The sequence below is a fragment of the Pseudomonas sp. R28(2017) genome, assembly GCF_002112505.1.
Taxonomy (GTDB): domain Bacteria; phylum Pseudomonadota; class Gammaproteobacteria; order Pseudomonadales; family Pseudomonadaceae; genus Aquipseudomonas.
In genome coordinates, this window is the sequence record NZ_NEHW01000002.1 from 286361 (window position 1) to 343539 (window position 57179).

The following is a 57179-nucleotide window of genomic DNA, read 5'->3' on the forward strand; positions in this document are numbered from 1 at the left end:
TCTTTGTTGTCTGTGCGGGCCTCTTCGCGGGCACGCCCGCTCCCACAGGGATCTCACCGCTCTCAAGAGCAGTGCTCAACCTGTGGGAGCGGGCGAGCCCGCGAAAGGGCCCTGACAGGCAATCTTTGAAAGGAGGTGCAATGCCCGCCCACATCGAAGATTACGCTCTGCTCGGCAACTGCCGCAGCGCCGCCCTGGTCAGCCGCGACGGTTCGATCGACTGGTTGTGCCTGCCGCGTTTCGACGCACCGGCCGTGTTCGCCGCGCTGCTGGGCAACGAAGAAAACGGCCGCTGGCGCCTGGCGCCCAGCGACCCGGTCGAGCACACCCACCGCCAGTACCTGGGTGACACCCTGGTGCTGGAAACCACCTGGGTCACTGCCAGCGGCCGCGCCCGAGTGCTCGACTTCATGCCGCTGGACGAGGTCAACTCGATGGTGCGCATCGTCGAGGGGCTGTCCGGCGAAGCCAACTTCGAGATGGACCTGGTGCTGCGCTTCGACTACGGCCGCAGCGTGCCCTGGGTAGAGAAAATCGACCCGCTGACCCTCAGTGCGGTCGCCGGCCCCGATCGCCTGATCCTGTGCAGCAGCGTGGCGCCCCACGGTCTCGACCACCACACCGTCGCCCGTTTTCGCGTGTGTGCCGGCGAGCGCCAGGTGTTCAGCCTCCGTCACCAGCCCTCGCACCTGCCGGTGCAACCCGACTGTGACATCGACCAGGCGCTGCACCACACCCTCACGCACTGGCAGGCGTTCGCCGACCGTTGTCCCGAGGTCGGCCCCTACACCGGCCTGGTGCGCCGCTCGCTGCTCACCCTCAAGGCCATGACCTATGCACCTACCGGCGGCATCGTCGCGGCGGTGACCACTTCGCTGCCCGAGCGCATCGGCCACGAGCGCAACTGGGACTACCGCTTCTGCTGGCTGCGCGACGCCACCATGACCTTGCTGGCGTTCATGAACCTCGGCTACTTCGATGAGGCCCAGGCCTGGCGTGAGTGGCTGCTGCGTTCGGTGGCCGGCAACCCTGAACAGATGCAGATCATGTACGGCCTGGCCGGCGAGCGTGACCTGCAGGAATACACCTTGCCGTGGCTGGCCGGCTACGAGCACTCGCAGCCGGTGCGGGTTGGCAATGCAGCGTCGCAACAGGTGCAGCTGGACATCTACGGCGAACTGGCCGACGCCATGACCCAGGCGATCAAGGGCGGCCTGCCGCGCCATCCCCGCAGTGCGGCGATCTCCCGGCTGATCCTGCCCTATGTCGAGCACATCTGGCGCGAGCCTGACGAAGGCATCTGGGAAGTGCGCGGTGGCCGTCAGCACTTCGTCCACTCCAAGGTCATGGCCTGGGTCGCCTTCGACCGCGCAGCCGGGCTGGCCGACACCACCGAGGAGGGCCGCGAGCAGGGCCGCCACTATCGGCAGGTGGCTGACGAGATTCATCGGGAAGTCTGCGCACACGGGCTCGATGGCAGCGGCCAGCACTTCGTCCAGGCCTATGGCTCGGCCGAGATGGACGCCAGCCTGTTGCAGATCGCCCTAACCGGCTTCCTGCCGGCTGAGGATCCGCGCTTTCAACGTACCCTGGCGCAGATCGAGCAGCGCCTGCTGAAGAACGGCCTGCTGCTGCGCTACGACAGCGACAGCTGCAGCGACGGGCTGACGCCGGGGGAGGGCACGTTCCTGGTCTGTTCGTTCTGGCTGGCCGATGTGTATGTACTGCTGGGGCGCGAGGCCGAGGCGCAGGCGCTGTACGAAAAGCTTGCCGGCTTGTGCAATGACGTCGGCCTGCTGGCCGAGCAGTACGACCCGGCCGGCAAGCGCATGCTTGGCAACTTCCCCCAGGCGTTCAGCCATATTGGCATCATCAACACGGCGCTGAACCTGCACCGGGCTCAGTGCCCGGTGCGGGACCGGGCAAGATGTGGCTGAGCGTCCAAGCGGCGACAGGGCCGTCGGAGTAGACTAAGCCAACCCCATTCGGCAAGGAGCACCCATGAGCGTTCGTGGCCACGATCGGCAGATCGACAACATCGAGTTCAATGTCAGCGATATCGCACGGAGCAAGGCTTTTTACGGCAGCGTGTTCGGCTGGCGCCTCACCGACTACGGGCCGACCTACACCGAGTTCAGGGATGGTCGTTTGACCGGCGCGGTGTGGACGGCCCAAGCCTGATGGCCAACCACAAGATCGAAATCCGCCGTCGCAATATCGAGAAGATCCTCGTGGCCGCGGAAAAGGTGTTCGCCGAAAAAGGCTATGGCGCGACTTCCATGGGCGACATCGCCGAGCAGGCCGAGCTGCCGCGCTCCAACCTGCATTACTACTTCAGCACCAAGGACGAGCTGTTCCGCGCGGTGCTGCAGGACCTGCTGGATGTGTGGAAGCAGGACGCGCTGTGCTTCGAGAACTTCGATGACCCGCGGGTGGTGCTGACCAGCTACATCCGCGCCAAGATGGGCCATTCACGTTCACGGCCGCTGGGTTCGAAGATCTGGGCCGAAGAGATGCTGCATGGGGCGCCGGTGCTGGGGGTGAACCTCGCTGAGAGCCTGGTGCCCTGGGCGAAACTCAAGGAAGACAAGATCCGCCGTTGGGTGGCAGAGGGGCGCATCCTGCCGGTGGAGCCTTCGGCGCTGCTCTACATGATCTGGGCGTCGACACAGCACTATGCCGACTTTGGCTATCAGGTGGCGTTGCTGAACGAGGGTGAGCCGTTGTCCGACAGGGCGTTCGAGAGTGCGGTGCAGACGGTGACCTGTGTGATCCTGCGCGGGATCGGGCTGGAACCATGAACAACGGGGGCCGCTGCGCGGCCCTTCGCGGGCAAGCCCGCTCCCACAGGTGCCGCGCAAGCCTTGAATGTTGCGAGATACCTGTGGGAGCGGGCTTGCCCGCGAAGGGCTGCGCAGCAGCCCCAATGCTTCAACTGGCCTCGCGATAGGGGTTGCGCGGATCCTGGGTCCAGTTCAGGTAAGGCTTGCCGGTATCCTGCGCCACCATCTCGATGCAGTTCTCCACCGGGCAGGTGATCTGGCACAGGTTGCAGCCCACGCATTCGTCCTCGATCACGCTGTAGGCATGCGTCCCGTCTGCCTTCAGCGTGCTGGCAATCGCCTGGTGCGAAGTATCCTCACAGGCAATATGGCAGCGGCCACAGCCAATGCACGCATCCTGGTCGATATGCGCCACCGACTTGTAGTTGATGTCCAGGTACTTCCAGTCGGTGGTATGTCCCACCGCCTGCCCGCGGAACGCTTCGAGGTTGCGGTGGCCGTGCTGGTCCATCCAGCGTGCCAGGCCGTCCTTCATGTCCTCGACGATGCGAAAGCCATGCAGCATCGCCGCCGTGCACACTTGCACCGCACCGCTGCCCAGGGCGATGAACTCGGCGGCATCGCGCCAGCTGCCGATCCCGCCGATGCCACAGATCGGCAGCCCGCGGGTTTCCGGGTCGCGGGCGATCTCGGCGACCATGTTCAACGCGATCGGCTTGACCGCCGAGCCGCAGTAACCGCCGTGGGTGCTCTGATCACCAACGATGGGGTGGGCGACCATGCGGTCCAGGTCGACGCTGGTGATCGAGTTGATGGTGTTGATCAGCGACACCGCATCGGCACCGCCGCGATGGGCCGCACGGGCCGACTGGCGAATGTCGGTGATGTTCGGCGTGAGCTTGACGATCACCGGCAGCGAGCAGTGCATCTTGCACCAGCGGGTGACCATCTCCACGTACTCCGGCACCTGGCCGACCGCCGCGCCCATGCCGCGCTCCGGCATGCCGTGCGGGCAGCCGAAATTCAGCTCGATGCCATCGGCGCCGGTGGCTTCCACCAGCGGCAGGATGAACTTCCACGATTCTTCCACGCACGGCACCATCAGCGACACGACCAAGGCACGGTCGGGCCAGTCCTTTTTCACCTGGGTGATTTCCCGCAGGTTGATCTCCAGCGAACGGTCGGTGATCAGCTCGATGTTGTTGATGCCCTGCACCTGGCGGTTGGGGCCGTAGTGCGCGGAATAACGTGACGACACGTTGACCGCCGCCGGGTCCTCGCCCAGGGTCTTCCAGACCACGCCGCCCCAGCCGGCCTCGAAAGCGCGGACCACGTTGTAGGCCTTGTCGGTGGGGGGCGCAGAGGCCAGCCAGAAGGGGTTGGGTGCCTTGATACCGGCGAATTCGATGGACAGGTCGGCCATTTACGCTGCCTCCACGTTGAGCATGAGTTGGGCATGGATGGCTTCGGCGGCCAGCTTGCCGTGTTGCACGGCCTGGACGGTGAGGTCCTGGCCCTGCGCGGTGCAGTCGCCGCCGGCATAGACACCCGCCAGGCTGGTGCGCATGTTTTCGTCGACGCGGATTCGCTCGCCGTCGCGCGCCAGTTGTGCGGCGACCGGGTCGCCAAGGCTGGCATCGTCGAAGCGTTGGCCGATGGCCTTGAAGATGGCATCGGCGGCCAGCTCGTAAGTCTCACCGGTGTCACGCAGGCGGCCGTCAGCCAGTTCGGTGCGCATGAAGCGCATGCCGCGTACACGGCCGTCGTCATCGAGCAGCACGGCGTCGGGGCGGGCCCAGGTGTGCAGGCGCACCTGGTTGGCCTTGGCGATGTCCTGCTCATGGCCGGTGGCGCCCATGTCGGCATGGCCACGGCGGTAGACCAGGTTGACGTCGCGGGCGCCCAGGCGGCTCATTTGCACGGCCATGTCGATGGCGGTGTTGCCGGCGCCGATCACCAGGCAGCGGTCGGCCAGCGGCAGTTGCGCCAGGTCGTCGGCCTGGCGCAGTTCGCGGATGTACGCGGTGGCAGCGAGCAGGCCGGGGGCTTCTTCGTCGCCCAGGCCGAGCTGGCGCACGGCGTTCAGGCCCAGGCCGAGGAACACCGCGTCGAACTGGTCGCGCAGCTCGCCCAGGCCAAGGTTGGCACCCAGGCGCTGGCCGTGACGGATCTCGATGCCACCGATGCCAAGCAGGAATTCCACTTCGCGCTGGGCATAGTCGTCCACCAGCTTGTAGCGGGCGATGCCGTACTCGTTGAGGCCACCGGCCTTGTCGCAGGCTTCGAACACCACCACGTCATGGCCGTGCATGGCCAGGCGATGGGCGCACGACAGCCCGGCGGGGCCGGCTCCGACCACGGCAATGCGCTTGCCCGTAGCGGGCGAGCGCTTGAACGGGTGCTCACTGAACTGGGCATTGTCCACGGCGTAGCGCTGCAACTGGCCGATCAGCACCGGGGCGCATTCCTGGGCGTTGTTACGCACGCAGGCCTGCTGGCAGAGAATCTCGGTGGGGCACACGCGGGCGCAGCTGCCGCCGAGGATGTTGGCCGACAGGATGCGTTCGGCGGCGCCTTGCAGGTTCTCGTCGCTGATGCGGTGGATGAACGACGGGATGTCGATCTCGCTCGGGCAGGCGTTCACGCAGGGGGCGTCGTAGCAATACAGGCAGCGGGCGCTCTCGACGGCGGCCTGGCGGGCGGTGAGCGGCGGGGCCAGGTCGGTGAAACGCTCGGCCAATGGGTCGCTGCCGGCGCGTGGGCGCGGCAAATGGTTCAGGGCATCGATCACGGTTGTAGCCTCTCTTTTCTTTTTGGTCGTGGCAGTCAACGGCAATACGGCGCCGCCCGGCCTCTGAGGGCCGGTACGGCAATGCGGGTCAGGTCAGCGCTGAACGGGTGTCGGGCGCTGTTGCTCGGCGCGTCGGCCCAGTACCTCGTATACCGAGGGGTAGGCCGGGCGCTCCACGTAACGACCGGCGCCAGGCTCGGCGCGCAGGTCGCCATCGGCCCAGAGCACCTTGCCCTGGCTGATGGTGTGGCTGGGGATGCCGCGTACGGTGCGGCCTTCGAAGATGTTGAAGTCGACCCGCTGGTGGTGGGTCTGGGCCGAGATGGTGCGCGTGCCCTGCGGGTCCCAAAGCACCAGGTCGGCGTCGGCACCGACGCGGATGGCGCCCTTGCGCGGGAACAGGTTGAAGATCTTCGCGGTGTTGGTCGAGGTCAGCGCGACGAACTCGTGCATCGACAGGCGCCCACTGTTGACCCCGGCGTCCCACAGCACCGCCATGCGGTCCTCGATGCCGGCGGTGCCGTTGGGGATGCGGCTGAAGTCGTTGCGGCCCATGGCTTTCTGCTCGGCGCAGAAGCAGCAATGGTCGGTGGCGGTGGTGTGCAGGTTGCCCGATTGCAGGCCGCGCCACAGCGCCTCCTGGTGCTCGCGCGGGCGGAACGGAGGGCTCATCACATAACCAGCGGCGGTCGCCCAGTCCGGGTGGCGATAGACACTGTCGTCGATCAGCAGGTGGCCCGGCAGCACTTCGCCGTACACCGGCTGGCCCTTGGCCCGGGCGTAGGTGATTTCGTCCAGCGCTTCACGGCTGGAGATATGCACCACGTACAACGGCGTGCCGATGGTCTCGGCAATGCGGATGGCACGGCTGGCGGCTTCGCCTTCGACTTGCGAAGGCCGCGACAGCGGGTGCGCCTCTGGCCCGGTCAGGCCCTGGGCCAGCAGCTTCTGTTGCAGGTGGTAGACCAACTCGCCGTTCTCGGCATGCACGGTGGGCACCGCACCCAGCTGCAGGCAGCGCTCGAAGCTGGCCACCAGGGTGTCGTCGGCCGCCATGATGGCGTTTTTGTAGGCCATGAAGTGCTTGAAGCTGTTGACCCCATGTTGGCTGACCAGCTCGCCCATTTCTTCGGCAACCTGTTCGCTCCACCAGGTGATGGCAACATGGAAGCCGTAGTCGGACGCGCTCTTCTGTGCCCAGCCGCGCCAGGTGTGGAAGGCCTCCAGCAGCGACTGCTGCGGGTTGGGGATGACGAAATCGATGATCGAGGTGGTGCCACCGGCCAGCCCTGCGGCGGTGCCGCTGAAGAAGTCCTCGCTGGCGACCGTACCCATGAAGGGCAACTGCATGTGGGTGTGTGGGTCGATGCCGCCGGGCATCAGGTACTGGCCGCTGCCGTCGAGGATCTCGCAGTCGGTAGGGGCTTCGAGGTCTTTGCCGATGGCGCGGATCTGGCCATCGACACACAGGACATCGGCGGGATAGCTCTCTTCATGGGTAACCACGGTGGCGCCACGGATCAACAGGGACATGCCGTCTTCCTCGCAGGCTGACCGGTCTGTGCCGGTTCTTGAAATTGTTATGTGCCAGTGGCTGGAGGATACGGGTTAATCCTGTCAGGCCTGACAAGATTGGAATCTAGATGCAGTTTTGGAATTGTTCAAGAAAATAATTTATATGCATATATCGTTAATAACTATTTGATAAATAACGATTAATTGTAGAGATCACCAAAATGGTGAGGCCTTTCACCATTTTGACGCACTTGACAAGAAGCCAAATTGGTCAAGATTTTCCATGCAAAATCAGCTGCTTGATTCCTGGCTTCGAGGCGCAGGCCGCGCCGATGAAAAACCAGGCTGCACCAGTTTGAAACCTGTTGCAGGGGCCAGGGCCGGCCCAAGGTGGCGCAAGCGGCAGGCGAGGGGATAACCGTGCCCGCGCCTGCCGCGCAACAATGCTTTGCAGATCAGTTGATTACCTCCGGTCGGCGGCGGCCGGCCGGGTAGGCGCAGGCCAACCCGGCACGCAATTTGAGTACGGCCACAACCGCCAGGCCGGACCGGAGGAGCAGTACTGGTGGTGTGTGTACTCCGGCCATCGCGTTAGCCCGATGAGCAAACAACTAGAAGAAACTGGAGAAGGCCCCATGCAACAGAGCAGATCGGAAGTGATCGAGCAGGCTGGCCTGTTCGAGCTGTCCGCGGGCAGTGACGTCCTCGACAGCCCGCGCTACAACCATGACATCGCGCCGACCAAGGTGCACCAGCGCACCTGGAACAAATGGCACATCACCGCGCTGTGGGTGGGCATGTCCATCTGTGTGCCCACCTACACCCTCGGCGGCGTGCTCACGGCCTACTTCGGCCTGAGCGTGGGCGAGGCACTGCTGGCGATTCTGCTGGCCAACCTCATCGTGCTGATCCCGCTGACCCTCAACGCCTTCCCCGGCACCAAGTACGGCATCCCGTTCCCGGTGCTGCTGCGCTCGTCGTTCGGCATCTTCGGCTCCAACGTGCCGTGCCTGATCCGCGCGGTGGTGGCCTGTGGCTGGTTCGGCATCCAGACGATGTTCGGCGGCCTGGCCATCCACCTGTTCCTCGGCTCGATCTTCGACGGCTGGAAGGCGCTGGGCGGTACCGGTGAGGTGATCGGTTTCATGGTGTTCTGGGCGCTGAACCTGTGGGTGGTGCTGCGCGGCGCCGAGTCGATCAAGTGGCTGGAAACCCTGTCGGCACCGCTGCTGGTGGCGGTCGGTTTCGGCCTGCTGTTCTGGGCCTTGCCGCACATGTCGATGAGCGAACTGCTGGCGCAGCCACCCAAGCGCCCGGAAGGGGCCAGCGTGATCGGTTACTTCTGCGCCGGGCTCACCGCCATGGTTGGCTTTTGGGCCACCTTGTCGCTGAACATTCCCGACTTCAGCCGCTATGCAAAGAGCCAGAAGGACCAGATTCTCGGGCAGATCTTCGGCTTGCCGCTGACCATGTTCCTGTTCGCCGCGCTGGGTGTGGTGATGACCGCCGCCTCGGCGTCGCTGGTGGGTGAAACGGTGTCCGACCCGGTCAGCCTGATCGGCAAGATCCACAGCCCCGGCTGGGTGGCGCTGGCCATGGCGCTGATCGTGATCGCCACGCTATCGACCAACACGGCCGCCAACATCGTCTCGCCAACCAACGACTTCCAGAACATCGCCCCGCGCCTGATCGGGCGTAGCCGTGCGGTGTGGCTGACCGGTTTCATCGGCCTGGCGCTGATGAGCCACGAACTGCTGAAGAAGCTTGGCTGGATCGTTTCCGACCTGAGCCTGGAGAGCGTCTATTCCAACTGGTTGCTTGGCTACTCCAGCCTGCTCGGGCCGATTGCCGGGATCATGGTGGTGGACTACTTCCTGATCCGCCGCCAGCAACTGGACTTGGCCGGCCTGTACCGCGATGACGTGTACCCGGCATGGAACTGGGCGGGCTTCGCTGCCTTTGCCTTGCCGGTGGCGCTGACCGTGCTGGCCATCGGTAACAGCAGTTTCAGCTGGTTCTACGACTATGGCTGGTTCACCGGGTCGCTGCTGGGCGGGGCGCTGTACTACGCCCTGGGTGGCGTGGCGGTGCGTGGGCCGGCGATTGCGCCAGTACAAACCAATAAAAATGCCTGAGGAGAAACACCATGAGCCAATCCCAGCATGTGCTGAAATCCACCGAGCGCCACGTCGATAGCGCGCGCCTGTGGCAATCGCTGATGGACCTCGCCCGCCTGGGCGCCACGGCCAAGGGAGGCGTGTGCCGGTTGGCGCTGACCGACCTCGACCGCCAGGCCCGCGACCTGTTCGTCGAATGGTGCGAGGCCGCCGGTTGCAGCGTCAGTGTCGATGGGGTGGGCAATATCTTCGCCCGCAGGCCTGGGCGCAACCCCAAGCTGCCACCGGTGATGACCGGCAGCCATATCGACACCCAGCCCACTGGTGGCAAGTTCGATGGCTGTTTCGGGGTGATGGCCGGGCTTGAGGTGCTGCGTACCCTCAATGACCTGGGCATCGAGACCGAGGCGCCGCTGGAAGTGGTGGTGTGGACCAACGAAGAAGGCTCGCGCTTTGCGCCCTGCATGATGGGGTCGGGTGTGTTCGCCGGCAAATTCACCCTGGAAGAAACCCTGGCCAAGCGTGATGCCCAGGGCGTGTCGGTCGGCGAGGCGCTGAACGCCATTGGCTATGCCGGCCAGCGCGCGGTGCTCGGCCACCCGGTAGGCGCCTACTTCGAAGCGCACATCGAACAGGGGCCGATCCTCGAAGACCAGGCCAAGACCATCGGCGTGGTCCTCGGCGCCCTGGGGCAGAAGTGGTTCGACCTGACCCTGCGCGGCGTCGAAGCCCACGCCGGCCCGACCCCGATGCACCTGCGCAAGGACGCCCTGGTGGGCGCCGCGGCCGTGGTCGAAGCCGTCAACCGCACCGCTCACGCGCACCAACCTCATGCTTGTGGCACGGTCGGTTGCCTGCAGGCTTACCCCGGCTCGCGCAACGTGATCCCGGGTGAAGTGCGCATGACCCTGGACTTCCGTCACCTGGAAGGCGATCAGCTGGATGCGATGATCGCCGAGGTGCGTACGGTGATCGAAGCTACCTGTGCCAAGCATGGCCTGAGCCATGAGCTGGTCCCCACGGCGGACTTCCCGGCGCTGTACTTCGACCGTGGTTGTGTCGATGCCGTGCGCCAGTCGGCGCAGGCGCTGGGCCTGCCGCACATGGACATCGTCAGCGGGGCGGGGCATGACGCGATCTTCCTTGCCGAGCTGGGGCCGGCGGGAATGATCTTCGTGCCTTGCGAAAACGGCATCAGCCACAACGAGATCGAGAACGCCACGCCAGAAGACCTGGCGGCGGGTTGCGCGGTGTTGCTGCGAGCCATGCTGGCGGCGTCGGAGGCGATCGCCAGCGGGCGCCTGGCGGCATAACGACGCGCTGCGGGGGGCTGCTGCGCAGCCCTTCGCGGGCAAGCCCGCTCCCACAGGGATCGCGCCAGAGTCCAGAAATTGAGCAAGACAGTTGCTCCCACAGGGTATGCGGACCGTTTGCGAACTCAGTTCTCTGCGCGACAGCGCAGCCCACAGGGCTGGGTGATCTCTCGCAGGTACTGCACATGCATCGAAATTTGCGCAGTACCTGTGGGAGCGGGCTTGCCCGCGAATGGGCTGCCAGGCAGCCCCGGCGATCTCAAGCCGAGACGGCCACCAGCAGCCCATCACGCCCGATGTGGTAACGCTGCAGGTCTCGCGCCAGGGTCAGGTGCCCGGTGTAATGGGCCAGCGCCTCATCACGCACGTCATCAATGCACGGGCTGCGTTTCGGATCCCCCTGGTACCGCGCACTGAAATGCGTGAGCACCAGGTTCCGCACCCGCGCCGCTTCAGCGAACTGCGCCACCGCCGCCGCCGTGCTGTGGCCAAACGCATTGCCGCTGCGCTCGACGATGGGCAGGGTGTACGTTGCCTCATGCACCAGCACGTCGGCATCCTGGGCGGCCTCGGCGAGCAACGCCGGATTATCGTTATCGCCGCAGACGATCACCCGCCGCGGTGGCCGGGAGGCTTTCAGGTAGTCACGCGGATCGAGCCATTGCCCGTCGTGTTCGACCACCAGCCCCTTGGCCAGCTCACCCCACAATGGCCCGCGCGGGATTCCTTCGGCCTCCAGCCGCTGAACATCCAGGCGTGGTTCGGGGTTCAGTTCGGTGAACACGAAGCCAACGCTCGGTACCCGGTGCGACAGCTGCACGGTACTGACCTGTAGGTTACCGCTTTGCCACTGCCCCAGGCCCTCGACCGGCAACATGCGCAGCTCGAACGGCAGGTGGGTTGCGCTGGCTGCCAGGCTCAGGCGCACCCAGTCCTGCAGCGCGCCCGGCAGGATCAGGTCGAGCGGCTCGCTGCGCCCGGCCATCCCGGCGCTGGCCAGCAGCCCAGGCAGGCCGAAGCAATGGTCGCCATGCACATGGGTGATGAAGATGCCGCGCAGGTCGCGCATCGAGAGCGAGCTGTGCAGCAACTGGTGCTGGGTGCCTTCGCCGCAATCGACCAGGTACCAGTGCTTGCCGCTGGCTTCGATGACGGCAGTGGCGCTGACGTTGCGGGCTTTGGTGGGCACCCCGGAGGAAGTGCCCAGAAACTGCAGGTCCAATGTTTCGCTCCGTGCGTGGGGGAGCCACACCTTAGACGCAAAGCAGCGGCGCGTCGATGTTCAGGGCACGGCAGGGGTGTCCTGGCGCCAGATCAGCTTGCTGGTGTCATAACCCTGCTTGCGGGCAATCGCCACCAGTTGGTCACGCGTCTGGTCGGTGATCGCCGGTGTGCGCGACAGCAGCCACAGGTATTCGCGGTTGGGGTGGCCGACCAGCGCCACGCGGTAGTCGTTGTCGTGGTACAGCACCCAGTATTCACCCTTGGTCAGGTCCGGCGCCAGGCGGCTGAACCAGTTGTCGAAGCGCACCCAGAGCTTGTCGGTTTTGCCCGGGACCTGGGCTTCGGCAATGCCGCGGGCCTCGTTCCATTCGCCGTCCTTTTCCTTGCAGCGGTTGGTCACGTCGATCCGGCCATCCTCGCGCAAGCCGTAATGGGCTTCAGACTGCACGCAGTTGCGCTGGAAGAACATCGGCAGGCGGGCCAGCTCGTACCAGGTGCCTTGGTAGCGCTGCAGGTCGACCTGCTCGGTGGTCGGCGGGGTGTGGTGGTCGTCGTTGGAACCGACGCAGCCCATCAGGGCCAGGGTCATGCAGGAAAGCATCAGGGCCGTGCGCATCGCCATGGCAAACCTCCTGTCAGCGAGTGTGGGGCTCTCTTTGGGTTCGATGCGGGCTCGGCGTAAAAGTTGTATCGGGTCTCCCTGGTTTGAGTTTTCTGGCGCCTGTGAGATCGAGCGCCGCCCGCGCGGCGCTCGATCTCACAGGCGCTGAAAATGCCAAGGCAAGCGCCCCGGCCCTCACCCATTCTCCGGCGGCAAATCAAACGACCCGGTCTCAACTTCCCCCGCCCGCACATAGCGGGCGATGATCACGCCCTTCGGCGTCACCTGCGAATGTACCAGGGTGAAAACCCCAGGTGCAGCATCGTCGCCAAACAAGCGCTTGCCATGTCCCAGCAACACGGGGTGAATGAGTAACTGCAGCTCATCGACCAGGCCAGCGGCAAGCAGTTGCTGCACCACATCGGCACTGCCCTGGGTCAGCAGGTCAGCGCCATCCTGCTGCTTCAGGGCACGTACCGCCGCGACAATATCCGCGCCCAGCGCATGGCTGTTGTGCCAATGGAGGCTGTCACGGTCATGGGTGGCGACATGCTTGGCCACGCTGTTGAACAGGTTGGCGATGGAAAAATCCTCAGTGTCGTCCTTCACCTTCGGCCAGTAGCCGGCAAAAATGTCGTAGGTGCGCCGGCCGAGCAGCAATTCGAAAGGCTGGCTGAACAGCGCCTGCATGGCCTGGCCGAACACTTCCTCGGCATGGGGCACGAGCCAGCCGCCAAAGGTGAAACCGCCGCTGGTGTCTTCCTGAGGGCCGCCGGGGGCCTGCATGACGCCGTCGAGGCTGACAAAGGCGGCTACGATGAGTTTGCGCATGGGGCTCTCCTGAAAGGCTTGAAGGGGGTGATGATTCACCTATGGTCGAACGGCGCACGGCGATTTCGACAAGGCATGCAGTCCCGTTTTTGGCACAAGCACGGTCACGCGCCTGGGTTACCATCCACGCTGTGAACCCTTAACCCACAGGAGTGCCGCCCGTGACCGAGTACACCGCGTTCAAGGTCGAACTGACCGACAACATCGCCCATGTGCAGATCAACCGCCCGGAAAAGATCAACGCGATGAACGCGGCCTTCTGGGCGGAAATCGTCGACATCTTCCAGTGGATCGAGGACACCGATGCCGTGCGTGCGGTGGTGATCAGTGGCGCCGGCAAGCATTTTTCCGCCGGTATCGACCTGATGATGCTGGCATCACTGGCCGGGCAGATGGGCAAGGACGTTGGCCGCAATGCACGCTTCCTGCGCAAGACCATCCAGCGCCTGCAGGCGTCCTTCAATGCCGTGGACAACTGCCGCAAGCCGGTGCTGGCGGCGGTGCAGGGTTACTGCATCGGTGGCGCCATCGACCTCATCTCCGCCTGCGACATGCGTTACTGCAGCCGCGATGCGCAGTTCTCGATCAAGGAAATCGACATGGGCATGGCCGCCGATGTCGGCACCTTGCAACGTTTGCCACGTATCATCGGCGACGGCATCATGCGTGAGCTGGCCTTCACCGGGCGCAATGTGGAAGCCGACGAGGCGCTGCGCATCGGCTTGGTCAACCGGGTCTATGATGATCAGGCCGCGTTGCTCGACGGGGTCTTTGCCATTGCCCGCGAGATTGCCGCAAAATCGCCGATCGCCGTGGCCGGCACCAAGGAAATGCTCAGCTACATGCGTGACCATCGCATCGACGATGGCCTGGATTACATCGCCACCTGGAACGCCGCGATGCTGCAGTCCGAAGACCTGCGCGTGGCCGTGGCGGCGCACATGAGCAAACAGAAACCGTCGTTCGCCGACTGACCGGGCCGGGGGACGCGCAGTAAAGGAACCCCCGACATGTCAGCTCGCTGGACTACCGCAGTACTCGACCCACAGATCACCGGGGGGCTGGCCGTGGCCCGCAGCCCGGAAGGGTTCCTGGTGGACGCCAACGGCGCGCTGTTCCCCCGCGACTGGCTCAAGCGCCAGGACCTGGACGTGCTGTGCGAACACGGCATCGGCCATTTCGACGGCGAGCCGGTATTCCTGCTGGAACTGCGCAGCGCCGTCGAGGTGCCGGGCTGCAGCTGGCGCAGCCTGCGTGCGTTCATGCTGGAAGGCGACTTCGACACCTACAAAGTACTCGGCTATGCCGCACAGATCGGCACCTGGGCCCGCGAGCACCGCTTCTGCGGCAGTTGCGGCCAGGCGATGACGCAGATCCGCTGGGAGCGGGCGATGTACTGCCAGCCCTGCGACCTGCGCAGCTACCCGCGCATTTCGCCGAGCATGATCGTGCTGGTGACCCGTGGCGACGAGATCCTGCTGGCCCGTTCGCCGCGCTTCGTCACGGGGGTGTACAGCACTCTGGCGGGCTTCGCCGAGCCGGGCGAGTCGGCCGAGGACTGCCTGGTGCGCGAGGTGCGCGAAGAGGTGGCGGTGGAGGTGCGGAACATCCAGTACGTCGGCAGCCAGTGCTGGCCGTTCCCGCATTCGATGATGCTGGGCTTCCATGCCGAATACGCCGGGGGCGAGATCGTCATGCAGCCGGACGAGATCGAGGACGCCAAGTGGTTCAGCGTCCATGACCTGCCGCCACTGCCGGCCGGGCGCTCCATCGCCCGGTATCTGATCGACCTATATGTGGCGCGGCGGTTAGGCCTGCCCGAACCAGTGCTGCCACGCTAGGCGCACGGTCAACGCGAGCACCACGGTGATGAACACCGGGCGGATGAACTTGCTGCCGCCGCTGATCGCCGTGCGTGCGCCGAAGAAGGCGCCGACCATCACCGACAGGCCCATGCACAGGCCGACGATGTAATCCACCTGCCCGGAAATGATGAACACCGTCAGCGCCGCGATGTTGCTGACGAAGTTCATGCTGCGCGCCACGCCGCTGGCACGCACCAGGTCGATGGGGTAGAGCAGCAGCGTGCTCACGGTCCAGAACGCACCGGTACCCGGGCCGGCCACGCCGTCGTAGAAACCCAAGGTGAAGCCTTGGGGAAATTGCCATTTCTTCTTGATCGGCGCATCGGCATCCAGCGGCGCCTTGGGCGTGCCGCCGAACAACAGGTAGACACCGCAGGCGAAGACGATCACCGGCAGCATCTTGTTCAACCACTCGGCCGGCATGTAGTGCGCCACCACCGCACCGATCGAGGCGCCGACCAGCGTTGCGAACAAGGCTGGGCGCCATTGCGCCGGGTGGAACAGCTTGCGCTTGTAGTAGGTGAAGCCAGCGGTGGCCGAGCCAAAGGTCGAGCTGAGCTTGTTGGTGCCAAGCACCAGGTGCGGCGGCATGCCGGCGGTGAGCAGCGCCGGGGTGGTCAGCAGGCCGCCGCCGCCGGCGATGGCATCGATGAAACCGGCGACGAAGGCGACCAAGGCGAGGATCAGCAGGGTGAGCGGTTCTACGGTGAGTTCGAAGGGCATGGGTGTCTGGCAGGCAGAGGGCAGGGCGTGCGGCAAATGGCCGCGCTGGAAGAGGACATGGTAAGCCTGGGCGCAAACGGTTGCCAGTGCCGGCCTCTTCGCGGGCTTGCCCGCTCCCACAGGATCATCACAGGTTTCGAGCACTCTGCAGTACCTGTGGGAGCGGGCAAGCCCGCGAAGAGGCCGGTACAGGCTAATTACATCAACTCTGGATGAACGCCAGCAGATCCGCGTTGATCACATCGGCATGGGTGGTCGGCATGCCGTGCGGGTAGCCTTTGTAGGTCTTCAACGTGCCATTGGGCAGCAACTTGGCCGAAAGCGGTCCGGAATTCTCGTAAGGCACGATCTGGTCATCATCACCATGCATCACCAGCACGGGCTGCTGGATGCCCTTGAGGTCCTCGGTGAAGTCGGTCTGCGAGAACGCCACGATGCCATCGTAATGCGCCTTGGCGCTGCCGATCATGCCTTGGCGCCACCAGTTGCCGATGATGCCCTCCGACGCCTCCACACCCGGCCGGTTGTAGCCATAGAACGGCCCGGCCGGCACATCGCGGTAGAACTGCGCGCGGTTGCTGGCGACCTGGGCCTGGAAGCCGTCGAACACCGATTTGGGCAGACCGCCGGGGTTGGCCGGTGTCTGTACCATCAGCGGTGGCACGGCGGCAATCAGCACGGCCTTGGTCACCGGGTCACCGGGGTGGCGCGCCATGTAGCGCACCACTTCGCCGCCACCGGTGGAGTGGCCGACATGCACCGCGCCCTGGGTGCCGAGGTGGGCGACTACGGCAGCCACATCGTCGGCATAGTGGTCCATGTCGTGGCCGTCCCAGACCTGGCTGGAGCGCCCGTGGCCGCGGCGGTCGTGGGCGACCACGCGAAAACCTTTGGCCAGGAAGAACAGCATCTGCGCGTCCCAGTCGTCAGCGCTGAGCGGCCAGCCGTGGTGGAAGTGGATGACCGGCGCGTCGCGCGGGCCCCAGTCCTTGTAGAAGATCTGAACGCCATCCTTCGTTGTTACGTAGCTCATGGTCGTGTCTCCTCAGTGCAGGAACCGAAGTGAGCTATTGAGAATAGGAGGGATTTCGTTCGGCTACCGGATTTGTTGTGGCAGGACCGGCCTGTTCACGGGCACGCCCGCTCCCACAGGTCCTGCGCTTGCCTCAAGGCTTGTGCGACACCTGTGGGAGCGGGCGTGCCCGCGAACAGGCCATCACCTATGTCACATGAACCAGCGGTACTCCCGCGCACTGACTTCCTGCATGAACGCCAGATGGTCCTGACGCTTGTTCTCGCAATACACCATCACGAACTCTTCACCCAGCCCCTCGTTGACCGCCGGGTGGCTGCGCATGGCCGTGACTGCGCCGAGCATGTCTTTGGGGAAATCGATGCCGCTGCTGCGATCTTCGTTCAGCGGCGCAATCGGTTCCTGCCCGGCATCCAGCCCATGCTCCATGCCACACAGGATCGCTGCCAGCACCAGGTACGGGTTGGCATCCGCCCCCGCCAACCGGTGCTCGATACGCAGGTTGCGCGCATCCGATTCGGGAATGCGAATGCACGCATCGCGGTCTTCGAAACCCCAGCTCGCGCGGCTGGCGGCGTTGACCATGGCGCCATAGCGGCGGAACGCATTGTGGTTGGCGGCGAAGATCGGCATGCAGTGCGGCAGCAGTGCCAGACAGCCGGCCACGGCATGGCGCAACGGGCGTTGCTGGTCGGCGGCCAGCAGGTTGTTGCCGGCCTGGTCGTACAGGCTCACGTGCACATGCATGCCGCTGCCCGGTGCCTGCAGGTAGGGCTTGCTCATGAACGAGGCGCGCAGCCCGTGCTTGAGCGCGACACCCCGGGTGCTGCGGCAGAACAGGGCGGCCCAGTCGGCGGCTTGCAGGCCGTCGTCGCAGTGGCCGAAGTTGATCTCGAACTGGCCGGGGCCCAGCTCGGCGGTGATGACGTTGGCATCCACACCTTGCGCATTGGCGGTCTCGACCATGTCGTGCAGCACCTCGCTGAAGCGCGACAGCCGTTCGATGTGCATGTTGGGCTGGTCGTCCGGGTCATCGCTGAGCGGGTCGCGGGGGAACTGTGGCAGGCCCTGCTTGAGCGCCCGGTCGAACAGGTAGAACTCCAGCTCGAACGCCACCACCGGGCGAATGCCGCGACGTTCCAGGCGCTGCAGCACACGGGCAAGGACCTCGCGGGGTTCGAACTCGATGGGTGCGGCGGTGCCGTCGGAGCTGATCAGCATCTGCCCCAGCGGTTCGCGTTCCCAGCTCACCGGCTTGAGCGTGCCGGGGATCAGGCGGCGGATGGCATCCGGGTCGCCGTCGTTGAAGCAGTAGTCGCCAATCGGGAACAGCCCGCCTTGCACACCCAGCAGCACGCAATTCTGCGGCAGCTTCAACGGGCTGCCAGCGGCGACTTTTTCCAGCATGTCGATGGGGTAGCGCTTGCCATAGAAGTGCCCGGGGATGTCCAGGCTGAGCAGGTCGACATGGCTGACGTCGGGATACTGGGCACGGAACGCGCGGACTTCACTGAGCAGATCGGGAAAGCCTGTTGTTTTGGTCATGCTGTGCTCTCATCGGAATACCCAGAGGACGCGGGTCGTCTGGTCGGTCAGGTTGGCGTAGCGAAAGTGGCGGTTGGGCGGCAGCTGAAAGCTGTCGTTGGGCGCGAGGGTCACGGCTTGCTCGTCGTCGGCGAGCCAGAGGGTCAGTTCACCTTCCAGGACGAAACCGCCTTGCTCGGAGCTGTCATCCAGATGCCCCTCGCCACTGCTGGCACCGGGTGCCAGGTGGCTTTCGAGCATGGCGAAACGGCCGTTGAGGGTGGGCGAGACCAGCACGTCGCTGATGCCTTCGGCGTAGTAAATGGTGCGTCGCTCACCGGGGCGAGTGACCCAGTCCAGCGCGGGTGGCTGGCTGGCCTGGTAGAAGTAGGTAGTCGGCACCTGCAAGGCTTCGCTGATCGCCGTGAGGTCGGCCACGGTGGGCTGCGACAGGCCGCGCTCGACCTGGGACAGGAAGCCCAGCGAGCGCTTGACCTTGCCCGCCAGTTCGTCGAGGGTCAGGCCGCGGTGCTTGCGCAGGTCGCGGATCAGCAGGGCCAGGCCCAGGGCGTCTTCAGACATGATCGCGCATCCTGTACCAGGCCTTGGCCGCCGCTTCCAGCGGTGCGGCCAGCAGGTCACCGCCTGGGAAGCGGCCGTTGTCGATGCCCTGGTACAAGGCCAGCAGGTCGTCGTCGCCGAGGATTGCATCGCTGACTGCTCGCGCGGCGGCCAGGGTGGGCAGTACGCCGTGGCCGGAGAAGCCTTGCAGCCAGTAGCGCAGGCCTGCGCGGCCGACGTCCGGGGTGCGCTGGATGCTGCAGTCGATATGGCCGCCCCAGGCATAGTCGATGGCCACTCCGGCCAGTTGCGGGAACACCCGTTCCAGGTAGGGGCGGGTCGCGCTGGCGACGTCCTTGGGGATGCCGCCCAGGTAGGTGCAGCCGCCGCCGAACAACAGGCGGTGGTCGGGGGTGAGGCGGAAGTAGTCGGGCACGAACTGGTTGTCGATCACGCAACTGTTGCGTGGCAGCAGCGAGCGGGCGAACTCGGCATTGAGCGGCGCGGTGGCCACTTGGTACGAGCCGACGGGCAGCAGCCGGCGCGACAGGCCGCGGTCGAGGCGGTCGATGTAGGCGTTGCAGGCCAGTACCAGCACCTCGCAGCGCACCTGGCCGTGTTCGGTACGGGCCACATAGCCGTTGGCGCCTGGCTGATAGTCGAGGACCTGGCTCTGCTCGAAGATGCGCCCGCCATTGGCTTCGATCGTGGCGGCCAGGCCCTGGGCCAGTTTCAGCGGGTTGAGGTGCGCGCCCCTGGCGTCGTACAGCGCGGCCTGGTAGCGCGGGCTGTCGATCCATTGTGGCAACTCGTCGCGACCGATCAGGCGCAGGGCATCGTAGCCCCATTTGTGTTCGGCGTCGTGCAGGGCTTCTTCGAGCAGCTTTATCCGCCGTGGCAGCACTGCCGTCCACAGGCTGCCGAGCCGGTAGTCGATGTCGAAACCATGGCGCAGGGGCAGTTCGCGCATTTCGTCGGCGGCCCAGCACATGCTGTCCCACAGGCGCCGGGTGCGTTCCACGCCCAGGGCTTTCTCCAGTGGCGGCATGTCGCACGACCAGCCCAGCAACGCCTGGCCGCCGTTACGGCCGGAGGCGGCCCAGGCGACCCGGCTGGCTTCCAGCAGGGTCACGCGCTTGCCGGCCAGCGTCAGGCGCAGCGCGGTATGCAGGCCGCTGAAGCCAGCGCCGATGATCAGCACATCGGTGTCATGCGGGCCTTGCAGGGTAGGGCGCAGGGGGATGCTGGCGGGGTAGGTCTGGGCGTAATAGCTGGCGACGTGCTGGGCGGATTGCTTGAACATGCCTTGGCCTCGTGAAATTTATTGTGGTTATTTTCATGAAAATCTAGCAGGGTTTTTTCATGGCGCCAGGGCCGTTCGTCTTTGCGTTGTCGTTGGATATATGATCCGGGGGCCGCTTTGCGGCCCATTCGCGGGTCAAGCCCGCTCCCACAGAGGTCGCGCTAGCCCCGAATCCTGTGGCAACCCGCGAATCCTGTAGGAGCGGGCTTGCCCGCGAATGGGCCGCATTGCGGCCCCTTAGGCCCTGACAGGAAAAACAATGCGCCGCCTGCCTTCCCTGACCGCCCTGCGCACCTTCGAATGCGCCGCCCGCCATGGCCATTTCGGCCGCGCTGCCGCTGAGCTGTGCGTCACCGACAGCGCCGTCAGCCACCAGATCCGCCAGCTTGAAGAGCAGCTCGGCGTCGCCCTGTTCGAGCGCGTGGGCCGGCAGGTACGCCCCAGTGCCGAAGCCGAACGCCTGCTGCATCACTTGCAACAAGCCTTCGAGCTGATCGGCAAGGCCTGCGACGAGCTGCGCGACCCAGCTTCGCAGGCGGTGCTGCGGGTGGCGGTGACAGCGGAGCTTGCGCAAAAATGGCTGGTCGCGCGCCTGGCCGACTTCAGCAGCCGTTACCCGCACATCACCCTGCACCTGCACGATCAGCCGATCGATGCCGGAGCCCCGGCGCTGGACGTCGACCTGGCCATCACCTACGGCACCAGTGCCCTGGACGGCAGCACCCACTTCGTTCGGCCGCTGCCGCTGCTGCAGTTCTTCCCCGTGTGCAGCCCCGGCCTGTTCAACCAGGGCGGGCTCAAGCGCCCGCGTGACCTGGTGCGTCACTGCCTGTTGCACGATGATCAGGATGGCCGCACCTGGACCACCTGGCTGGCCACCCACGCCGAGGACGCCCTGCCCACCCGCCAGCTGTATTTCCCCCATGCCGCGCTGGCGCTGGAGGCTGCACTGCTGGGGCAGGGCGTGGCGATGGGCGACAACCTGACCTGCCAGGCCGACCTCCAGAGTGGCCGGCTGGTACGTCCGTTCAGTGCCAGCGTGACGGCCCAGGGGCAGTACGCGCTGGTGTGTGAACGGCTGCGCCTGGAGCGCGCGCCGGTAGCCGACTTCATCGAATGGTTCATCGAACAGCTGGGCGATAGCTGAATTCAATTCAACTATCACTGAGTTTTCATCGTTGGATGCCGCCAGCGAGGCGGCGTAGCGTGCAGTCATCACTCACCGACACGAGGTTGACCCATGGCACGTTCGCTCACCACCACCCCCAAGGCCGATGGTTTCCGCCTGCCCGGCGAATTCGAGCGCAAGGCCGGCTGCTGGCTCGGCTGGCCGGAGCGCCCGGATGTCTGGCGCAATGGTGCCAAACCTGCGCAAAAGGTCTGGGTCGAGATCGTCACGGCGATCGCCTCCAGCGAGCCGGTCACGGTCTGCGCCTCTGCTGCCCAGTACGCCAACGCCCGGCGCCTGCTGCCACCGCAGGTGCGGGTGGTGGAAATGACCTGCAACGACACCTGGTTCCGTGACAGCGGTGCCTGCTTCGTGGTCAATGACAGCAGCGGTGAAGTACGGGGTGTCGACTTCGAGTTCAATGCTTACGGCGGGCTCGACGGTGGCCTGTACTACCCCTGGGACAAGGACGACCAGATCGCCCAGAAGATCCTCGAGATCGAAGGCCTGGACCGCTACCGCGCGCCGCTGATCGCCGAGCTTGGCGGCATCCAGAGTGACGGCCAGGGCAGCCTGCTGACCACCGAGCAGTGCCTGCTCAACCGCAACCGCAACGCCCACCTGGGCAAGGCCGAGGTCACGCGTCGCCTTGAAGACTACCTCGGCGCCGAGCAGGTGATCTGGCTGCCGCGTGGCTGCAAGTTCGACGAGACCGATGGCCACGTCGACGACCTGGCCTGCTTCGTGCGCCCCGGTGAAGTGGTGCTGCAATGGACCGACAACCGTGACGACCCGCAATGGGAGATCTACCAGGAAGCCTACGACATCCTGCGCAGCACCCGCGATGCCCGTGGCCGTGAACTGAAGGTGCACAAGCTGCCGCAACCCGACGTGCTGGAATGGACTGCCGAAGAAGCGGCCGGGCTCGATCAGGTCGACGGTACCCACCTGCGCGAGGCAGGCACGCGCATCTGCGCCTCGTACATCAACTATTACGCGGGTAACACGGCCATCGTCTTGCCGCTGTTCGGCGACCGCAATGACACCGTCGCCCAGGCGACCCTGGCGGAGCTGTTCCCCGGCCACCGCATCATCGGTATCGAGCACTCCCGCGAGATCCTGCTCGGTGGCGGCAACGTCGCCTGCATCACCATGCCGCAGTACGCCGGAGGCCGCTGATGAAACGGCGCGCACTGGCGATTGCGACTGCCCTGGGCTGCGCGGTGTCGGTGGCTCAGGCGGCCGACACACAACAGCCGACCGTCAACCTGTACATCTGGGGCGAATACCTTGCCCCCGATACCTTGACCCGGTTCGAGAAGGAAACCGGCATTCGCGTGGTCGCCGATCACTTCGACTCGCTGGAAACCGCCGAGACCAAACTGTTGACCGGTGGCAGTGGCTACGACGTGGTGCTCACCGCCGGTCAGCACCTGAGCCGGGCCATTGCCAGCGGCGCCCTGCAACCGCTGGACAAGGCCAGGGTGCCGCACCTGGCGGGTGTCGGCGAAGAATTTCGCCAGCACATGGCCTTGTTCGACCCCGGCAACCGCTATGCCGGGACCTATGCCTGGGGCACCACGGGGGTGGGCTACCAGCAGCAGGCCGTGACGGCGCGCATGGGCGATGCACCGCTGGACAGTTGGGCGATGCTGTTCGACCCGCAGGTGGTGGCGAAATTTGCCGACTGCGGGGTGAGCCTGCTCAATGACCCCAACGAGGTGTTCGCCGCGGTGATGCGTTACATGGGCCTGGACATCAACCAGCAGCGCCTTGAGGACCTGAAGGCGGCGGAGGTGCAACTGCGCAAGGTGCGCCCGTACATTCGCTACTTCGACAATGACCGCAACATCAACGACCTGGCCAATGGCGAAACCTGCGTGGCGATGTCGTGGAACGGCAACGTGGCCATTGCCCAAGGGCAGGCGCAGCAGGCGGGCAAGGCGTTTGCGCTGGATTACAGCATTCCGAAGGAGGGCACGTTGATCTGGCTGGACGCGTTGGTGGTGCCCAAGGATGCTCCGCATCCGGATGCGGCGTGGAAGCTGGTGGATTACCTGATGCGTCCGGATGTGATTGCGCCGATTACCGACACCATCCACTACGCCAATGCGATCACGGCGGCGGATGGGTTGGTGGATGCGCAGATCCGCACTGCACCGGGGACCTATCCGCCGGCCGAGGTGCGGGCGCGGTTGTATGGCAAGAATGACAATGGCAAAGCGTTCAACCGTGAGCTGACCCGCGCGTTCAGCCGGTTGAAGAGTGGGACCTGACGGGTGATTTGTAATGGCTGTACTGGCCTCTTCGCGGGCAAGCCCGCTCCCACAAGTACCGCGCAGATTGTGAAAGTTGTAACGACCTGTGGCAGCGGGCTTGCCCGCGAAGAGGCCAGTAAAGGCAATATATCAGCTGGATGACTTACGCCGAGGTTGCCTTGGCTTGCGGGCAGCGGGTTTGCCCTCGGCGGCCTTGCCTTTCCCGGTACTGCGCCGCTTCTTCTTCCACGGCGCTGCCTTGCCAACGGCCGGCCCGGTAATGGTCATGCGCATCCCGCGGCATCGCTCCACCAGCTTGCCCATCCACGCCGACTGGCGTGCGACGAACTCTTCCAGGCTCATCTCGCCGCTCTGCACCATGTCCAGCGCCTGTTCCCAGATGGCCGTGGTACCCGGGTCGGCAATGGCGCGCGGCACGGCGTCGATCAGGCTGAAAGCGGCCGGGGTGGCGGACAGCGCCTTGCCGTTCTTCACCAGATAACCACGGTCGAGCAGGCCCTGGATGATGCTGGCGCGGGTGGCTTCGGTGCCGATGCCAGTGGTTTCCTTGAGCTTTTGCTTGAGCCGCGGGTCGTCCACCAGCTTGGCGACGTTCTTCATCGCCTTGATCAGGTCGCCTTCGGTGAACGGCTTGGGCGACTGGGTCCACAGGTCCTTCAACTGCACGCCGTGCACATTGCAGTCCTGGCCTTCACGCAAGGCCGGCAGCACCTGGGCTGGTTGGGCCTCGCGGCCCTTGGCCGGGGTCAGCGCCTCGGGCAGGGCGCGGCGCCAGCCGGGCTCGACGATCTGCTTGCCGACCGCGCGCAGGGCATGGCCGGCGCAGTCGAACTCGGCCTGGGTACGGTCGTATTCGTGGTTGGGCAGGAACTGCGCCAGGTAGCGGGCACGGATCAGCGTGTAGACCGCCTTGTGCTTGGCGGGCAGGCGTGCCGGGTCGCTGGCGGCGGCGGTGGGGATGATGCCGTGGTGGGCGCTGACCTTGGCGTCGTTCCAGGCGCGTGAGCGGCGCTGTGGCTCCAGGTGCGCGTGCAGTGGCGCCAGGCTGGCGTCGGCCCGCTGCAACGCGGCGAGGATGGCCGGAGCCTCGCCGTGCTGGCTGACCGGCAGGTAGCCGCAGTCGCTGCGCGGGTAGGTGATCAGCTTGTGCGTCTCGTACAGCGCCTGGGCGATGTCGAGGGTTTCCTGGGCACCGAGGCCGAACTTCTTCGAGCACAGCTCCTGCAGGGTGCCCAGGTCGAAGGGCAGCGGTGCGGCCTCGCGCACGCGTTCGGTGGCGACCTTGAGTACCCGTGCGGTACCGGCGTTGTTCATGTCTGCAGCGGCCTGCCGGGCCAGTGCCGGGTTCAGGCAGCGGCCCTGGTCGTCGCAGGTGTCTTCCGGCGCACGCCACTGGGCGTTGAAGGTTTGCCCGGCCGCTTCGAGCTGCACGTCGATGGCCCAGAATGGCACGGGTACGAAGTCGGCGATGCTGCGGTCACGGTCCACCACCAGGCGCAAGGTCGGGGTCTGCACCCGGCCCACCGGCAGCACGCCCTGGTAGCCAGACTGGCGGCCGAGCAGGGTGAACAGCCGGCTCATGTTCATGCCGATCAGCCAGTCGGCGCGGGAGCGGCCCAGGGCCGAGTGGTAGAGGTTGAAGGTTTCCTGGCCGGGCAGCAGGCGCGCCAGGGCCTTGCGGATCGAGGCGTCGTCCAGGGCCGACAGCCACAGGCGCTGGATCGGGCCACGGTAGCGGCAGTGCTCGACCAGCTCGCGGGCGATCATTTCGCCTTCGCGGTCGGCGTCGGTGGCGATCACCAGTTCGCGGGCTTCGCCGAGCAGGCGCTTGACTGCCTTGAACTGGCTGGCGGTCTTGGGCTTGACCAGCATTTTCCACTTTTCCGGGATGATCGGCAGGTCGGCTAGGTTCCAGCGCTTGTAGCGGTCGTCGTAGCTGTCGGGTGGGGCGGTTTCCAGCAGGTGCCCGATGCACCAGGTCACGCAGACATCGGTGCCCTGCCAGCAGCCGTCGGCCTTGCGGTTGGCACCGAGCACCTTGGCGATGTCTTTGGCCTGGGAGGGTTTTTCGCAGAGGAACAGGCGCATGGCCGGGAACGCTTCATCGGGGAATGATGGGCACTAGGATGCGCAAGCGGGGGCGCGGAGGCAAGTTTTATCTGGATGGATGTACAGGTTTTTGTCAGTGAAAGTGTCTTCAGCCTGTGCCGGCCTCTTCGCGGGCAAGCCCGCTCCCACAGGGACCGCACAGTTTTTCGAAGCTGTGGAGTACCTGTGGGAGCGGGCTTGCCCGCGAAGAGGCCGGTGCAGGTGAAAGATCAGGCGCGCGAGTCGCGCACCATGTCCACGTGCGGGATGCCGGCTTCGAGGAACTCCTCGCTGACTACGCGAAAGCCCAGGCGCTCGTAGAACGGCGTGGCGTGTACCTGCGCACTGAGCATCTGCTGCTTCAGGTCACGGTCCTGCGCTTCGACGATCACCGCGTTCATCAGCGCATCGCCCACTTTCAGGCCGCGCCAGTCCTTGAGCACCGAAACCCGGCCGATGGTGCCGTCAGGCAGCAGGCGGGCGGTGCCGATCGGGTAGTCGCCTTCCAGCGCCAGGAAGTGCGCGGCGCCCGGATCGTCGGAATCCCATTCCAGCTCTGGCGGTACATGCTGCTCGGCAATGAACACGGCTTCGCGGATACGGCGGATATCGGCGTTGTCCTTGTGCCAGTCGGCAAGGCGCACACGAATCTTATTCATTGGCGAATCCCAGGCTTCCTTGTTTGATCAGCTGCTGTACCAGCATAAGGCCATCCTCATCCTGCAACCACTGCTCAAGGTTGTCGATGTGTAACGCGTCGGCCGAGCACACCAGCTTGAGCAGTTCGCGCAGCTTGGCCGGCAGCGGGCAGCTGCGGCCGCTGGCGAACAGCATCAGGTCGTCGCCAAGCTCGGACCAGGCCATGCGCGCGCTCGGGTTGCGGATCAGGATGGCGCCGTCTTCCAGGGCTTCGACCAGCTCCTGTTCGTCCAGCTCTTCACCAACCACCTGCTCCGGGTAGCGCGGCTCGGTCATGAACTGGCCGAACCAGGTCAGCAGCAGGTCCTTGTCGTTGGTGTGCTTGTCGATCAGCGCCTTGAGGCGATCGAGGGCATCATGCTGGATCTGGTGCGGGTCGCTGGCAGGCTGCGCGTCGGCATCGCTGTAGCGCTCTTCGTCTGGCAGGAACTGGCCGAGGAAGTCGGTGAAGTGGGTCAGCACTTCGGCGGCGCTGGGGGCGCGGAAGCCGACCGAGTAGGTCAGGCAGTTGTCCACGGCCACGCCGTAGTGGGCCAGGCGCGGTGGCAGGTAGAGCATGTCGCCCGGCTCCAGGGTCCATTCGCCGCTCTGTTCGAATTCGGCGAGGATGCGCAGGTCGGCGTGCTCCAGCAGCGGGCTGTCGCTGTTGCACATCTGGCCGATCTTCCAGTTGCGCTCGCCGTGGCCCTGCAGCAGGAACACGTCGTAGTTGTCGAAGTGTGGGCCGACGCTGCCACCCGGGGTGGCGAAGCTGATCATCACGTCATCGATACGCCAGCTTGGCAGGAAGCGGAAGTGCTCCAGCAGCTCGGCGACTTCCGGGACGAACTGGTCGACGGCCTGTACCAGCAGGGTCCAGTCCTTCTCCGGCAGCTCGGCGAAGGTGTCTTCGTTGAACGGGCCGCGACGCAGCTCCCACGGGTGGGCGCCGTGCTCGAGGACGATGCGCGACTCGACTTCCTCTTCCAGGGCCAGGCCGGCCAGCTCGTCGGGGTCGATCGGGCTTTCGAAGTCCGGGAAGGCCTGGCGCACCAGCAGTGGCTTCTTCTGCCAGTAGTCGCGCATGAATTCGCGGGCCGAGATGCCGCCGAGCAGCTGCAGTGGAGTATCAGGATTCATGTTCAACCTATTGAAAAAACGTAATTTTCGTCCGGGAATAAAAACGCCCGGCCAGGCCGGGCGTTGAACGCGACGGTCAGCTTAGATGCGTTTGGCCTGGGCTGCCGCGTTACCGATGTAGGTCGCGGGGGTCAGCAGCTTCAGTTCGGCCTTGGCGTCGGCAGGCATGTCGAGGCCGTCGATGAAGGTCAGCAGCGCTTCTGGCGTGATGCCCTTGCCACGGGTCAGCTCCTTGAGCTTCTCGTAGGGGTTCTCGATGTTGAAGCGGCGCATCACGGTCTGGATCGGCTCGGCGAGGACTTCCCAGCAGGCGTCCAGGTCGGCGGCGATGCGGGCTTGGTTGACTTCCAGCTTGCCGATACCTTTCAGGCTGGCTTCATAGGCGATGACGCTGTGGGCGAAGCCCACGCCCAGGTTGCGCAGCACGGTGGAGTCGGTCAGGTCACGCTGCCAGCGCGAGATCGGCAGCTTGCTGGCCAGGTGCTGGAACAGTGCGTTGGCGATGCCCAGGTTGCCTTCGGAGTTTTCGAAGTCGATCGGGTTGACCTTGTGCGGCATGGTCGACGAGCCGATTTCGCCGGCCACGGTCTTCTGCTTGAAGTAGCCCAGCGAGATGTAGCCCCAGACGTCGCGGTCGAAGTCGATGAGGATGGTGTTGAAGCGGGCGATCGCGTCGAACAGCTCGGCGATGTAGTCGTGCGGCTCGATCTGGGTGGTGTACGGGTTGAACTGCAGGCCCAGCTCGTCTTCGATGAAGGCGCGGGCGTTGGCTTCCCAGTCGATCTGCGAATAGGCCGACAGGTGGGCGTTGTAGTTGCCCACGGCGCCGTTGATCTTGCCCAGCAGCGGTACGGCGGCAACCTGGGCGATCTGGCGCTCCAGGCGGTACACGACGTTGGCCAGCTCTTTGCCCAGGGTGGTCGGCGAAGCCGGCTGGCCGTGGGTGCGCGACAGCATCGGCACATCGGCGTGGGCGTGGGCCAGGGCGCGGATGGCGTCGGCGATCTGACGCATCAGCGGCAGCAGCACGTCGTCACGGCCGGCGCGCAGCATCAGGGCGTGGGACAGGTTGTTGATGTCCTCGCTGGTGCAGGCGAAGTGGATGAACTCGCTGACCTTGGCCAGCTCAGGCAGCTTGGCGGCCTGCTCCTTGAGGAGGTATTCGATCGCCTTGACGTCGTGGTTGGTGGTGCGCTCGATTTCCTTGACGCGTTCGGCGTGCTCGAGCTTGAAGTCGGTGGCCAGGCTGTCCAGCAGGGCGTTGGCTTCGGCGGAGAACGCCGGCACTTCGCCGATCTGCGGGTGGGCGGCCAGGCGCTGCAGCCAGCGCACTTCGACCAGGGCGCGGAAACGGATCAGGCCGAATTCGCTGAAAATGGGGCGCAAGGCCTGGGTTTTGCCGGCGTAACGGCCGTCTACAGGGGAAACCGCAGTGAGCGAAGAAAGCTGCATGGGGTGTTCTCGGACAGTCAGGCTTTTGGAAGGGCGCATATCATACATGAATTTCGCGCCCGAGTCGGGTGGCTGACCAAAGGTCGGGCCTGTTTGAATCTGTTGACAGACCCTGTGGGAGCGGGCGTGCCCGCGAACACCGGCGTAGCCGGTGCCATCCACCGAGTCGCCTGCTTCGCGGGCAAGCCCGCTCCCACAGGTCAGGAAGGCGAACGCATCATGTCGTACAGTTCGTTGAGCAGCTTGCGCCGGCTGAAGACCAGTTGCCAGCGGTGCCCGCCCAGCTGGCGCCACAGGCGCGCGGCGCGGATGCCGGCGAGCAGCAGGGCGCGGATCTTCGAGGCATTGCTGGCCTGCTGCAGGAAGCGCATGTCGCCGTGCACCTGGATGCGTTGGCGCAGGGTGCTCAGGGTGTCCTGATACAAGGCTCCGCTGGAAGCGATGACGTTTTCGTGAACCAGGCCGAAATGGTCGGCCTGAGACTGGATCTGTGGCAGGCGGTTGCCGATGGTGTCGAGCAGGTCGCCACGCTTGTTCAGCTGGCGCTCCAGGCCGAGCATCGACAGGGCGTAGCGCAGTGGCTCGCGCTGCAGGCTGCTGGGGTCGCGCTCCAGGGCGCCGACCAGGGCACGGTAACCGTCACGCAGGTTGAGGTCGTCGCCGCCGAACACCTCCAGGGTGTCCTTGGGGTCACGTACCAGCAGGCTGCCGAGCATGCAGCCGATGTTGGCTTCGCTGGCCTGGCCGGTGCGGGCGATGCGGTCGACCAGCACCGCGGCCTGGAACACGCCGCCCAGGGCAATCAACTGCTCCTGCAGGTTGCTCATGCGCGCGGGCTCCACGGCTCGGCCGTTTCGATCACGCCGCCGCCCAGGCACACTTCGCCGTCGTAGAACACCACCGACTGGCCCGGGGTCACGGCGCGCTGCGGCTCGTCGAACACGGCGCGGTAGCCGGTTTCGGTCAGCTCCAGGGTGCACTGCTGGTCGCTCTGGCGGTAGCGCACCTTGGCGGTCAGCTGGCGAGGGCTGCTCAGGTCGATCGGGTTGACCCAGAAGATTTCCGAGGCGAGCAGGGCGCGGGAGAACAGCCATGGGTGTTCGTTGCCCTGGCCGACCACCAGCACATTGCGGATCAGGTCCTTGTGCAGCACGTACCACGGCTCGTCACCGGCGTCCTTCAGGCCGCCGATGCCAAGGCCCTGGCGCTGGCCGATGGTGTGGTACATCAGGCCGTGGTGGCGGCCGATCACTTCGCCGTCGGTGGTCTCGATGTTGCCTGGCTGGGCCGGCAGGTACTGCTTGAGGAAGTCGCTGAAGCGGCGCTCGCCGATGAAGCAGATGCCGGTGGAGTCTTTCTTCTTGGCGGTGGCCAGGCCGTGTTTTTCGGCGATGGCGCGAACCTCTGGCTTTTCCAGTTCGCCAACCGGGAACAGGGTGCGGGCAATTTCTTTGCCGCCGACGGCGTGCAGGAAGTAGCTCTGGTCCTTGTTCGGGTCCAGGCCCTTGAGCAGCTCGGTGAGCGCGCCGGTGTCGCGGCGGCGCACGTAGTGGCCGGTGGCGATCAGGTCGGCACCCAGCGACAGGGCGTAGTCGAGGAACGCCTTGAACTTGATTTCGCGGTTGCAGAGGATGTCCGGGTTGGGCGTGCGGCCGGCCTTGTATTCCTCGAGGAAGTGCTCGAACACGTTGTCCCAGTATTCGGCGGCGAAGTTGGCGGTGTGCAGCTTGATGCCGATGCGGTCGCACACGGCCTGGGCGTCGGCCAGGTCTTCACGGGCGGTGCAGTATTCGGTGCCGTCGTCTTCTTCCCAGTTCTTCATGAACAGCCCTTCCACCTGGTAGCCCTGCTCCATGAGCAAAAGGGCGGAGACGGAAGAGTCCACGCCGCCGGACATGCCGACGATGACGCGGGTCTTGGCGGGGTCTTTGAGTGCTGGGCTGGTCATGTTTACCGGTGTGTATCAAGGGGGAAAAACGCCGATTCTATCAAAACCGGCGCGGCGCGTCAGTCGCGTAGCAGTTCGAGGCTGTGCAGCGGGCCTTTCAGGTAGTCGTCGAGGCAGCGTGGCACCAGTTCGCTGCGCCAGCGGGCGGGGTCGGCCAGCAGTTCGTCGCGGGTCAGCCACACGGCGCGGACGATGTCGCTGTCCAAGGCCAGGTCGGCATGGTGGCGCACGGGGCGTGCGGCGAAGCAGGTGCGCTGGTAGGTCACGCCGTTGCTGGGGGCGGTGTACAGGTAGATGCCGACCACGCCGGTGAGTTCGACTTCCCAGGCGGTTTCTTCCAGGGTTTCGCGCAGGGCGGCCTGGGGCAGGGTCTCGTTGGGTTCGAGGTGGCCGGCGGGTTGGTTGAAGACGTGCTGGCCTGCCTTGAATTCTTCGACGAAGAGGAACTTGCCCTCATGTTCGACGATGGTGGCGACGGTGATATGCGGTTGCCAGGTCATGTGCGGTGTCCTTTCAGATTGCCGGGACCGCTTTGCGGCCCTTCGCGGGCAAGCCCGCTCCCACAGGTACCGTGCAGGACTCAGTGTCTGCACCTTTCCTGTGGGAGCGGGCTTGCCCGCGAAGGGCTGCGCAGCAGCCCCAATCCCAGAAAGCACAAACCCCGGTGCGTGGCCGGGGTTTGTGCTGTTACTTCAAGCGAACCTTACAGGGCGGCAATGGCGCTGTTCAGGGTCTGGCTTGGGCGCATCACCTTGGCGGTCAGCGCGGCATCCGGGGCGTAGTAGCCACCGATGTCGGCCGGCTTGCCCTGAACGGCGTTGAGCTCGGCGACGATGGTCTCCTCGTTCTCGGTCAGGGTCTTGGCCAGTGGGGCGAAGCGCGCCTGCAGGGCGGCGTCGTCGCTCTGGGCAGCCAGGGCCTGGGCCCAGTACAGGGTCAGGTAGAAGTGGCTGCCGCGGTTGTCGATACCGCCGACTTTGCGCGAAGGCGACTTGTTGGTGTCGAGGAACTTGCCGGTGGCCTGGTCCAGGGTGTTGGCCAGGACCTTGGCGCGTGGGTTGTCGTAGGTGTTGCCCAGGTGCTCCAGGGAAGCGGCCAGGGCCAGGAATTCACCCAGCGAGTCCCAACGCAGGAAGTTCTCTTCCACCAGCTGCTGCACGTGCTTCGGCGCCGAACCACCGGCGCCGGTTTCGAACAGGCCACCGCCGTTCATCAGCGGCACGATCGACAGCATCTTGGCGCTGGTGCCCAGCTCCATGATCGGGAACAGGTCGGTCAGGTAGTCGCGCAGCACGTTGCCGGTCACCGAGATGGTGTCCTTGCCTTCGCGGATGCGGGCCAGGGAGAACTTGATGGCGTCGACCGGCGCCAGGACGCGGATGTCCAGGCCTGCGGTGTCGTGATCCTTCAGGTACTTCTGTACCTTCTCGATCATAACGCCGTCGTGGGCGCGGGCCGGGTCCAGCCAGAACACCGCCGGGGTGTTGCTCAGGCGGGCACGGTTGACGGCCAGCTTGACCCAGTCCTGGATCGGCGCGTCTTTGGTCTGGCACATGCGGAAGATGTCACCGGCTTCGACGTTCTGCTCCAGAACGACCTTGCCCTGGCCATCGACCACGCGTACCACGCCGTCGGCCTGGATCTGGAAGGTCTTGTCGTGGGAGCCGTACTCTTCGGCCTTCTGTGCCATCAGGCCGACGTTCGGCACGCTGCCCATGGTGGTCGGGTCGAAGGCGCCGTTGGCCTTGCAGTCTTCGATGGTGGCCTGGTAGATGCCGGCGTAGCAGCGGTCCGGGATGATCGCCTTGGCATCTTGCAGTTCACCGGCGGTGTTCCACATCTTGCCCGAGTCGCGGATCATCGCTGGCATCGAGGCGTCGACGATGACGTCGCTCGGCACGTGCAGGTTGGTGATGCCCTTGTCGGAGTTGACCATGGCCAGGGCTGGACGCTCGGCGTACAGGGCCTGGATGTCGGCTTCGATCTCGGCCTGCTTGTCGGCTGGCAGGTCCTTGATGCGGGCGTACAGGTCGCCGATACCGTTGTTGGCGTTGAAGCCTACTTCAGCCAGGGCTGCAGCGTGCTTGGCCAGTACGTCGTTGTAGAACTCTTCGACGATGACGCCGAACATGATCGGGTCGGAAACCTTCATCATGGTGGCTTTCAGGTGCACCGACAGCAGTACGCCGGAGGCCTTGGCATCGGCGATCTGCTCGGCGATGAAGGCTTTCAGGGCCTTGCGGCTCATGGTGGCGCAGTCGACGATTTCGGCAGCTTTGACGGCAGTCTTGGCCTTCAGCACGGTGGTGCTGCCATCTTTGCCGACCAGCTCGATGCGCAGGCTGTCGTCAGCCTCGATCAGCGCGGCTTTTTCGCTGCCGTAGAAGTCACCGTTGCTCATGTGGGCAACGTGCGACTTGGAGTCGGCGGCCCAGGCGCCCATCTTGTGCGGGTGCTTGCGGGCGTAGTTCTTGACCGACAGCGGTGCGCGGCGGTCGGAGTTGCCTTCGCGCAGCACCGGGTTCACGGCGGAGCCCTTGATGCGGTCATAGCGGGCGCGGGATTCTTTCTCGGCCTCGGTGGACGGCTCGTCGGCGTAGTCAGGGATGTTGAAGCCCTTGCCTTGCAGTTCCTTGATCGCGGCCTTGAGCTGCGGTACCGAGGCGCTGATGTTCGGCAGCTTGATGATGTTGGCTTCAGGGGTGGTAGCCAGCTGGCCCAGTTCCGCCAGGTGATCGCCTACTTGCTTCTCTGCGCCCAGTTGCTCCGGGAAGGCGGCAAGGATACGGCCAGCCAGGGAGATGTCGCGAGTTTCGACGGCGATGTCAGCGGAAGCTGTGAAGGCTTCGACGATCGGCAGCAGCGAGTAGGTGGCGAGGGCGGGGGCTTCGTCGGTGAAGGTATAGATGATCTTGGAACGGGTGGGCATGCGGGTTAACTCTCTGTGTGCTGAGCGTGCTCGAGTCTCGTGTTGCGCAGGGTAGGCGCATCGCCCTGGCAACGCCATGAGCGGAAAGTCGAGAGGCTGCGAGCGGTGATGGTGGATGCATCAGTCGAGCGTCAATGCTGAACTGCGGTAACAGTCCAGGCTTTTCGGCCATTCATGGCCAAGGGCGGTCCGCATTTTCCTGGGATTCGCCCCGATGACCCTTCGGTCGCGGCGGAGTATACCAAACCAATCGGGCTATTCAGCAAGGCGAAGTGACATCGGCGCCAGTTATAAGACCAAAGACGTAGGGGCAATGTGGCGTAGTGACGCACCTTCGGCGGGGTATTCTTCGCGGGCAAGCCCGCCCTCACAGCTTGCAGGTCGACGGATGTGGTTTAGGCTCATTGGATCGCAGGATGTCCAATCACACCCGACAGCGGAGTAGTGCAAGCATGGGATACCAGAAAATCAAGGTTCCGACCGACGGCGCCAAGATCACCGTCAATGCAGACCATTCGCTCAACGTTCCTGACAACCCGATCATTCCTTATATTGAAGGCGACGGGATTGGCGTCGATGTATCACCGGTGATGATCAAGGTGGTCGATGCCGCCGTGCAGAAGGCCTATGGCGGCAAGCGCAAGATCGCCTGGATGGAGGTGTATGCCGGCGAGAAGGCCACCCAGGTGTACGACCAGGACACCTGGCTGCCCCAGGAGACCCTGGATGCGGTGAAAGACTACGTGGTTTCGATCAAGGGGCCGTTGACCACGCCGGTGGGTGGCGGCATCCGTTCGCTCAACGTGGCCCTGCGCCAGCAGCTCGACCTTTATGTGTGCCTGCGCCCGGTGTTGTGGTTCCAGGGCGTGCCAAGCCCGGTGAAGAAGCCAGGCGATGTCGACATGGTGATCTTCCGCGAGAACTCCGAGGACATCTATGCCGGTATCGAGTGGAAGGCCGGCTCGCCCGAAGCGAACAAGGTGATCAAGTTCCTCAAGGAGGAAATGGGCGTCACCAAGATCCGCTTCGACCAGGACTGCGGCATCGGCGTCAAGCCGGTTTCCCGCGAGGGTACCAAGCGCTTGGTGCGCAAGGCCCTGCAGTACGTGGTGGACAACGACCGCGAGTCGCTGACCCTGGTGCACAAGGGCAACATCATGAAGTTCACCGAGGGGGCCTTCAAGGATTGGGGCTACGAAGTGGCCCGCGACGAGTTTGGCGCCGAACTGCTCGATGGCGGCCCATGGATGAAGTTCAAGAACCCCAAGAGCGGCCGCGAGGTGATCGTCAAGGACGCCATCGCCGACGCCATGCTCCAGCAGATCCTGCTGCGCCCGGCCGAGTACGACGTGATCGCCACCCTCAACCTCAACGGTGACTACCTTTCCGACGCCCTGGCGGCGGAGGTGGGCGGCATCGGCATCGCGCCGGGCGCCAACCTGTCAGATACCGTGGCCATGTTCGAGGCCACCCACGGCACGGCGCCGAAATACGCCGGGCAGGACAAGGTCAACCCGGGCTCGGTGATTCTCTCGGCGGAGATGATGCTGCGGCACGTGGGTTGGACTGAAGCGGCCGATCTGATCATCAAGGGCACCAATGGCGCAATTGCGGCCAAGACCGTGACCTACGACTTCGAGCGGCTGATGGACGGCGCCACGCTGGTGGGCAGTTCAGGCTTTGGTGATGCGATGATCAAGCATATGTAAGGCAATTGAAAACCGGCCGCTTCCGTTAAAGAAGCGGCCGGTTTTTTCGTATACCGGCAGAGAGCAGGGGTCAGACTTGCACGGTTACGCCCTCGGACTGGCCTGCGGCGCTGGCCGCGGCGGCAGCAACAGCGGCGTCCCTGATATTGACCGCATGCAGGCCCTTGGGGCCCTGAATGATCTCGAATACCACGGATTGGCCGGCCTTGAGCGTCTTGTATCCGTCCATCTGCACCGCTGAATAGTGCGCGAACAGATCCTCGGTTTTACCCTCCTCATTGACGAATCCGTAGCCCTTGGCATTGTTGAACCACTTGACTTTACCGCTTGCCATCCCTATGTCCCTCTGCAAAGGACTCCATCACTGGAGTATCATCCACTTCATCCGCATACGAACCATGCGAAAAATCTGGTTGACTGCGCGGATCTTTATCGACCACGGTGGGTTCTTATTGGTTGTAACACCGTTTTGCCGATAGTCAAGGTCAGGTGGCGCGTGCGCCAGGGGCCGCCAATGCAGTCAACCCACAACCTTAACCTGTCGATCATGATGAAATTCTTTCCATGCATGCACCCAGTGAGATTCGACTAACATTCAATCAGGATCGCCCGCAATCGAATGAGGACGACGGCTCAGGGCTTGCGGTACAGGAAGCCAAGCCGATCCTGCAGGCGCCACCGATGTACAAGGTGGTTTTGTTCAACGATGACTACACGCCGATGGATTTCGTCGTCGAAGTGCTCGAAACGTTCTTCAGTCTGAACCGCGAGCTGGCGACCAAGATCATGCTGACCGTCCATACCGAAGGGCGGGCAGTGTGCGGATTGTTTACCCGTGACATCGCCGAAACGAAGGCCATGCAGGTCAACCAATACGCCAGGGAAAGCCAGCATCCGCTACTCTGTGAAATCGAGAAGGACGGTTAATCGCCGACCACTTGGGTATGAGGTGAAGCTATGTTAAACCGCGAGCTCGAAGTCACCCTCAATCTTGCCTTCAAGGAGGCCCGTTCGAAACGTCATGAATTCATGACCGTCGAACATCTGCTGCTGGCACTCCTTGACAATGAGGCTGCTGCGACCGTTCTGCGCGCCTGTGGCGCCAATCTCGACAAACTCAAGCACGACCTGCAAGAGTTCATCGACTCCACTACACCCCTGATCCCCGTCAACGACGAAGACCGCGAAACCCAGCCTACCCTGGGCTTCCAGCGTGTGCTGCAACGTGCCGTGTTCCACGTGCAGAGTTCCGGCAAGCGTGAAGTCACCGGTGCCAATGTGCTGGTGGCCATCTTCAGCGAACAGGAAAGCCAGGCCGTGTTCCTGCTGAAACAGCAGAGCGTGGCCCGTATCGACGTGGTCAACTACATCGCCCATGGTATCTCCAAGGTGCCGGGCCATGGTTCGCACGCCGAGAGCGACCAGGAAATGCAGGACGAAGAGGGTGGCGAAACCTCCTCTTCGAGCAATCCGCTGGACGCCTACGCCAGCAACCTGAACGAGCTGGCCCGTGCCGGCCGTATCGACCCGCTGGTGGGCCGCGAGCAGGAAGTCGAGCGCGTGGCGCAGATTCTGGCCCGTCGGCGCAAGAACAACCCGCTACTGGTGGGTGAGGCCGGTGTCGGCAAGACAGCCATCGCCGAAGGCCTGGCCAAACGCATCGTCGACGGTCAGGTGCCTGACCTGCTGTCGCAGAGCGTGGTCTATTCGCTGGACCTCGGTGCACTGCTGGCCGGTACCAAGTACCGTGGCGACTTCGAGAAGCGCTTCAAGGCGCTGCTCGGCGAGCTGCGCAAGCGCCCGCAGGCGATCCTGTTCATCGACGAGATCCACACCATCATCGGTGCCGGTGCGGCGTCGGGCGGGGTGATGGATGCGTCCAACCTGCTCAAGCCACTGCTGTCGTCCGGTGAAATCCGTTGCATCGGTTCGACCACCTTCCAGGAGTTCCGGGGCATCTTCGAGAAAGACCGTGCCCTGGCGCGACGCTTCCAGAAGGTCGATGTCAGCGAGCCATCGGTGGAAGACACCGTCGGCATCCTGCGTGGCCTGAAAGGCCGTTTCGAGAGCCACCACAACATCGAGTACAGCGACGAAGCCCTGCGCGCCGCCGCCGAACTGGCCTCGCGCTATATCAATGACCGACACATGCCGGACAAGGCCATCGATGTGATCGACGAGGCGGGTGCCTACCAGCGCCTGCAGCCGGAGGCTAACCGGGTCAAGCGCATCGACGTGCCGCAGGTCGAGGATATCGTTGCCAAGATCGCGCGGATTCCGCCGAAGCATGTCACCAGTTCCGACAAGGAGCTGCTGCGTAACCTGGAGCGTGACCTGAAGCTGACCGTGTTCGGTCAGGACGCGGCAATCGACTCGCTGGCCACCGCCATCAAGCTGTCCCGTGCCGGCCTCAAGTCGCCGGACAAGCCGGTCGGTTCGTTCCTGTTCGCCGGCCCGACCGGTGTCGGCAAGACCGAGGCGGCGCGGCAGCTGGCCAAGGCGCTGGGCGTCGAGCTGGTGCGCTTCGACATGTCCGAGTACATGGAGCGCCACACCGTGTCGCGCCTGATCGGTGCACCGCCTGGCTACGTTGGGTTCGACCAGGGCGGCCTGCTGACCGAGGCGATCACCAAGCAACCGCACTGCGTGCTGCTGCTCGACGAAATCGAGAAGGCCCACCCGGAAGTCTTCAACCTGCTGCTGCAGGTGATGGACCACGGGACCCTGACCGACAACAACGGGCGCAAGGCCGACTTCCGTAACGTGATCCTGATCATGACCACCAACGCCGGTGCTGAAACCGCCGCGCGGGCCTCGATCGGCTTCACCCATCAGGACCATGCGTCCGATGCCATGGAAGTCATCCGCAAGAGCTTCACGCCGGAGTTCCGCAACCGCCTGGACACCATCATCCAGTTTGGCCGCCTGAGCACCGAGACGATCAAGAGCATCGTCGACAAGTTCCTCATCGAACTGCAGGCGCAGCTGGAAGACAAGCGCGTGCTGCTGGAAGTCAGCGATGCCGCCCGCGGCTGGCTGGCGGTTTCCGGCTACGACGTGCAGATGGGCGCACGGCCGATGGCGCGGCTTATCCAGGACAAGATCAAGCGGCCGCTGGCCGAGGAGATCCTGTTTGGCGAGCTGGCCGAGCACGGTGGTGTGGTGCATGTCGACCTGCGCGATGGCGAACTGGTGTTCGACTTCGAGACCACGGCTGAGGTTGCCTGAGCCGCAGGGGGCTGCAAAGCAGCCCCCTGCAATCTGACAGGCACAAAAAAGCCCGGCACCTGGCCGGGCTTTTTCATGGCTAGAGCTTAGCGCGCACGGTAGGTGATGCGGCCCTTGCTCAGGTCGTATGGCGTCAGTTCGACGCGGACCTTGTCGCCAGTGAGAATACGGATGTAGTTCTTGCGCATCTTTCCGGAGATGTGCGCGGTTACGACGTGCCCGTTTTCCAACTCCACGCGGAACATGGTGTTGGGCAGGGTGTCGACGACAGTACCTTCCATTTCGAAGCTGTCTTCTTTCGACATGCAGTAGAGCCCTCGGATCCAGTGTTGGCCCGACGCATAACCGCACCGGGCAAAAAAGTGGCGTGGATTATGCCCGAAAACTGTGTGTCAAGCCAATGCTTTCAGTTGAGGGTGACCCAGCGCTGGTTTATCAACAACTCGATAGGCCGATACTGCGTCTTGTAGTTCATTTTCTTGCAGTTCTTGATCCAGTAACCCAGGTAGACCGCCTCCAGGTCCTGGCGCAGGGCCTCGGTGATCTGCCAGAGGATGGCAAAGCGGCCGAGGCTGCGGCGTTCTTCTTCAGGTTCGTAGAAGGTGTACACCGCCGACAGGCCGTTGGGCAGCAGGTCGCACACCGCCACCGCCAGCAGACGGCCTTCCAGGCGGAACTCGTAGAACCAGCAGAACGGCAGGTCGCGGACCAGGAAGGTGGAGAACTGGTCGCGGCTCGGCGGGTACATGTCGCCATCGGCATGGCGGGTCTCGATGTAACGCCGGTACAGGTCGAAATATTCTTCCTTGAACGCCGGGCGAGCGGCCGTCACGGTCAGGTCGGCATTGCGCTTGAGGATGCGCCGTTGCTGGCGGTTGGGAATGAAGCGCGCGGCGGGGATGCGCGCCGGCACGCAGGCATTGCAGTTCTGGCAATGCGGGCGGTACAGGTGATCGCCACTGCGGCGAAAGCCCATTTCCGACAGGTCGGCATACACGTGCACGTCCATCGGCTGGCTGGGGTCGAGGAACAGCGTGGTGGCCTGTTCGTCCGGCAGGTAGCTGCAGGAGTGGGGTTGAGTGGCATAGAACTTCAACCGCGCCAACTCTGTCATGATCAACCCCCTCGGTGAGACGTTGCTTTAAGTGTAAGCCAGCTGGCAGAACTCGCCTAGCAAACCCAGCTGGCGCTGTTGGGCTGGTCGAGGTGCCGTGCCAGGTAGTCGGCGAAGCGGGCGCGGCTGATGGCGCGGGCGCCAAGGCTGTGCAGGTGGTTGGTCGGCATCTGGCAGTCGATCAGCACGAAGCCGGCCTGGCGCAAATGTTCGACCAGTGTCACGAAGCCGACCTTGGAGGCATTGTCGGCGCGGCTGAACATCGATTCGCCGAAGAACAGCTGGCCGATGGCCAGGCCGTACAGGCCGCCGACCAGCTCGCCGTTCTCGCGCACTTCCACCGAGTGGGCGATGCCGCGCCGGTGCAATTCGCAGTAGGCATCGCGCATGGTGTCGGTGATCCAGGTGCCGTCGGCGTAGTCGCGCGGCGCCGCGCAGGCGGCAATTACCGCCGGGAAGTCGGTGTCGAAGCTGACCTGGTAGCGGCCTTGGCGCATCAGCTTGGCCAGCGAGCGTGAGACGTGCAGCTCGTGCGGCAACAGCACGGTGCGCGGGTCGGGCGACCACCAGAGGATCGGCTGGCCGTCCTGGTACCAGGGGAAGCAGCCATGGCGGTAGGCTTGCTCCAGGCGCTCGGGGCTCAGGTCGCCGCCAGCGGCGAGCAGGCCGTTGGGGTCGTGCAGGGCCTTTTCCAGGGGCGGGAAGGTCAGCGAGTCGCGGGTCAGCCAGGTGAGCATGGTCTATCGTGCGGTGGGGGAGGGGAGAGGGCAGCATGGCGCGCAGGGCTTGCGGGGTCAATGCTGGCAGGGTCAAGAGTCATTGGCGGGCAGCAGAATAGGCAATTTCCTACACATTCATGAAACCATAGGCACCATCCGCTACATTTGCTGTCACACCTGTGCAAAAACACAGCATAAGCCTTTGTCACGAAAGAAAATGCGTGCTCAAATTGCACCTATACGAAAGTCGCCCCCACTCAAGCTCCATACGGCGCGCCGTCATGGCGGCTGGCGGGCAGTAATGTTAAAAGTAGTGGTTCATTGGCCAGACGCCGGCCGATCACTACTGGACGCGCAGCACGCGCAGGAATAGACGCGTTTTGAAGAAATCCACCGCAACTCCAGCTCCTTTGCCCGTGCCCCTGTGGCGCCAGCAGCTGCATTACCGCCTCAAGGAAGGTGCGTTGATCGCTGTCGGCGCGCTGTGCCTGTACCTGTGGATGGCACTGCTGACCTACGACACGTCGGACCCGGGCTTCAGCCACACCAGCAACGTCGACCAGGTGCAGAATGCCGCCGGGCGTGCCGGGGCGTACTTCGCCGACATCCTGTTCATGGTGCTGGGCTATTTCGCCTACATCTTCCCGCTGCTGCTGGCGATCAAGACCTGGCAGATCTTCCGCGAACGGCACCAGCCGTGGCAGTGGAGCGGCTGGCTGTTCTCCTGGCGGCTGATCGGCCTGGTGTTCCTGGTGCTGTCGGGCGCGGCGCTGGCGCATATCCATTTCCACCCGTCGGCGAGCCTGCCGTTTTCCGCGGGCGGTGCGCTGGGCGAAAGCCTCGGCGACCTGGCGCGCAACCTGCTGAACGTGCAGGGCAGCACGCTGATGTTCATCGCCCTGTTCCTGTTCGGCCTGACCGTGTTCACCGACCTGTCGTGGTTCAAGGTGATGGACATGACCGGCAAGATCACCCTCGACCTGTTCGAGCTGGTGCAGGGTGCGGCCAGCCGCTGGTGGGAAGCGCGCAACGAGCGCAAGCGCCTGGAAGCGCAACTGCGCGAAGTCGACGATCCGGTGTTCGACTCGAAGTTCGACCAGGCGCCGAAGGCCACCGACAAGCGCGAGCCGGCCAAGCCGGCGCTGCGCGAGCGCATCTTCAAGCGTGAAGAGGCAACGGCCCAGCCCGTTGAACCACGTGAACCGACCCTTGCCCGTGAGCCAGTCGTGCGCAGTGAACCGACCCTCGCCCTTGAGCCTCTGGTGCGCAGTGAGCCAACCCTCGCCCGCGAGCCTGTCGTGCCACGTGAGCAGCCGCCTGCAACGGCCCCGACCATCGTGCCACCGGCCGCGGCCAGGGCGCCGGAGCCGAGCAAGCGGGTGATGAAGGAAAAACAGGCGCCGCTGTTCGTCGACAGCGCCGTGGAAGGTACCCTGCCGTCGATTTCCATCCTCGACCCGGCCGAACAGAAGAAGATCGAGTACTCGCCAGAGTCCCTGGCCGGTGTCGGCCAGCTGCTGGAAATCAAGCTCAAGGAGTTCGGCGTGGAAGTGTCGGTGGACTCCATCCACCCGGGCCCGGTGATCACCCGTTACGAAATCCAGCCCGCTGCGGGCGTCAAGGTCAGCCGCATTGCCAACCTGGCCAAGGACCTGGCGCGCTCCCTGGCGGTGACCAGTGTGCGGGTGGTCGAAGTGATCCCCGGCAAGACCACCGTGGGTATCGAGATCCCCAACGAGAACCGGCAGATGGTGCGCTTCTCGGAAGTGCTCGCCACGCCGCAGTACGACGAGCAGAAGTCGCCGGTCACCCTGGCCCTGGGCCACGACATCGGCGGCAAGCCAGTGATCACCGACCTGGCCAAGATGCCGCACCTGCTGGTGGCCGGTACCACCGGTTCCGGTAAGTCGGTGGGGGTCAACGCGATGATCCTGTCGATCCTGTTCAAGTCCAGCCCGGAAGACGCGCGGCTGATCATGATCGACCCGAAAATGCTCGAACTGTCGATCTACGAGGGCATCCCGCACCTGCTGTGCCCGGTGGTCACCGACATGAAGGACGCCGCCAACGCCCTGCGCTGGAGCGTGGCCGAGATGGAGCGGCGCTACAAGCTGATGGCGGCCATGGGCGTGCGTAACCTGGCTGGCTTCAACCGCAAGATCAAGGACGCCCAGGAAGCCGGCGAGATCATCCATGACCCGCTGTACCGCCGCGAGAGCATGGACGACGAGCCACCAGCGCTGAAGACCCTGCCGACCATCGTCGTGGTGGTCGACGAATTCGCCGACATGATGATGATCGTCGGCAAGAAGGTCGAAGAGCTGATCGCCCGTATCGCCCAGAAAGCGCGGGCCGCCGGTATCCACCTGATCCTCGCTACCCAGCGCCCGTCGGTGGACGTGATCACCGGCCTGATCAAGGCCAACATCCCGACCCGCATGGCGTTCCAGGTGTCGAGCAAGATCGACTCGCGGACCATCATCGACCAGGGCGGCGCCGAACAGCTGCTCGGCCACGGTGACATGCTGTACATGCCGCCGGGCACCAGCCTGCCGATTCGTGTGCACGGTGCGTTCGTCTCGGACGATGAAGTGCACCGTACGGTCGAAGCGTGGAAACTGCGCGGCGCGCCAGACTACAACGACGACATCCTCAACGGCGTCGAAGAAGCCGGCAGCGGCTTCGATGGCGGTGGCGGCGGTGGTGGCGATGGTGACGATGCCGAAACCGATGCGCTGTATGATGAGGCCGTGCAGTTCGTGCTGGAAAGCCGCCGCGCGTCCATCTCGGCCGTGCAGCGCAAGCTGAAGATCGGCTACAACCGCGCGGCGCGGATGATCGAGTCGATGGAGATGGCCGGCGTGGTCACCCCAATGAACAGCAACGGCTCGCGGGAAGTGATTGCCCCGGGCGGCCCGCGCGACTGATGAACACCTTGCCGGGCGCCAACGGTGGCGCCCGGCCTTTTCAATGCTCAATGAGGATTCCCATGCGCGCGATTCGCATGCTGTTGGTTTCTGCCCTGACCCTGGGCTCGGTTACTGCTTATGCCGGTGAGCAAGACGTACAACGCCTGACCCAGCTGTTGGAAAAATCCCAGACCATCGAGGCCAACTTCTCCCAGCTGACCCTGGACGCCGGCGGCACCAGCTTGCAGGAAACGTCCGGCAAGATGACCGTGAAGCGCCCGGGCCTGTTCTACTGGCACACCAATGCGCCGCAGGAGCAGGTGGTGGTGTCGGACGGCAAGAACGTCACCCTGTGGGACCCGGACCTGGAGCAGGCGACCATCAAGAAGCTCGACCAGCGCCTGAACCAGACCCCGGCACTGCTGCTGTCCGGTGACGTGTCGAAGATCAGCCAGAGCTTCGACATCACCTCCAAGGAGCAGGGCGAAGTGATGGACTTCACCCTCAAGCCGAAGACCAAGGACACCCTGTTCGACTCGCTGCGCGTGTCGTTCCGCAGGGGCCTGATCAATGACATGCAGCTGGTCGACAGCGTCGGCCAGCGCACCAACATCCTGTTCAATGGCGTCAAGGCCAACCAGGCGGTGCCGGACAGCCAGTTCAGGTTCGACATCCCCAAGGGCGCCGACGTCATCAAGGAGTAAGCAGAGCTCGCCATGGACCTGTTTCGAAGCGAACCCGTCGCCCAGCCGCTGGCCGCCCGCCTGCGCCCGTCCAACCTGGACGAGTACGTGGGCCAGGAGCACCTGTTGGCGCGTGGCAAACCGCTGCGCGAGGCGCTGGAGCAGGGTGCGCTGCACTCGATGATCTTCTGGGGGCCACCGGGGGTGGGCAAGACCACCCTCGCGCGGCTGCTGGCGCAGTTCTGCGATGCGCACTTCGAGACGGTCTCGGCCGTGCTGGCCGGGGTCAAGGAGATCCGCCAGGCGGTCGAAGTGGCCAAGCAGCAGGCGGGGCAGTACGGCCGGCGCACCATCCTGTTCGTCGACGAAGTGCACCGCTTCAACAAGTCCCAGCAGGATGCCTTCCTGCCCTACGTCGAGGACGGCACGCTGCTGTTCATCGGTGCGACCACCGAGAACCCGTCGTTCGAGCTGAACAACGCCTTGCTGTCACGGGCGCGGGTATACGTGCTCAAGAGCCTCGACGAAGCGGCGCTGCGCAAGCTGGTCAATCGCGCGCTGACCGAAGAGCGCGGGCTGGGCAAGCGCAACCTGCGGGTCGGCGACGACGCCTTCAAGATGCTCATGGCCGCCGCCGATGGCGATGGCCGGCGCATGCTCAATTTTCTCGAGAACGCCTCCGACCTGGCCGAAGATGGCAGCGAGATCGACGTCGAGATGCTGCAAAGCCTGCTCGGCGACAGCCGCCGCCGCTTCGACAAGGGTGGCGAGGCGTTCTACGACCAGATTTCCGCGTTGCACAAGTCGGTGCGCGGCTCCAACCCCGATGGCGCCCTGTACTGGTTCGCGCGCATGCTCGACGGCGGCTGCGACCCGCTGTACATCGCCCGCCGCGTGGTGCGCATGGCCAGCGAGGACATCGGCAACGCCGACCCGCGTGCCCTGAGCCTGTGCCTGGCCGCCTGGGACGTGCAGGAGCGCCTGGGCAGCCCGGAAGGCGAGCTGGCGGTGGCCCAGGCCATCACCTACATCGCCTGCGCGCCGAAGAGCAATGCGGTGTACGTGGGCTTCAAGACCGCCCTGCGCGAAGCTGCCGAACACGGCTCGCTGGAAGTTCCGCTGCACCTGCGCAATGCCCCGACCAAGCTGATGAAGCAACTCGGCTACGGCGAAGAATACCGCTACGCCCACGACGAGCCCGACGCCTATGCCGCGGGCGAGGATTACTTCCCGGAAGCACTCGAACCGCGCCAGTATTACCAGCCCGTGCCGCGAGGCCTGGAGCTGAAGATCGGCGAGAAGCTGCGCCACCTGGCCGAGCTTGACCGCAACAGCCCCCGCCAACGGAGAAAGCCGTGATTGCATTGATCGCCGCGGTCAGCGCGGGCGGCATTGCCGGTACCTTGTTGCGCTTCGCCACCGCGAACTGGGTCGCGGCCCACTGGCCACGGCACTTCTATGTCGGTACGCTGGCGGTCAACCTGGTCGGCTGCCTGCTGATCGGCCTGCTGTACGGCCTGTTCCTGCACAAGCCGCTGGCGCCGGTCGAACTGCGCGCCGGCCTGATCGTCGGCTTTCTTGGCGGCCTGACGACATTTTCCTCCTTCTCGCTCGATACCGTGCGCCTGATCGAAAGTGGGCAAGTGCCACTCGCCTTGGGCTATACCAGTATCAGCGTGGTGGGCGGGCTTCTGGCCACCTGGGCCGGCCTGTCCCTGACCCGTTTCTGAACCAACACCTACACATAACGAGAGAACGATATGCTCGATTCCAAACTGTTACGCGGCCAACTTCAGGAAGTGGCGGATCGCCTGGCCTCCCGTGGCTTCAGCCTGGATGTCGCGCGCATCGAATCACTGGAAGAGCGCCGCAAGGCGGTGCAGACCCGCACCGAGCAGCTGCAGGCCGAGCGTAATGCCCGTTCCAAGTCGATCGGCCAGGCCAAGGCAAAGGGTGAGGACATCGCCCCGCTGATGGCTGACGTCGAGCGCATGGCCAACGAACTGGCTGCCGGCAAGAGCGAACTGGACGGTATCCAGGCCGAACTGGACGGCATCCTGCTGACCATCCCCAACCTGCCGGACGCCAGCGTGCCGGTCGGTGCCAGCGAAGACGACAACGTCGAAGTGCGCCGCTGGGGCACGCCGGCTGCCTTCGATTTCGAGATCAAGGACCACGTCGCCCTGGGCGAAATCAGCGGTGGCCTGGACTTCGAAGCCGCGGCCAAGCTGTCCGGCGCGCGTTTTGCCGTGCTGCGTGGGCCCATCGCCCGCCTGCACCGCGCCCTGGCGCAGTTCATGATCAACCTGCACACCGGCGAGCACGGCTACGAGGAGCACTACACCCCGTACCTGGTGCAGGCCCCGGCCCTGCAGGGCACCGGCCAGCTGCCGAAGTTCGAGGAAGATCTGTTCAAGATCACCCGCGAAGGCGAAGCCGACTTCTACCTGATCCCGACGGCCGAAGTGTCGCTGACCAACCTGGTCGCCGAGCAGATCCTCGACGCCAAGCAGCTGCCACTCAAGCTGGTCGCCCACACCCCGTGCTTCCGTAGCGAAGCCGGTGCGTCGGGCCGTGACACCCGCGGCATGATCCGCCAGCACCAGTTCGACAAGGTCGAGATGGTGCAGGTGGTCGAGCCGTCCAAGTCGATGGAAGCCCTGGAAGGCTTGACCGCCAACGCCGAGCGCGTGCTGCAGTTGCTGGAGCTGCCATACCGCGTCCTGGCCCTGTGCACCGGCGACATGGGCTTCGGCGCCGTGAAGACCTACGACCTCGAAGTGTGGGTGCCGAGCCAGGACAAGTACCGCGAAATCAGCTCCTGCTCCAACTGCGGTGACTTCCAGGCGCGCCGCATGCAGGCCCGCTGGCGCAACCCGGAAACCGGCAAGCCGGAGCTGGTGCACACCCTCAACGGCTCCGGCCTGGCCGTAGGCCGTACCCTGGTGGCCGTGCTGGAAAACTACCAGCAGGCCGACGGTTCGATCCGTGTACCAGAGGTGCTGAAGCCGTACATGGGCGGCGTCGAGGTCATCCGCTAAATGGATTACCTGCCGCTGTTCCACAAGCTGCAGGGCGGCCGGGTACTGGTCGTCGGCGGCGGTGAGATCGCCCTGCGCAAGGCGCGCCTGCTGGCCGATGCCGGCGCCGCGCTGCGCGTGGTGGCGCCGGACGTCGACGGCCAGCTGGCCGCGTTGGCCCGGGAAGGTGGCGGTGAGGTGCTGGTGCGTGGCTATCAGGCGGCCGACCTGGTCGGCTGCCGGCTGGTGATCGCGGCCACCGACGACCCTGGGCTCAACGCCCAGGTGTCGGCCGATGCGCAGGCGCTGAGCCTGCCGGTCAACGTGGTGGATGCGCCGGCCCTGTGCACGGTGATCTTCCCGGCGATCGTCGACCGGTCACCGTTGGTGATTGCGGTGTCCAGTGGCGGTGACGCCCCGGTGCTGGCGCGGCTGATCCGCGCCAAGCTGGAAGCCTGGATCCCGTCGGCCTATGGCGAACTGGCCGGGCTGGCTGCGCGCTTCCGGCACAAGGTCAAATCCTTGTACCCGGACGTCAACCAGCGCCGGGGCTTCTGGGAAACCGTGTTCCAGGGGCCGATCGCCGAGCGCCAGCTGGCCGGGCAGGGCGCGGAGGCTGAACGCCTGTTGCAGGCGATGGTCGACGGTGCGCCGGTGCAGCAGGGTGGTGAGGTGTACCTGGTGGGTGCAGGGCCGGGCGATCCGGACTTGCTGACCTTCCGTGCCTTGCGCCTGATGCAGCAGGCCGATGTGGTGCTGTACGACCGCCTGGTGGCACCGGCCATCATCGAGATGTGCCGGCGTGATGCCGAGCGCATCTACGTGGGCAAGCGCCGCGCCGACCATGCCGTACCGCAGGACCAGATCAACCGCCTGCTGGTCGACCTCGCCCAGCAGGGCAAGCGGGTGTTGCGCCTCAAGGGCGGCGACCCGTTCATCTTTGGCCGTGGTGGTGAAGAGATCGAGGAGCTGGCCGAGCAGGGTATCCCGTTCCAGGTGGTGCCGGGCATTACTGCGGCTAGTGGTTGTTCCGCCTATGGTGGGATTCCGCTGACTCACCGTGATTATGCCCAGTCGGTACGCTTCGTCACTGGCCACCTCAAGGATGGCACCAGCAACCTGCCTTGGCATGACCTGGTGGCACCGGCCCAGACCCTGGTGTTCTACATGGGGCTGGTGGGCTTGCCGACCATCTGTGCCGAGCTGATTCGCCACGGGCGGGCGGCCAGTACGCCGGCTGCTTTGGTGCAGCAAGGGACCACGCGCAATCAGCGGGTGTTCACCGGCACCCTGGCGGACCTGCCGCAACTGGTGGCCGAGCATGAAGTGCATGCGCCGACTCTGGTGATTGTCGGGGAAGTGGTGCAACTGCGTGAGAAGCTGGCCTGGTTTGAAGGGGCGCAAAACAGCTGAAATCGCCGGGGCCGCAGAGCGGCCCCGGCATTCTCAATGCTAAAACAGCGGCACCGAATAGCTCACCGTCAGCCGGTTCTGATCCTGGTTCCATTCACTGGGCACCCCACTGCGCAGCATGCCGTTGCGCCAGCTAAAGCCCAGCCCCTTGAACGTCCCGCTCTGCACCACGTAGTCCAGGGCGATATCACGCTCCCATTCCTTCTCGTCACCCCCGGACGCCATGCGGATGTTGGTGCCCTTCAGGTACGCCACCGAAGCCACCAGCCCCGGCACGCCCAGCGCGGCGAAGTTGTAGCTGTATTGACCAAAGGTGGTGCGCTCGCCCGCACGGGTGAAGCTGGTCACCAGGCGGTCGGTGAACAGGTAGATGCTCGCCCCGGCGGCGCCTTCGCCGGTATTGCCCTGGTTCAGCTGGACGAAGTTGCCGCTGTCGGACACCCGCTGGTGGCCGAGCAGTACCGCGTGGCCGCCGATGGCGTAGGTGAACATGGCGCTCCAGGTGTCGTTGTCGATCTTGCCCGGCGTATCGCCCAGGCCACTGACCTGGTAGCCCGCCGCGCGGCCGCTGGCCGAGTCGTTGCGCCCGTCGGCATCGGTCTTGAAGTAGCGCAGGTCGGTGGTCAGCGACTGGTTGTCGGCCAGCGCCCAGGTGTGCACCAGGCCGGCAAAGTGCTGGAGGTAGTAATCCTGCAATTGCGCGGCGTAGTACTGCAGCTTGAGGTCGCGGGTCAACTGGTAATCGGCGCCGGCAAAGAGGAACTCGTTGCTCTGACGGGTGCCGCCTGCCACGGCCAGGCCCGAGCGGTTGGTCGAGCCGCGGCCGGTGGTGTGCTCCAGGCGACCGCCGATCAGGGTCAGGCCGTCGATTTCCCTGGACGTGAGCATGCCGCCTTCGAAGGTTTGCGGCAGCACCCGGCCGTCGTTGGCCACCAGGATCGGCAGCTTCGGTTGCAAGGTGCCGTAGCGCGCCTCGGTCTGTGAGAAGCGCAGCTTGCCGGTCAGCCCCAGCCGGCTCCATTCGTCCACGGCGCTGCCATCACTGTCGTCGGGGATCATCGAGCTGCCGCGGTGGTTGCCGGCACCACCGTCCAGGCGCACGCCGAGCATGCCCAAGGCATCGAGGCCGAAGCCGACGGTGCCATCGGTGAAACCGGACTTGTAGTCGAGCACGAAGCCTTGGGCCCATTCGGCGGTCTTGCTTTGCCCCGCCGCGCCTGGGCGGTCACGGAAATCGTTGTTGAAGTAGTAGTTGCGCAGGTTGAGGTTGGCCTTGCCATCCTCGATGAAGGCGGCCTGAGCTGCGGGCAGGGCAAAGGTGCTGGCGGTGAGCAGGTACAGGGGCGCGCGTGGCTTTCTTGTCATTGTTGTTTTCCTGAAGGCGAAAGGGCGCCCGAAACTGCCGGGCGCAAAGGGCGTGGTGCAGGGTGGGTCAGTCGGGCAGCCATTCCTGCAAGGTCAGCTCGACGGTGATGAACGACAGGTTGCGGCCGCGCTGCAGGCGGCCGGCGAAGATGTTGCCGGCGGCATCGGCCAGCACCGCCTGCAGGCGGCTCTGCCCGGCACTGACCTCGCCGCTGAGGCTGAGGATCTCGATGCCCGGGCCCGGCACGTGGATGTCCTGCATGCCCTGGCGGCCCAGGTAGTGCAGGGCGCCGTCGATCAGGCTGCCAAGCCCGCCACGGACCACGGCGCAGCTGATGCCGTGGCTGGCGCAGAGCGCCTCGGCGCTGTCGATGATGTCTTCGTTGGGCTTGAGCCGGGCGATCACCAGGCGGCCTAGCTGGCCGCTCTGTACCTGGGACTCGGCGCTGAGTGGAGCAAGGGTCATGAGGCCTCCTTGAGCACGGGGTGCAGCAGGTTGAACTGGGTTTCGGCATCCGGCTGCACCTGGTAGGCCACCTGGTCGAACAGGCACAGGCGCAGCACCAGCGGTTCGCTGCCGACGATCAGCCGGTTGAGCACCAGGTGGCCGCCGTGCTGCTGCCCGTCGCGGTCGATGAAGCCGGCGTGGCAGTGCAGCAGCGGCGCGCCGCTGGCATCGCGGCCGACGGTGAGGGCGCCGCTGATGAAGGTGATGTAGCCGTCAAGCACCACCGGCTGGCCGTAATCGTAGGGGCGCTGGCTATCGCGGGTGGTGACCATGCGGTGGTAGCTCAGGTGCGCCGCGCCGCCGCAGAGGATGCGCCCCACCGCACTCTGGTAGCGGCAGCCGTGCAGCACGGCCAGCAGGCCTTCGGCGACATTGCAGGCCAGCGGCAGCTCGACGCGCAGTTCCTGGCTGTGCGCCACCTCGCAGTCGAGCAGGCGTGGCTGCTGCGGCAGGCCGCCGTGAATGAAATGGCGCACGCCGCCATGGGTTTCGAAGTGCGGGGTCATGCCGGCTGCTCCTGGCCCGCTTCGAGCAGGGCGCGGATGTGTTTCTTGACGATCTTGCCGTAGCCGGACTTGGGCATTTCATGCCAGCGCACGAAACGCTTGGGCCACTTGTAGCGCGCCAGGCGCGGCTCAAGGTGGGCCAGCAGCTGTTCGTCGCTGACCTCGCCGGTGGTGACGATCACCGCGCAGCCGCATTCGCCCCACTTCTCGTCGGGCATGCCCAGCACCGCCACTTCGTTGACCGCCGGGTGTGTCAGCAGCGCTTCTTCGATTTCCCGTGGGTAGACGTTGGAGCCACCGGAGATGTACATGTCCGACGCGCGGCCGGTGATGAACAGGTAACCCTGGTCGTCGACATGGCCGAGGTCGCCGGTGTGGAACCAGCCATGACGGAAGCACGCCGCGTTGGCTTCAGGGTTGTTGTAGTAGCCGGCGAACACCGCCGGGCCGCGCACGCAGATTTCGCCGTCACTGCCGGTCGGCAACTCGGCGCCGTGCTCGTCGAGGATCGCCACCTGCATGCCGGTGCGCGGGTAACCGCAGGAGCCGACCTTGGCCTGCGGGCTGTCTTCGGCGTCGTGGCAGTCGGCCGGCAGCACGGTGATGTTGCCGGTCACCTCGCCGAGGCCGTAGTACTGCACCAGCACCTTGCCCAGGGTGCGCAGGGCGTGGCACTGGTCGGCGCGGTACATCGGCGCGCCGGCGTAGATCACATAACGCAGGCTGCTGTGGTCATAGCGGTCCACGGCCGGGTCTTCGGTGAGCATCTTGACGATGGTCGGCACGGTGAACAGGTTGTCGATACGGTGCTCCTGCACCAGCTGCCAGGCTTCGTCGCAGTCCAGCCGTTCGCCGGCTGGCAGCACGCAGGCTGCGCCGCGGGCGACGTTGACCAGGGCGTGGATGCCTGCGCCGTGGGACAGCGGGGCGAGCACCAGCGAACGTGACTGCTGGCTTAGGCCGGGCATCAGGTCGGCCAGGTGGTTGTTGACCACGAAGGCCATCTGGCCGTGGGTGAGCACGCCGGCCTTGGGGTGGCCGGTGGTGCCGGAGGTGTAGAAGAACCACAACGGGTCGTGATAGTGCACCTCGGCCGGGCGGAAGGCGGCTTGCAGCGGCGCGCCTTCATCGAGCAAGGCGTCGTAGCCCAGCTCGCCGCTGCGTGGGCTGCCGATGGCGATCACCGTCTGCAAGGCCGGGGAGGCCGCACGCACGGCGTCGACGTAATGGCCGAAGCCTTCGTCATAGAGCATCGCCACAGCGCCGCTGGAGCTGCCCAGGTAGGCGGCCTCAGGCGGGGTGATGCGCACGTTGGTCGGCACCCAGACCACGCCAAGACGGAACGCCACCCAGGCACTTTCGAACAGTTGCAGGTTGTTGCGCGCATGCACCAGCAGCCGGTCGCCTTTGCCCAGGCCCCGCGCACGCAAGGCGGCGGCAACACTGTCGACACGCTGCAGCAGCTGGCGCCACGACACCGTCTGCTCGCCGCGGATGAAGCCAGGCTGGTCGGGCAGGCGGCGGGCCACCTGGGCCAGCAGCTCACCGAGGTTCATCACGTTGTCGATACCGGTCATCGCACGGCCTCCAGGATGCTCACGTAGTTGGTGACGGCCGCGCCGCCCATGTTGAAGACCCCGGCCCGGTCGGCGCGGGGCAATTGCATGTCGCCGGCCTGGCCGCTGAGCTGCATCGCCGCCATCACATGCATCGACACGCCGGTGGCACCGATCGGGTGGCCCTTGGACTTGAGCCCGCCGGACGGGTTGATCGGCAGCCGGCCGTCCTTGCGGCTGATGCCTTCGGCGATCACCCGTGCGCCCTGGCCGCGTTCGGCCAGGCCCATGGCCTCGTATTCGAGCAGTTCGGCGATGGTGAAGCAGTCGTGGGTTTCTACCAGCGACAGGTCGTCGAGGGTCAGCCGTGCCTGCGCCAGCGCCTGCTGCCAGGCCCGCGCCGCGCCCTCGAACACCGTGGGGTCGCGGCGTGACAGCGGCAGGTAGTCGTTGACCTGCACCGCCGCCCGAAAACGCACGGCCGGGCCAGCGCCGTTGTGCTGGTCGGCGCGGCTGATCACCAGCGCGGCGGCGCCGTCGCTGATCAGCGAACAGTCGCTGCGCTTGAGCGGGCCGGCGACGAAGGGGTTCTTTTCCGAAGGTGTGCGGCAGAACTCGAAGCCGACGTCGCGGCGCATGTGGGCGTACGGGTTGAGGGCGCCGTTGGCGTGGTTCTTGGCAGCGATCATCGCCAGCGCGTCGGACTGGTCGCCGTACCGCTCGAAGTAGGCGCTGGCAATGTTGCCGAACACCCCGGCGAAGCCGCTCTCGATGGCCGCCTCCTCACGGGTGTAGCAGCACTTGAGCAGGATCTTGCCGACCTCGGCGGTGGGCAGGCTGTTCATCTTCTCGAAACCGACCACCAGTGCGTGCCGGGACTGGCCGCTGAGCACTGCCTGCAAGGCCGAGTGGATGGCTGCGGAGCCGGTGGAGCAGGCGTTTTCCAGGCGTACCGCCGGGGTGAAGCGCAGCGCCGGGATGTGGTTGGCGAGCAGCGCGGAAGGGAAGTCCTGGTACAGGAACCCAGCGTTGAAATGGCCGACATGCACCGAGTCGATCTGCTCAGGGTCGAGCCTGGCATGGGCCAGTGCGCCGAGGGCGGCGTCGGCCAGCATGTGCTCGGGGTCGATGTCGGGAAACTTGCCGAAAGGGGCGTGGTGCCAGCCGCTGATCAGGGGTGAATCCATGAGGTGAGTCCTCGCTCGATGGGTTTGCGAGGTCGATGGCAAGAACGGTGCCAGCCCCTTGGCAACGCGTCTGCGCCGTGCCTTTGTGGGCCTGTGCGAGGGTGTCGGCAGGTAGCAGGTGGGTGCTACAGGTGTCGCCTTGAAGGCCTGGGCGACAGTTCAGGGAGACACCTGTTACACCCCGAAGAGCGCCACTGGCCCCGCATCACAATCTGATACACCGTCGTATTCAATGGCTGATGCCTTGTGAATCAGTGGCTTAGGCCCTGATTCAGGCTTGCGTGAGGGCCATTTCGCCTAGCCGGGCAAGGGTGGCACCCCAATTGCTATGTCACTGTCACCATCGCCGTATCCCAACTCGATCAATAAGAACAAATAGGTCAGGAGAGCTTCATGAGCGATTTCACCCGCCGTTCCTTCATCAAGACGGCTTCCATGGCATCGGCCGCAGTCGCCGCCGCCGGCCTGGGCCTGTACAGCAGCAACACCCGCGCTGCCGACTTCAAACTCAAGTTCGCCAACAACCTGCCCATCAGCCACCCGATGAACGTGCGGGCCCGGGCCATGGCCAAGGCGATCAAGGAAGAAACCAACGGCGCGCTGACCGTGCAGGTGTTCCCCAGCAGCCAGCTGGGCAGCGACACCGACACCCTGGCCCAGGTGCGCTCCGGCGCGGTGGACCTGTTCTCGCTGTCGCCCGTGATCCTTGGCACCATGGTGCCGTCGGTGCAGATCAGCGCCGTGGGCTTCGCCTTCAAGGACTACCAGCAGGTGTGGAGCGCCATGGACGGCGCGCTCGGCGAGCATGTGCGCGGCGAAATCGCCAAGACCGGCACGCTGTTCGCCTTCGACCGCATGTGGGACAACGGCTTTCGCGTCACCACCACCAGCACCCGGCCGGTGGCCAGCCCTGACGACCTGCGCGGCATGAAACTGCGGGTGCCGCCCAGCCCGATCATCATGTCGATCTTCCGCGCCCTGGAAGCGGCGCCGACCAGCATCAACTTCGCCGAGGTGTACTCGGCGCTGCAGACGCGCATCGTCGAAGGCCAGGAGAACCCCATGACCCTGGTGTCCTCGGCCAAGCTGTACGAGGTGCAGAAGTACTGCTCGCTGACCAACCACGTGTGGGACGGCTTCTGGATGCTCGGCAACAGCGCCTCGTTCGCCCGCCTGCCGGCGGACATGCAGGCGATTCTGCGCAAGCATATCGACGCGGCGGTGATGGGCCAGCGCGAAGACCTCGCCAAGCTCGAAGGCAGCACCCGCGACACCTTGAAGGGGCAAGGCCTGGAGCTGGTGGAAGCGCCCGCCGATGCCTTCCGCGACAAGCTGCGCAGCGCCAACTACTACGCCGACTGGCACGACAAGTTCGGCGACCAGGCCTGGGCCATCCTCGAGCAATATTCCGGGAAGCTGGCATGATGCGCGCCCCAGCGCTACCGGCCTCCACCGTTTCGCAGCGCCTGCCGGCCCGGGTGCTGATCTGCCTCAACAGCTGGGCCATGCGCCTGGTCGGGGTGATCGCGGTCGCCTTGATGGTGATCGAAACCTTCGTACTGCTGGCGGGGGTGATTGCCCGCTACGTGTTGCACAGCCCGCTGATCTGGTCCGACGAGCTGGCGTCGTCGCTGTTCATCTGGCTGGCGATGTTCGGCGCGGTGCTGGCGCTGGACCGTGGCGAGCACATGCGCATGTCGGCGCTGGTGAACAAGCTGCCCGACGCCTGGCGCGGTTTCAGCGAGACGTTGTCGGCGCTGATCGTCTGCCTGTTCGTGGCCATGATCATCTCGCCTGCCATGCAGCATTCCCACGAGCAGATGTGGATCACCACCCCTGCGCTGGGCATCCCCGACGGCGTGCGCGCGGCGGCCTTGCCGGTGGGCGCGGTGCTGATGCTGCTGGCGGCGGTGGCGCGCATGGCGCGTTACTCGACCGTGCGCCAGTTCATGGCCGGGCTGGCCGTGGTCGGCACGGTAGCGGCGGCATTGTGGCTGGCCCAGCCATTGCTGGCGGCCATGGGCAACTACAACCTGGTGGTGTTCTTCCTGGTGCTGCTGGGCGCCTGCGTGTTCGGCGGCATCCCCATCGCCTTCGCCTTCGGCACCGCGACCATGGCCTACCTGGCGCTGGCCACCCATGCGCCGCTGTCGATCGTGGTCGGGCGCATGGATGAAGGCATGTCGCACATGGTGCTGCTGGCGGTGCCGCTGTTCGTGCTGCTGGGCGTGGTGCTGCAGCTGTCGGGCATGGCGCGCACGCTGATCGACTTCATGGCCTCGCTGCTCGGCCATGTGCGCGGCGGCCTGCAGTACGTGCTGCTGGGGGCGATGTTCCTGGTGTCGGGGATCTCCGGCTCCAAGGTCGCTGACATGGCCGCCGTGGCCCCGGCGCTGTTCCCGGAAATGAAACGCCGAGGCTCCAAGCCCGAAGAGCTGGCGGCGCTGCTGTCGGCCACCGGGGCGATGACCGAGACCATTCCGCCGAGCCTGGTGCTGATCACCATCGGCGCAGTCTGCAGCGTGTCGATCACTGCGCTGTTCATCGGTGGGCTGATGCCGGCGGTGGTGGCCACCTTGGCCATCGCCGTGGTGTGCTGGTGGCGCTCGCGCAAGGATGAGCGCCCGGCGATCGAGCGTGCGCCGCTGTCGCGGGTGGCCAAGACCTTCCTGATCGCCTTGCCGGCGCTGGCGCTGCCGCTGCTGATTCGCGTGGCGGTGCTGGAAGGGGCGGCCACCGCCACCGAAGTGTCGACCATCGGCGTTGCCTACGTGGTGCTGGTGGGGCTGGTGATGCACCTGTTCATGCGTCATATCGAATGGCGCCGGCTGTACCCGATGCTGTTGGAGGCAGCGGCGCTGTCGGGAGCGATCCTGCTGATCATCGGCATGGCCTCGTCGATGGCCTGGGCACTGACCCAGTCGGGCTTCTCGCAGTCGCTGGTGGAGCTGATCGAGGACATTCCCGGCGGCGTCATCGGCTTCATGGTGGTCACCATCCTCACTTTCCTGATCCTTGGCAGCGTGCTGGAGGGCATCCCTGCCATCGTGCTGTTCGGCCCGCTGATGTTCCCCCTGGCCGAGCTGCTGGGCATTCACCCGGTGCACTACGCCATGGTGGTGATCCTGGCCATGGGCGTGGGGCTGTTCGCACCGCCGCTGGGGGTTGGGTTCTATGCCGCCTGCGCCATCAGCAAGACCTCTTCCGACCACGTCATCCGCCGCGTCTGGGGTTACCTCGGCGCGCTGCTGGTGGCGCTGGCGATCGTTGCCTGTTTCCCGTGGATTTCCATCGGTTTCCTCTGAGAGAGCCCTGACATGAGCCAAGCTGCGAAAACGACTCTGCCTGTATCTGCCCACGGACGCGTGGCCCTGGTGACCGGTGCCGCCATGGGCA

The 57179-nt window shown here is 65.0% G+C and carries 49 protein-coding genes and 1 pseudogene (1 of these 50 cut by a window edge); 22 read left to right on the plus strand and 28 right to left on the minus strand.

What is annotated here, in order from left to right; all coding sequences use genetic code 11:
- Positions 1-125 precede the first annotated feature (125 nt).
- From CAF78_RS04050 to CAF78_RS04060, 3 genes and pseudogenes are all read left to right on the plus strand, one after another.
- Positions 126-1937 carry a glycoside hydrolase family 15 protein gene (locus CAF78_RS04050; protein WP_371856879.1) on the plus strand — a complete coding sequence of 604 codons (1812 nt, stop codon included), beginning with the start codon at positions 126-128 and terminating at the stop codon, positions 1935-1937.
- 64 nt (positions 1938-2001) lie between these two features.
- A pseudogene (locus tag CAF78_RS04055) lies at positions 2002-2175 on the plus strand (VOC family protein); the annotation flags it as partial.
- A gap of 5 nt (positions 2176-2180) precedes the next feature.
- Positions 2181-2801 carry a TetR/AcrR family transcriptional regulator gene (locus tag CAF78_RS04060; RefSeq protein ID WP_085674463.1) on the plus strand — a complete coding sequence of 207 codons (621 nt, stop codon included), beginning with the start codon at positions 2181-2183 and terminating at the stop codon, positions 2799-2801.
- Between the two features lie 130 nt (positions 2802-2931).
- Here the strand turns inward: CAF78_RS04060 and preA are convergent, their stop codons facing one another.
- The 3 genes from preA to hydA all read right to left on the minus strand — a co-directional run bounded on the left by preA (position 2932) and on the right by hydA (position 7107).
- Positions 2932-4206, minus strand: coding sequence for an NAD-dependent dihydropyrimidine dehydrogenase subunit PreA (gene preA / locus CAF78_RS04070; protein WP_085674458.1), 1275 nt, complete (start codon positions 4204-4206; stop codon positions 2932-2934).
- A complete protein-coding gene (locus CAF78_RS04075) occupies positions 4207-5574 on the minus strand; it encodes an NAD(P)-dependent oxidoreductase (protein ID WP_085674456.1) in 1368 nt (455 codons plus the stop codon). It lies immediately after the preceding gene.
- Positions 5575-5667: 93 nt separating this feature from the next.
- Positions 5668-7107: a dihydropyrimidinase gene (hydA, locus tag CAF78_RS04080; RefSeq protein ID WP_085674453.1), complete on the minus strand. Its 1440-nt coding sequence runs from the start codon at positions 7105-7107 to the stop codon at positions 5668-5670.
- A gap of 617 nt (positions 7108-7724) precedes the next feature.
- Here hydA and CAF78_RS04085 point away from each other — a divergent pair.
- Together CAF78_RS04085 and CAF78_RS04090 are read left to right on the plus strand one after the other, a co-directional pair.
- A complete protein-coding gene (locus tag CAF78_RS04085; protein ID WP_085674450.1) occupies positions 7725-9224 on the plus strand; it encodes an NCS1 family nucleobase:cation symporter-1 in 1500 nt (499 codons plus the stop codon).
- 11 nt (positions 9225-9235) lie between these two features.
- Complete coding sequence (locus CAF78_RS04090) at positions 9236-10519, plus strand: Zn-dependent hydrolase (RefSeq protein ID WP_085674449.1); 1284 nt, start codon at positions 9236-9238, stop codon at positions 10517-10519.
- 259 nt (positions 10520-10778) lie between these two features.
- On the opposite strand, the gene CAF78_RS04095 is transcribed toward CAF78_RS04090, so the two are convergent.
- The 3 genes from CAF78_RS04095 to CAF78_RS04105 all read right to left on the minus strand — a co-directional run bounded on the left by CAF78_RS04095 (position 10779) and on the right by CAF78_RS04105 (position 13175).
- Complete coding sequence (locus CAF78_RS04095; protein WP_085674447.1) at positions 10779-11741, minus strand: MBL fold metallo-hydrolase; 963 nt, start codon at positions 11739-11741, stop codon at positions 10779-10781.
- 60 nt (positions 11742-11801) lie between these two features.
- On the minus strand, positions 11802-12365 hold the full coding sequence (locus CAF78_RS04100; RefSeq protein ID WP_085674445.1) for a lipocalin family protein: 564 nt from the start codon (positions 12363-12365) through the stop codon (positions 11802-11804).
- A gap of 174 nt (positions 12366-12539) precedes the next feature.
- Positions 12540-13175 (minus strand): dihydrofolate reductase family protein, encoded by a 636-nt coding sequence (locus tag CAF78_RS04105; protein WP_085674442.1) that lies wholly within the window; start codon positions 13173-13175, stop codon positions 12540-12542.
- Positions 13176-13336: 161 nt separating this feature from the next.
- Between CAF78_RS04105 and CAF78_RS04110 the strand changes: the two genes are divergently transcribed.
- Both CAF78_RS04110 and nudC read left to right on the plus strand, forming a co-directional pair.
- Entirely contained in the window at positions 13337-14149 is an 813-nt protein-coding gene (locus tag CAF78_RS04110; protein WP_085674440.1) for a crotonase/enoyl-CoA hydratase family protein, read from the plus strand.
- 36 nt (positions 14150-14185) lie between these two features.
- A complete protein-coding gene (nudC, locus tag CAF78_RS04115) occupies positions 14186-15016 on the plus strand; it encodes an NAD(+) diphosphatase (RefSeq protein WP_085674438.1) in 831 nt (276 codons plus the stop codon).
- On the opposite strand, the gene CAF78_RS04120 is transcribed toward nudC, so the two are convergent.
- The 5 genes from CAF78_RS04120 to CAF78_RS04140 form a co-directional block, all read right to left on the minus strand.
- Positions 14984-15763: a TSUP family transporter gene (locus CAF78_RS04120; RefSeq protein ID WP_085674436.1), complete on the minus strand. Its 780-nt coding sequence runs from the start codon at positions 15761-15763 to the stop codon at positions 14984-14986. The two genes, nudC and CAF78_RS04120, sit on opposite strands and share 33 nt — an antisense overlap.
- Before the next feature lie 202 nt (positions 15764-15965).
- Positions 15966-16796, minus strand: coding sequence for an alpha/beta fold hydrolase (locus CAF78_RS04125; protein ID WP_085674434.1), 831 nt, complete (start codon positions 16794-16796; stop codon positions 15966-15968).
- A 192-nt stretch (positions 16797-16988) separates the two neighbouring features.
- Positions 16989-18341 carry a glutamine synthetase family protein gene (locus tag CAF78_RS04130; protein WP_085674432.1) on the minus strand — a complete coding sequence of 451 codons (1353 nt, stop codon included), beginning with the start codon at positions 18339-18341 and terminating at the stop codon, positions 16989-16991.
- 9 nt (positions 18342-18350) lie between these two features.
- Entirely contained in the window at positions 18351-18902 is a 552-nt protein-coding gene (locus CAF78_RS04135; protein ID WP_085674430.1) for a helix-turn-helix domain-containing protein, read from the minus strand.
- Positions 18895-20184, minus strand: coding sequence for an FAD-binding oxidoreductase (locus tag CAF78_RS04140; RefSeq protein WP_085674428.1), 1290 nt, complete (start codon positions 20182-20184; stop codon positions 18895-18897). Before CAF78_RS04140 ends, CAF78_RS04135 begins: the two co-directional genes overlap by 8 nt.
- Before the next feature lie 259 nt (positions 20185-20443).
- Between CAF78_RS04140 and CAF78_RS04145 the strand changes: the two genes are divergently transcribed.
- The 3 genes from CAF78_RS04145 to CAF78_RS04155 all read left to right on the plus strand — a co-directional run bounded on the left by CAF78_RS04145 (position 20444) and on the right by CAF78_RS04155 (position 23628).
- Entirely contained in the window at positions 20444-21331 is an 888-nt protein-coding gene (locus CAF78_RS04145; protein ID WP_085674426.1) for a LysR substrate-binding domain-containing protein, read from the plus strand.
- A 93-nt stretch (positions 21332-21424) separates the two neighbouring features.
- Entirely contained in the window at positions 21425-22531 is a 1107-nt protein-coding gene (gene aguA, locus CAF78_RS04150; RefSeq protein ID WP_085674424.1) for an agmatine deiminase, read from the plus strand.
- Positions 22531-23628: an extracellular solute-binding protein gene (locus tag CAF78_RS04155; RefSeq protein WP_085674421.1), complete on the plus strand. Its 1098-nt coding sequence runs from the start codon at positions 22531-22533 to the stop codon at positions 23626-23628. The genes aguA and CAF78_RS04155 overlap by 1 nt, the downstream gene beginning before the upstream one ends.
- 132 nt (positions 23629-23760) lie before the next feature.
- Here the strand turns inward: CAF78_RS04155 and CAF78_RS04160 are convergent, their stop codons facing one another.
- From CAF78_RS04160 to CAF78_RS04205, 8 genes are all read right to left on the minus strand, one after another.
- Positions 23761-25719 carry a DNA topoisomerase III gene (locus tag CAF78_RS04160; RefSeq protein WP_085674419.1) on the minus strand — a complete coding sequence of 653 codons (1959 nt, stop codon included), beginning with the start codon at positions 25717-25719 and terminating at the stop codon, positions 23761-23763.
- Between the two features lie 230 nt (positions 25720-25949).
- Complete coding sequence (locus CAF78_RS04170; protein WP_085674417.1) at positions 25950-26378, minus strand: GNAT family N-acetyltransferase; 429 nt, start codon at positions 26376-26378, stop codon at positions 25950-25952.
- Positions 26371-27537 (minus strand): cupin domain-containing protein, encoded by a 1167-nt coding sequence (locus CAF78_RS04175; RefSeq protein ID WP_085674415.1) that lies wholly within the window; start codon positions 27535-27537, stop codon positions 26371-26373. The genes CAF78_RS04170 and CAF78_RS04175 overlap by 8 nt, the downstream gene beginning before the upstream one ends.
- Positions 27538-27618: 81 nt before the next feature.
- On the minus strand, positions 27619-28989 hold the full coding sequence (gene purB, locus CAF78_RS04180) for an adenylosuccinate lyase (RefSeq protein ID WP_033696417.1): 1371 nt from the start codon (positions 28987-28989) through the stop codon (positions 27619-27621).
- A gap of 200 nt (positions 28990-29189) precedes the next feature.
- On the minus strand, positions 29190-29816 hold the full coding sequence (gene hflD, locus CAF78_RS04190) for a high frequency lysogenization protein HflD (protein ID WP_027919723.1): 627 nt from the start codon (positions 29814-29816) through the stop codon (positions 29190-29192).
- The gene (gene mnmA, locus CAF78_RS04195; RefSeq protein ID WP_085674411.1) at positions 29813-30937 is read right to left on the minus strand and encodes a tRNA 2-thiouridine(34) synthase MnmA; all 1125 of its coding nucleotides are present in this window, start codon (positions 30935-30937) and stop codon (positions 29813-29815) included. The genes hflD and mnmA overlap by 4 nt, the downstream gene beginning before the upstream one ends.
- A gap of 59 nt (positions 30938-30996) precedes the next feature.
- Entirely contained in the window at positions 30997-31437 is a 441-nt protein-coding gene (locus CAF78_RS04200; protein WP_085674409.1) for an NUDIX hydrolase, read from the minus strand.
- A gap of 203 nt (positions 31438-31640) precedes the next feature.
- A complete protein-coding gene (locus CAF78_RS04205; protein ID WP_085674407.1) occupies positions 31641-33866 on the minus strand; it encodes an NADP-dependent isocitrate dehydrogenase in 2226 nt (741 codons plus the stop codon).
- Between the two features lie 452 nt (positions 33867-34318).
- Here CAF78_RS04205 and icd point away from each other — a divergent pair, with 452 nt between their 5' ends.
- Entirely contained in the window at positions 34319-35575 is a 1257-nt protein-coding gene (gene icd, locus CAF78_RS04210; protein ID WP_085674405.1) for an NADP-dependent isocitrate dehydrogenase, read from the plus strand.
- 70 nt (positions 35576-35645) lie between these two features.
- Here the strand turns inward: icd and cspD are convergent, their stop codons facing one another.
- On the minus strand, positions 35646-35909 hold the full coding sequence (gene cspD, locus CAF78_RS04215) for a cold shock domain-containing protein CspD (protein ID WP_085674925.1): 264 nt from the start codon (positions 35907-35909) through the stop codon (positions 35646-35648).
- Positions 35910-36139: 230 nt separating this feature from the next.
- On the opposite strand from cspD, the gene clpS reads away from it, so the two are divergent.
- A complete protein-coding gene (gene clpS, locus CAF78_RS04220) occupies positions 36140-36502 on the plus strand; it encodes an ATP-dependent Clp protease adapter ClpS (RefSeq protein WP_003251220.1) in 363 nt (120 codons plus the stop codon).
- 30 nt (positions 36503-36532) lie between these two features.
- Complete coding sequence (clpA, locus tag CAF78_RS04225; protein ID WP_085674403.1) at positions 36533-38803, plus strand: ATP-dependent Clp protease ATP-binding subunit ClpA; 2271 nt, start codon at positions 36533-36535, stop codon at positions 38801-38803.
- Positions 38804-38889: 86 nt separating this feature from the next.
- Here clpA and infA read toward each other — a convergent pair whose 3' ends face one another.
- From infA to aat, 3 genes are all read right to left on the minus strand, one after another.
- A complete protein-coding gene (gene infA, locus CAF78_RS04230) occupies positions 38890-39108 on the minus strand; it encodes a translation initiation factor IF-1 (protein ID WP_002553999.1) in 219 nt (72 codons plus the stop codon).
- Positions 39109-39209: 101 nt separating this feature from the next.
- Positions 39210-39917 (minus strand): arginyltransferase, encoded by a 708-nt coding sequence (locus CAF78_RS04235; RefSeq protein ID WP_054886817.1) that lies wholly within the window; start codon positions 39915-39917, stop codon positions 39210-39212.
- A gap of 56 nt (positions 39918-39973) precedes the next feature.
- Complete coding sequence (gene aat / locus CAF78_RS04240; RefSeq protein WP_085674401.1) at positions 39974-40654, minus strand: leucyl/phenylalanyl-tRNA--protein transferase; 681 nt, start codon at positions 40652-40654, stop codon at positions 39974-39976.
- 362 nt (positions 40655-41016) lie between these two features.
- Between aat and CAF78_RS04245 the strand changes: the two genes are divergently transcribed.
- The 6 genes from CAF78_RS04245 (at position 41017) to cysG (ending at position 48661) form a co-directional block, all read left to right on the plus strand.
- On the plus strand, positions 41017-43563 hold the full coding sequence (locus CAF78_RS04245) for a DNA translocase FtsK (protein ID WP_177408497.1): 2547 nt from the start codon (positions 41017-41019) through the stop codon (positions 43561-43563).
- Between the two features lie 62 nt (positions 43564-43625).
- Positions 43626-44249, plus strand: coding sequence for an outer membrane lipoprotein chaperone LolA (gene lolA, locus CAF78_RS04250; RefSeq protein WP_085674397.1), 624 nt, complete (start codon positions 43626-43628; stop codon positions 44247-44249).
- Between the two features lie 12 nt (positions 44250-44261).
- Positions 44262-45587, plus strand: coding sequence for a replication-associated recombination protein A (locus CAF78_RS04255; protein ID WP_085674395.1), 1326 nt, complete (start codon positions 44262-44264; stop codon positions 45585-45587).
- Positions 45584-45958: a fluoride efflux transporter CrcB gene (crcB, locus tag CAF78_RS04260; protein WP_079227300.1), complete on the plus strand. Its 375-nt coding sequence runs from the start codon at positions 45584-45586 to the stop codon at positions 45956-45958. Before CAF78_RS04255 ends, crcB begins: the two co-directional genes overlap by 4 nt.
- Positions 45959-45988: 30 nt before the next feature.
- Positions 45989-47269, plus strand: coding sequence for a serine--tRNA ligase (serS, locus tag CAF78_RS04265; protein WP_085674393.1), 1281 nt, complete (start codon positions 45989-45991; stop codon positions 47267-47269).
- Entirely contained in the window at positions 47270-48661 is a 1392-nt protein-coding gene (gene cysG, locus CAF78_RS04270; RefSeq protein WP_085674391.1) for a siroheme synthase CysG, read from the plus strand. It abuts the gene before it with no gap.
- A gap of 39 nt (positions 48662-48700) precedes the next feature.
- Here cysG and CAF78_RS04275 read toward each other — a convergent pair whose 3' ends face one another.
- From CAF78_RS04275 to CAF78_RS04295, 5 genes are all read right to left on the minus strand, one after another.
- Complete coding sequence (locus tag CAF78_RS04275) at positions 48701-50026, minus strand: OprD family porin (protein ID WP_085674389.1); 1326 nt, start codon at positions 50024-50026, stop codon at positions 48701-48703.
- Between the two features lie 67 nt (positions 50027-50093).
- Positions 50094-50492, minus strand: a complete 399-nt coding sequence (locus CAF78_RS04280) for a PPC domain-containing DNA-binding protein (protein WP_085674387.1) — start codon at positions 50490-50492, stop codon at positions 50094-50096.
- Positions 50489-51040, minus strand: coding sequence for a hypothetical protein (locus tag CAF78_RS04285; protein ID WP_085674385.1), 552 nt, complete (start codon positions 51038-51040; stop codon positions 50489-50491). The genes CAF78_RS04280 and CAF78_RS04285 overlap by 4 nt, the downstream gene beginning before the upstream one ends.
- Positions 51037-52617, minus strand: coding sequence for an acyl-CoA synthetase (locus tag CAF78_RS04290; RefSeq protein ID WP_085674382.1), 1581 nt, complete (start codon positions 52615-52617; stop codon positions 51037-51039). Before CAF78_RS04290 ends, CAF78_RS04285 begins: the two co-directional genes overlap by 4 nt.
- Positions 52614-53783, minus strand: a complete 1170-nt coding sequence (locus CAF78_RS04295; protein WP_085674380.1) for an acetyl-CoA acetyltransferase — start codon at positions 53781-53783, stop codon at positions 52614-52616. Before CAF78_RS04295 ends, CAF78_RS04290 begins: the two co-directional genes overlap by 4 nt.
- Before the next feature lie 393 nt (positions 53784-54176).
- On the opposite strand from CAF78_RS04295, the gene CAF78_RS04300 reads away from it, so the two are divergent.
- The 3 genes in view from CAF78_RS04300 to CAF78_RS04310 are tightly spaced (at most 12 nt apart) and all read left to right on the plus strand, a layout consistent with a single transcriptional unit that may run on beyond the window.
- On the plus strand, positions 54177-55208 hold the full coding sequence (locus CAF78_RS04300; RefSeq protein WP_085674378.1) for a TRAP transporter substrate-binding protein: 1032 nt from the start codon (positions 54177-54179) through the stop codon (positions 55206-55208).
- Positions 55205-57088 (plus strand): TRAP transporter large permease subunit, encoded by a 1884-nt coding sequence (locus CAF78_RS04305; protein WP_085674376.1) that lies wholly within the window; start codon positions 55205-55207, stop codon positions 57086-57088. Before CAF78_RS04300 ends, CAF78_RS04305 begins: the two co-directional genes overlap by 4 nt.
- 12 nt (positions 57089-57100) lie before the next feature.
- Positions 57101-57179: the start of an SDR family NAD(P)-dependent oxidoreductase gene (locus CAF78_RS04310; RefSeq protein ID WP_085674374.1), read on the plus strand. 713 nt of this gene lie beyond the right edge of the window; the window shows 79 of its 792 coding nt (coding positions 1-79); its start codon is at positions 57101-57103; the stop codon falls past the right edge of the window.

Coding starts and splice junctions, on each gene's coding strand:
- CAF78_RS04085 (WP_085674450.1), top strand. CDS start 7,725: ATGCAACAGAGCAGATCGGAAGTGATCGAGCAGGCTGGCCTGTTCGAG.
- CAF78_RS04300 (WP_085674378.1), top strand. CDS start 54,177: ATGAGCGATTTCACCCGCCGTTCCTTCATCAAGACGGCTTCCATGGCA.
- CAF78_RS04280 (WP_085674387.1), bottom strand. CDS start 50,492: ATGACCCTTGCTCCACTCAGCGCCGAGTCCCAGGTACAGAGCGGCCAG.
- CAF78_RS04120 (WP_085674436.1), bottom strand. CDS start 15,763: ATGCCCTTCGAACTCACCGTAGAACCGCTCACCCTGCTGATCCTCGCC.
- clpA (WP_085674403.1), top strand. CDS start 36,533: ATGTTAAACCGCGAGCTCGAAGTCACCCTCAATCTTGCCTTCAAGGAG.
- CAF78_RS04305 (WP_085674376.1), top strand. CDS start 55,205: ATGATGCGCGCCCCAGCGCTACCGGCCTCCACCGTTTCGCAGCGCCTG.
- lolA (WP_085674397.1), top strand. CDS start 43,626: ATGCGCGCGATTCGCATGCTGTTGGTTTCTGCCCTGACCCTGGGCTCG.
- CAF78_RS04285 (WP_085674385.1), bottom strand. CDS start 51,040: ATGACCCCGCACTTCGAAACCCATGGCGGCGTGCGCCATTTCATTCAC.
- CAF78_RS04135 (WP_085674430.1), bottom strand. CDS start 18,902: ATGTCTGAAGACGCCCTGGGCCTGGCCCTGCTGATCCGCGACCTGCGC.
- nudC (WP_085674438.1), top strand. CDS start 14,186: ATGTCAGCTCGCTGGACTACCGCAGTACTCGACCCACAGATCACCGGG.
- CAF78_RS04290 (WP_085674382.1), bottom strand. CDS start 52,617: ATGACCGGTATCGACAACGTGATGAACCTCGGTGAGCTGCTGGCCCAG.
- CAF78_RS04170 (WP_085674417.1), bottom strand. CDS start 26,378: ATGAATAAGATTCGTGTGCGCCTTGCCGACTGGCACAAGGACAACGCC.
- CAF78_RS04105 (WP_085674442.1), bottom strand. CDS start 13,175: ATGCGCAAACTCATCGTAGCCGCCTTTGTCAGCCTCGACGGCGTCATG.
- CAF78_RS04125 (WP_085674434.1), bottom strand. CDS start 16,796: ATGAGCTACGTAACAACGAAGGATGGCGTTCAGATCTTCTACAAGGAC.
- CAF78_RS04295 (WP_085674380.1), bottom strand. CDS start 53,783: ATGGATTCACCCCTGATCAGCGGCTGGCACCACGCCCCTTTCGGCAAG.
- preA (WP_085674458.1), bottom strand. CDS start 4,206: ATGGCCGACCTGTCCATCGAATTCGCCGGTATCAAGGCACCCAACCCC.
- CAF78_RS04235 (WP_054886817.1), bottom strand. CDS start 39,917: ATGACAGAGTTGGCGCGGTTGAAGTTCTATGCCACTCAACCCCACTCC.
- icd (WP_085674405.1), top strand. CDS start 34,319: ATGGGATACCAGAAAATCAAGGTTCCGACCGACGGCGCCAAGATCACC.
- purB (WP_033696417.1), bottom strand. CDS start 28,989: ATGCAGCTTTCTTCGCTCACTGCGGTTTCCCCTGTAGACGGCCGTTAC.
- hflD (WP_027919723.1), bottom strand. CDS start 29,816: ATGAGCAACCTGCAGGAGCAGTTGATTGCCCTGGGCGGCGTGTTCCAG.
- infA (WP_002553999.1), bottom strand. CDS start 39,108: ATGTCGAAAGAAGACAGCTTCGAAATGGAAGGTACTGTCGTCGACACC.
- cysG (WP_085674391.1), top strand. CDS start 47,270: ATGGATTACCTGCCGCTGTTCCACAAGCTGCAGGGCGGCCGGGTACTG.
- cspD (WP_085674925.1), bottom strand. CDS start 35,909: ATGGCAAGCGGTAAAGTCAAGTGGTTCAACAATGCCAAGGGCTACGGA.
- CAF78_RS04200 (WP_085674409.1), bottom strand. CDS start 31,437: ATGACCTGGCAACCGCATATCACCGTCGCCACCATCGTCGAACATGAG.
- CAF78_RS04275 (WP_085674389.1), bottom strand. CDS start 50,026: ATGACAAGAAAGCCACGCGCGCCCCTGTACCTGCTCACCGCCAGCACC.
- CAF78_RS04140 (WP_085674428.1), bottom strand. CDS start 20,184: ATGTTCAAGCAATCCGCCCAGCACGTCGCCAGCTATTACGCCCAGACC.
- CAF78_RS04100 (WP_085674445.1), bottom strand. CDS start 12,365: ATGGCGATGCGCACGGCCCTGATGCTTTCCTGCATGACCCTGGCCCTG.
- serS (WP_085674393.1), top strand. CDS start 45,989: ATGCTCGATTCCAAACTGTTACGCGGCCAACTTCAGGAAGTGGCGGAT.
- CAF78_RS04155 (WP_085674421.1), top strand. CDS start 22,531: ATGAAACGGCGCGCACTGGCGATTGCGACTGCCCTGGGCTGCGCGGTG.
- aat (WP_085674401.1), bottom strand. CDS start 40,654: ATGCTCACCTGGCTGACCCGCGACTCGCTGACCTTCCCGCCCCTGGAA.
- CAF78_RS04160 (WP_085674419.1), bottom strand. CDS start 25,719: ATGCGCCTGTTCCTCTGCGAAAAACCCTCCCAGGCCAAAGACATCGCC.
- CAF78_RS04175 (WP_085674415.1), bottom strand. CDS start 27,537: ATGAATCCTGATACTCCACTGCAGCTGCTCGGCGGCATCTCGGCCCGC.
- CAF78_RS04130 (WP_085674432.1), bottom strand. CDS start 18,341: ATGACCAAAACAACAGGCTTTCCCGATCTGCTCAGTGAAGTCCGCGCG.
- mnmA (WP_085674411.1), bottom strand. CDS start 30,937: ATGACCAGCCCAGCACTCAAAGACCCCGCCAAGACCCGCGTCATCGTC.
- CAF78_RS04255 (WP_085674395.1), top strand. CDS start 44,262: ATGGACCTGTTTCGAAGCGAACCCGTCGCCCAGCCGCTGGCCGCCCGC.
- CAF78_RS04145 (WP_085674426.1), top strand. CDS start 20,444: ATGCGCCGCCTGCCTTCCCTGACCGCCCTGCGCACCTTCGAATGCGCC.
- aguA (WP_085674424.1), top strand. CDS start 21,425: ATGGCACGTTCGCTCACCACCACCCCCAAGGCCGATGGTTTCCGCCTG.
- clpS (WP_003251220.1), top strand. CDS start 36,140: ATGCATGCACCCAGTGAGATTCGACTAACATTCAATCAGGATCGCCCG.
- CAF78_RS04205 (WP_085674407.1), bottom strand. CDS start 33,866: ATGCCCACCCGTTCCAAGATCATCTATACCTTCACCGACGAAGCCCCC.
- CAF78_RS04090 (WP_085674449.1), top strand. CDS start 9,236: ATGAGCCAATCCCAGCATGTGCTGAAATCCACCGAGCGCCACGTCGAT.
- CAF78_RS04060 (WP_085674463.1), top strand. CDS start 2,181: ATGGCCAACCACAAGATCGAAATCCGCCGTCGCAATATCGAGAAGATC.
- hydA (WP_085674453.1), bottom strand. CDS start 7,107: ATGTCCCTGTTGATCCGTGGCGCCACCGTGGTTACCCATGAAGAGAGC.